The 56,413-nt window shown below is 61.4% G+C and carries 52 protein-coding genes, 1 tRNA gene, 2 pseudogenes and 1 riboswitch (1 of these 56 only partly in view); of the genes and pseudogenes, 22 read left to right on the top strand and 33 right to left on the bottom strand.

All coding sequences use genetic code 11. From position 1 onward, the window contains the following. Positions 1-47 precede the first annotated feature (47 nt). Positions 48-1,478 (bottom strand): magnesium transporter, encoded by a 1,431-nt coding sequence (gene mgtE / locus EN885_RS23535; protein ID WP_126106078.1) that lies wholly within the window; start codon positions 1,476-1,478, stop codon positions 48-50. A gap of 424 nt (positions 1,479-1,902) precedes the next feature. Between mgtE and EN885_RS23530 the strand changes: the two genes are divergently transcribed. From EN885_RS23530 to EN885_RS23510, 5 genes are all read left to right on the top strand, one after another. Next, complete coding sequence (locus tag EN885_RS23530) at positions 1,903-2,760, top strand: MipA/OmpV family protein (protein ID WP_126106077.1); 858 nt, start codon at positions 1,903-1,905, stop codon at positions 2,758-2,760. Positions 2,761-2,788: 28 nt separating this feature from the next. Further along, entirely contained in the window at positions 2,789-3,553 is a 765-nt protein-coding gene (locus EN885_RS23525; RefSeq protein ID WP_164897907.1) for a response regulator transcription factor, read from the top strand. Further along, complete coding sequence (locus EN885_RS23520; protein WP_128244025.1) at positions 3,550-4,875, top strand: ATP-binding protein; 1,326 nt, start codon at positions 3,550-3,552, stop codon at positions 4,873-4,875. The genes EN885_RS23525 and EN885_RS23520 overlap by 4 nt, the downstream gene beginning before the upstream one ends. A gap of 154 nt (positions 4,876-5,029) precedes the next feature. Next, complete coding sequence (locus tag EN885_RS23515; RefSeq protein WP_126106075.1) at positions 5,030-6,367, top strand: glycosyltransferase family 1 protein; 1,338 nt, start codon at positions 5,030-5,032, stop codon at positions 6,365-6,367. Continuing rightward, entirely contained in the window at positions 6,364-7,137 is a 774-nt protein-coding gene (locus EN885_RS23510) for an HAD-IIB family hydrolase (protein WP_128244026.1), read from the top strand. The genes EN885_RS23515 and EN885_RS23510 overlap by 4 nt, the downstream gene beginning before the upstream one ends. A gap of 21 nt (positions 7,138-7,158) precedes the next feature. Here the strand turns inward: EN885_RS23510 and EN885_RS23505 are convergent, their stop codons facing one another. After that, positions 7,159-8,877, bottom strand: coding sequence for a GH32 C-terminal domain-containing protein (locus tag EN885_RS23505; RefSeq protein ID WP_128244041.1), 1,719 nt, complete (start codon positions 8,875-8,877; stop codon positions 7,159-7,161). A gap of 322 nt (positions 8,878-9,199) precedes the next feature. On the opposite strand from EN885_RS23505, the gene EN885_RS23500 reads away from it, so the two are divergent. Further along, the gene (locus EN885_RS23500; RefSeq protein ID WP_128244027.1) at positions 9,200-10,111 is read left to right on the top strand and encodes a dihydrodipicolinate synthase family protein; all 912 of its coding nucleotides are present in this window, start codon (positions 9,200-9,202) and stop codon (positions 10,109-10,111) included. Between the two features lie 450 nt (positions 10,112-10,561). On the opposite strand, the gene EN885_RS34730 is transcribed toward EN885_RS23500, so the two are convergent. The 4 genes from EN885_RS34730 to EN885_RS23480 are packed head-to-tail and all read right to left on the bottom strand — an operon-like array spanning position 10,562 to position 13,458. Beyond that, positions 10,562-10,966 carry a TRAP transporter large permease subunit gene (locus EN885_RS34730; protein WP_128244028.1) on the bottom strand — a complete coding sequence of 135 codons (405 nt, stop codon included), beginning with the start codon at positions 10,964-10,966 and terminating at the stop codon, positions 10,562-10,564. Then, positions 10,963-11,838 (bottom strand): TRAP transporter large permease subunit, encoded by an 876-nt coding sequence (locus tag EN885_RS23490; protein ID WP_128244029.1) that lies wholly within the window; start codon positions 11,836-11,838, stop codon positions 10,963-10,965. Before EN885_RS23490 ends, EN885_RS34730 begins: the two co-directional genes overlap by 4 nt. A 3-nt stretch (positions 11,839-11,841) precedes the next feature. Beyond that, positions 11,842-12,357, bottom strand: a complete 516-nt coding sequence (locus tag EN885_RS23485; RefSeq protein ID WP_128244030.1) for a TRAP transporter small permease — start codon at positions 12,355-12,357, stop codon at positions 11,842-11,844. Positions 12,358-12,402: 45 nt separating this feature from the next. Continuing rightward, entirely contained in the window at positions 12,403-13,458 is a 1,056-nt protein-coding gene (locus tag EN885_RS23480; RefSeq protein ID WP_128244031.1) for a TRAP transporter substrate-binding protein, read from the bottom strand. A gap of 219 nt (positions 13,459-13,677) precedes the next feature. Here EN885_RS23480 and EN885_RS23475 point away from each other — a divergent pair, with 219 nt between their 5' ends. Continuing rightward, on the top strand, positions 13,678-14,274 hold the full coding sequence (locus tag EN885_RS23475; RefSeq protein WP_164897906.1) for a methyltransferase domain-containing protein: 597 nt from the start codon (positions 13,678-13,680) through the stop codon (positions 14,272-14,274). A gap of 67 nt (positions 14,275-14,341) precedes the next feature. Further along, positions 14,342-14,497, top strand: coding sequence for a hypothetical protein (locus EN885_RS33675; protein WP_164897905.1), 156 nt, complete (start codon positions 14,342-14,344; stop codon positions 14,495-14,497). A 193-nt stretch (positions 14,498-14,690) separates the two neighbouring features. On the opposite strand, the gene EN885_RS23465 is transcribed toward EN885_RS33675, so the two are convergent. Beyond that, positions 14,691-14,775 (bottom strand) — tRNA-Leu (locus EN885_RS23465). 281 nt (positions 14,776-15,056) lie between these two features. On the opposite strand from EN885_RS23465, the gene lipB reads away from it, so the two are divergent. Continuing rightward, complete coding sequence (lipB, locus tag EN885_RS23460) at positions 15,057-15,800, top strand: lipoyl(octanoyl) transferase LipB (RefSeq protein ID WP_128244033.1); 744 nt, start codon at positions 15,057-15,059, stop codon at positions 15,798-15,800. Between the two features lie 399 nt (positions 15,801-16,199). Here lipB and EN885_RS23455 read toward each other — a convergent pair whose 3' ends face one another. The 22 genes from EN885_RS23455 to EN885_RS23350 form a co-directional block, all read right to left on the bottom strand. Continuing rightward, positions 16,200-16,883, bottom strand: coding sequence for an ABC transporter ATP-binding protein (locus EN885_RS23455; protein WP_185928275.1), 684 nt, complete (start codon positions 16,881-16,883; stop codon positions 16,200-16,202). After that, on the bottom strand, positions 16,880-18,166 hold the full coding sequence (locus tag EN885_RS23450; protein WP_126106069.1) for a lipoprotein-releasing ABC transporter permease subunit: 1,287 nt from the start codon (positions 18,164-18,166) through the stop codon (positions 16,880-16,882). Before EN885_RS23450 ends, EN885_RS23455 begins: the two co-directional genes overlap by 4 nt. Continuing rightward, entirely contained in the window at positions 18,163-19,491 is a 1,329-nt protein-coding gene (proS, locus tag EN885_RS23445; protein WP_128244034.1) for a proline--tRNA ligase, read from the bottom strand. Before proS ends, EN885_RS23450 begins: the two co-directional genes overlap by 4 nt. A 628-nt stretch (positions 19,492-20,119) precedes the next feature. Next, positions 20,120-20,404: a DUF1467 family protein gene (locus tag EN885_RS23440; RefSeq protein ID WP_095483450.1), complete on the bottom strand. Its 285-nt coding sequence runs from the start codon at positions 20,402-20,404 to the stop codon at positions 20,120-20,122. Beyond that, entirely contained in the window at positions 20,401-20,805 is a 405-nt protein-coding gene (mce, locus tag EN885_RS23435; protein ID WP_095483449.1) for a methylmalonyl-CoA epimerase, read from the bottom strand. Before mce ends, EN885_RS23440 begins: the two co-directional genes overlap by 4 nt. Positions 20,806-20,946: 141 nt before the next feature. Beyond that, on the bottom strand, positions 20,947-22,617 hold the full coding sequence (locus EN885_RS23430) for a ribonuclease J (RefSeq protein WP_128244035.1): 1,671 nt from the start codon (positions 22,615-22,617) through the stop codon (positions 20,947-20,949). Positions 22,618-22,667: 50 nt separating this feature from the next. Next, positions 22,668-23,489 (bottom strand): biotin--[acetyl-CoA-carboxylase] ligase, encoded by an 822-nt coding sequence (locus EN885_RS23425; RefSeq protein ID WP_126106065.1) that lies wholly within the window; start codon positions 23,487-23,489, stop codon positions 22,668-22,670. 4 nt (positions 23,490-23,493) lie between these two features. Next, a complete protein-coding gene (gene nuoN, locus EN885_RS23420; RefSeq protein WP_095483446.1) occupies positions 23,494-24,930 on the bottom strand; it encodes an NADH-quinone oxidoreductase subunit NuoN in 1,437 nt (478 codons plus the stop codon). 18 nt (positions 24,931-24,948) lie between these two features. Beyond that, positions 24,949-26,454, bottom strand: a complete 1,506-nt coding sequence (locus EN885_RS23415; protein ID WP_127204824.1) for an NADH-quinone oxidoreductase subunit M — start codon at positions 26,452-26,454, stop codon at positions 24,949-24,951. Next, the gene (gene nuoL, locus EN885_RS23410) at positions 26,454-28,427 is read right to left on the bottom strand and encodes an NADH-quinone oxidoreductase subunit L (protein WP_128244036.1); all 1,974 of its coding nucleotides are present in this window, start codon (positions 28,425-28,427) and stop codon (positions 26,454-26,456) included. Before nuoL ends, EN885_RS23415 begins: the two co-directional genes overlap by 1 nt. 11 nt (positions 28,428-28,438) lie before the next feature. Then, positions 28,439-28,747, bottom strand: coding sequence for an NADH-quinone oxidoreductase subunit NuoK (nuoK, locus tag EN885_RS23405; RefSeq protein ID WP_095483443.1), 309 nt, complete (start codon positions 28,745-28,747; stop codon positions 28,439-28,441). Between the two features lies 1 nt (position 28,748). Continuing rightward, positions 28,749-29,369, bottom strand: coding sequence for an NADH-quinone oxidoreductase subunit J (locus EN885_RS23400; RefSeq protein ID WP_128244037.1), 621 nt, complete (start codon positions 29,367-29,369; stop codon positions 28,749-28,751). 232 nt (positions 29,370-29,601) lie between these two features. Continuing rightward, complete coding sequence (gene nuoI, locus EN885_RS23395) at positions 29,602-30,093, bottom strand: NADH-quinone oxidoreductase subunit NuoI (RefSeq protein ID WP_095483441.1); 492 nt, start codon at positions 30,091-30,093, stop codon at positions 29,602-29,604. Then, complete coding sequence (gene nuoH, locus EN885_RS23390) at positions 30,093-31,136, bottom strand: NADH-quinone oxidoreductase subunit NuoH (RefSeq protein ID WP_095483491.1); 1,044 nt, start codon at positions 31,134-31,136, stop codon at positions 30,093-30,095. Before nuoH ends, nuoI begins: the two co-directional genes overlap by 1 nt. Before the next feature lie 2 nt (positions 31,137-31,138). Continuing rightward, a complete protein-coding gene (gene nuoG / locus EN885_RS23385; RefSeq protein WP_128244038.1) occupies positions 31,139-33,220 on the bottom strand; it encodes an NADH-quinone oxidoreductase subunit NuoG in 2,082 nt (693 codons plus the stop codon). 74 nt (positions 33,221-33,294) lie between these two features. Next, positions 33,295-33,996, bottom strand: coding sequence for an NADH-ubiquinone dehydrogenase (locus EN885_RS23380; protein ID WP_095483439.1), 702 nt, complete (start codon positions 33,994-33,996; stop codon positions 33,295-33,297). Between the two features lie 104 nt (positions 33,997-34,100). Continuing rightward, the gene (gene nuoF, locus EN885_RS23375) at positions 34,101-35,405 is read right to left on the bottom strand and encodes an NADH-quinone oxidoreductase subunit NuoF (protein WP_095483438.1); all 1,305 of its coding nucleotides are present in this window, start codon (positions 35,403-35,405) and stop codon (positions 34,101-34,103) included. A gap of 10 nt (positions 35,406-35,415) precedes the next feature. Beyond that, the gene (locus tag EN885_RS23370; protein WP_128244039.1) at positions 35,416-36,714 is read right to left on the bottom strand and encodes an NADH-quinone oxidoreductase subunit E; all 1,299 of its coding nucleotides are present in this window, start codon (positions 36,712-36,714) and stop codon (positions 35,416-35,418) included. Continuing rightward, entirely contained in the window at positions 36,715-37,905 is a 1,191-nt protein-coding gene (locus EN885_RS23365) for an NADH-quinone oxidoreductase subunit D (RefSeq protein ID WP_095483436.1), read from the bottom strand. It lies immediately after the preceding gene. Then, positions 37,906-38,508 carry an NADH-quinone oxidoreductase subunit C gene (locus EN885_RS23360; protein ID WP_095483490.1) on the bottom strand — a complete coding sequence of 201 codons (603 nt, stop codon included), beginning with the start codon at positions 38,506-38,508 and terminating at the stop codon, positions 37,906-37,908. 8 nt (positions 38,509-38,516) lie between these two features. Continuing rightward, positions 38,517-39,098 carry an NADH-quinone oxidoreductase subunit B gene (locus EN885_RS23355; protein ID WP_095483435.1) on the bottom strand — a complete coding sequence of 194 codons (582 nt, stop codon included), beginning with the start codon at positions 39,096-39,098 and terminating at the stop codon, positions 38,517-38,519. Next, positions 39,089-39,454 carry an NADH-quinone oxidoreductase subunit A gene (locus EN885_RS23350; protein WP_095483434.1) on the bottom strand — a complete coding sequence of 122 codons (366 nt, stop codon included), beginning with the start codon at positions 39,452-39,454 and terminating at the stop codon, positions 39,089-39,091. Before EN885_RS23350 ends, EN885_RS23355 begins: the two co-directional genes overlap by 10 nt. Positions 39,455-39,789: 335 nt before the next feature. Here EN885_RS23350 and EN885_RS23345 point away from each other — a divergent pair, with 335 nt between their 5' ends. From EN885_RS23345 to EN885_RS23330, 4 genes and pseudogenes are all read left to right on the top strand, one after another. Beyond that, positions 39,790-40,989, top strand: coding sequence for a winged helix-turn-helix domain-containing protein (locus EN885_RS23345; RefSeq protein ID WP_126106058.1), 1,200 nt, complete (start codon positions 39,790-39,792; stop codon positions 40,987-40,989). Between the two features lie 29 nt (positions 40,990-41,018). After that, positions 41,019-41,223: riboswitch (cobalamin riboswitch) on the top strand. Between the two features lie 37 nt (positions 41,224-41,260). Then, positions 41,261-41,695, top strand: a complete 435-nt coding sequence (locus EN885_RS23340) for a DUF1636 family protein (protein WP_095483432.1) — start codon at positions 41,261-41,263, stop codon at positions 41,693-41,695. Next, positions 41,692-42,729, top strand: a complete 1,038-nt coding sequence (gene cobW, locus EN885_RS23335; RefSeq protein WP_128335223.1) for a cobalamin biosynthesis protein CobW — start codon at positions 41,692-41,694, stop codon at positions 42,727-42,729. The genes EN885_RS23340 and cobW overlap by 4 nt, the downstream gene beginning before the upstream one ends. A gap of 18 nt (positions 42,730-42,747) precedes the next feature. Further along, positions 42,748-43,311 (top strand): annotated as a pseudogene (locus EN885_RS23330) (cobaltochelatase subunit CobN); the annotation flags it as partial. A 158-nt stretch (positions 43,312-43,469) separates the two neighbouring features. Here EN885_RS23330 and EN885_RS23325 read toward each other — a convergent pair. Beyond that, positions 43,470-44,711 (bottom strand): sugar ABC transporter substrate-binding protein, encoded by a 1,242-nt coding sequence (locus EN885_RS23325; protein WP_128243473.1) that lies wholly within the window; start codon positions 44,709-44,711, stop codon positions 43,470-43,472. A gap of 54 nt (positions 44,712-44,765) precedes the next feature. Continuing rightward, positions 44,766-45,818, bottom strand: coding sequence for a LacI family DNA-binding transcriptional regulator (locus EN885_RS23320; RefSeq protein WP_128335222.1), 1,053 nt, complete (start codon positions 45,816-45,818; stop codon positions 44,766-44,768). Between the two features lie 456 nt (positions 45,819-46,274). Here EN885_RS23320 and EN885_RS23315 point away from each other — a divergent pair, with 456 nt between their 5' ends. Next, a complete protein-coding gene (locus EN885_RS23315) occupies positions 46,275-48,005 on the top strand; it encodes an adenylate/guanylate cyclase domain-containing protein (RefSeq protein WP_128243471.1) in 1,731 nt (576 codons plus the stop codon). A gap of 174 nt (positions 48,006-48,179) precedes the next feature. On the opposite strand, the pseudogene EN885_RS23310 reads toward EN885_RS23315, so the two are convergent. Continuing rightward, a pseudogene (locus EN885_RS23310) lies at positions 48,180-48,535 on the bottom strand (LacI family DNA-binding transcriptional regulator); the annotation flags it as partial. A gap of 468 nt (positions 48,536-49,003) precedes the next feature. On the opposite strand from EN885_RS23310, the gene EN885_RS33670 reads away from it, so the two are divergent. The 8 genes from EN885_RS33670 to EN885_RS23270 all read left to right on the top strand — a co-directional run bounded on the left by EN885_RS33670 (position 49,004) and on the right by EN885_RS23270 (position 56,315). Next, complete coding sequence (locus EN885_RS33670) at positions 49,004-49,174, top strand: hypothetical protein (protein ID WP_164897904.1); 171 nt, start codon at positions 49,004-49,006, stop codon at positions 49,172-49,174. 26 nt (positions 49,175-49,200) lie between these two features. Beyond that, positions 49,201-49,779 carry an ABC-three component system protein gene (locus EN885_RS23305; RefSeq protein ID WP_128243470.1) on the top strand — a complete coding sequence of 193 codons (579 nt, stop codon included), beginning with the start codon at positions 49,201-49,203 and terminating at the stop codon, positions 49,777-49,779. Further along, positions 49,776-50,297, top strand: coding sequence for an ABC-three component system middle component 5 (locus EN885_RS23300; RefSeq protein ID WP_128243469.1), 522 nt, complete (start codon positions 49,776-49,778; stop codon positions 50,295-50,297). Before EN885_RS23305 ends, EN885_RS23300 begins: the two co-directional genes overlap by 4 nt. Beyond that, positions 50,284-52,230 carry an AAA family ATPase gene (locus EN885_RS23295; RefSeq protein ID WP_128243468.1) on the top strand — a complete coding sequence of 649 codons (1,947 nt, stop codon included), beginning with the start codon at positions 50,284-50,286 and terminating at the stop codon, positions 52,228-52,230. Before EN885_RS23300 ends, EN885_RS23295 begins: the two co-directional genes overlap by 14 nt. A gap of 9 nt (positions 52,231-52,239) precedes the next feature. Next, positions 52,240-52,530: a DCL family protein gene (locus EN885_RS23290; RefSeq protein ID WP_128243467.1), complete on the top strand. Its 291-nt coding sequence runs from the start codon at positions 52,240-52,242 to the stop codon at positions 52,528-52,530. Positions 52,531-52,579: 49 nt separating this feature from the next. Continuing rightward, positions 52,580-53,212, top strand: a complete 633-nt coding sequence (locus EN885_RS23285) for a hypothetical protein (protein ID WP_128243466.1) — start codon at positions 52,580-52,582, stop codon at positions 53,210-53,212. 581 nt (positions 53,213-53,793) lie between these two features. Next, on the top strand, positions 53,794-54,336 hold the full coding sequence (locus tag EN885_RS23280; protein ID WP_128243465.1) for a dihydrofolate reductase family protein: 543 nt from the start codon (positions 53,794-53,796) through the stop codon (positions 54,334-54,336). A gap of 704 nt (positions 54,337-55,040) precedes the next feature. Beyond that, entirely contained in the window at positions 55,041-56,315 is a 1,275-nt protein-coding gene (locus EN885_RS23270) for a hypothetical protein (RefSeq protein WP_245493129.1), read from the top strand. A gap of 49 nt (positions 56,316-56,364) precedes the next feature. Here EN885_RS23270 and EN885_RS23265 read toward each other — a convergent pair whose 3' ends face one another. After that, positions 56,365-56,413, bottom strand: partial view of a LysR family transcriptional regulator gene (locus EN885_RS23265; protein WP_128243463.1) — the end only. Its footprint extends 863 nt past the window's final position; the window shows 49 of its 912 coding nt (coding positions 864-912); the start codon falls outside the window, past its right edge — the gene reads right to left on this strand; its stop codon occupies positions 56,365-56,367.

Raw genomic sequence — 56,413 nt, 5'->3', positions numbered from 1 at the left:
CCGTCAAAACTTCGCACGCAACTTACGTAAAAGTCAATTGAAGTGCCTTATCCGGCTCCGGCGCCCAGATGCAGCCACCAGGTTGCAAGGCTAAGGAAGGCGAGGAAACCGATAACGTCGGTAATCATCGTCGTGAAGATTGATGACGAAATCGCCGGATCGGCGCCGAGCCTGTCGAGGAACAGCGGAATCAGAATGCCGCCGAGTGCCGCGGCCAGCATGTTCACGATCATCGCCGCGGCAATGACGAAACCGAGGTCGGGATTGTGAAACCAGAGGCCGGCGACCAGCCCGAGGATCGCCGCAATGACCATGCCATTCAGCAAGCCGACCACAACCTCGCGGCGAATGACGCGACCGGCATTGTAGATATCGAGGTCACGTGTGGCGAGCGCGCGCACGGTCACTGTCATCGTCTGCGTGCCGGCATTGCCGCCCAGCGAGGCGACAATCGGCATCAGTGCGGCAAGTGCGACCATTTCCTCGATCGTCGCGCCGAACATACTGATCACCGAGGCCGAGATGAAGGCCGTCCCGAGGTTGACCAGCAGCCACGGAACGCGCGAGCGCGAGGTCGAGAAAATGCTGTCCGAGAGTTCTTCGTCGCCGACACCACCCATGCGCAGCAGATCCTCCTCTGCTTCCTGCTGGATGACGTCGACGACATCGTCGATCGTCAGCACGCCGACCAGCCGGTCATTCTCGTCGACGACGGCGGCGGAGAGAAGGTCGTATTGCTCGAATTCGCGCGCCGCCTCTTCCTGATCCATCTTGGCCGGAATGGCGTGCCTGGTCTCATGCATGACCTCTTCGACCTTGACCGAACGCTTGGTGCGCAGGATCTGGTCGAGATCGATGGCGCCGAGCAGCTTGAAGCTCGGATCGATGACGAAGATCTGGCTGAAGCGGTCGGGAAGGTTCTGGTCCTCGCGCATGTAGTCGATGGTCTGGCCGATCGTCCAGAACGGCGGCACCGCGACGAACTCCGTCTGCATGCGGCGGCCGGCGGTCTCTTCGGGATAGGCGAGCGAGCGGCGCAGCCTGATCCGCTCGGTGAACGGCAGTTGCGACAGGATTTCGTCCTGGTCTTCCTTTTCGAGATCCTCGAGGATGTAGACCGCGTCGTCGGAATCGAGGTCCTGCACCCCCTGGGCGATCTGCGCGTTGGGCAGATTGTCGACGATGTCGCGGCGTATCGCCTCGTCGACCTCGGTCAGCGCGGAAAAGTCGAAGTCGGCGCCCAACAATTCGACCAGCGCGCGGCGCTGCTCGGGATGAAGCGCCTCGAGCAGATCGCCGAGTTCCGATTGGTGCAGGTCGTCGACTTCACGCTTCAGCGTCAGCGTGTCGCGATCGGCGATCGCTGCGCCGATCTGGGCAAGGAACGACGACAGAATGGCGCCGTCCTCGCCATAGATGTCGGCGTGGCTGTCTTCAGCGGCCCTGGCGCCGGTCGTCTGTTCGTCCTGGCCTTCCACCAGCGCCTCCCGCCATCAGAATTCCGGAAAAGGTGCCTGTCAGGTCTAGAGCATCGAGCCCAAAAGTGGAAACCGGTTTTGGCAAAATCCGATGCCCAAACACAAAGATAGAGCGGCGGCACGTCTAGACTTGAAAGTCCGCCGCTCTATGACGCAACGCGCGGGAATATCAAACGAAAATGCGCCCTGTCCTGCAGGGAGGCGAAGGCTGATGCGACTTGGATTAGCGGACGGGCGATCGTTTACTCCTGATCGTCCGAAGCGGGAACGGATCGATCATCTGGCATCATCGTTCTCTCGTAGAGGCGCCAAGATGAAACCACGATTGCGCAACAAAACTTAACATCACTTCACGCATGCGGCCACTTTCATCTGAAATGGTGAGAGCATCGGGGGCTTATCGCCTCGCTATACTGGAGCACGCATGTTCGCCAAAATGGACTCTGGAATATTTGCCGGCCGGGCATCTCTTGCAGCTATGGCCATCCTGTTTTCAACGCATCCGGGGACCGCGCTTGCTGCCGACGCCATTGCCGTGAATTCAGACGATTTCCTCCCGCCGCCCGAACCTTCCCGTTTCGGGCGCATCGAGCAAAAACTGGCCGACTGGCATGTTGTCGTAGGCGGCGGCGCGATCATCGTTCCAAAGTACGAGGGCAGCGACGAGTTCAAGATCATGCCGGTGCCCTTTGTCACGGCGACATTCCGCGACGTGGTAACGATCGATCCGACAGGCGCCGACATTGCAATCTATAAACAAGACCGGTTCGCATTCAGCGCGCGGCTTGGTTATGAAATGGGCCGCGATGAAGACGATGCCGACCGTCTGCGCGGGCTGGGAGACATCGGCATGGGCGCCACCGTCGGCGGGAAGGCCGCCGTGAATTTCGGCCCGGCTGAAATCTTTGCGCAAGTGGACAAGACCATCGGCGGCAGCGATGGCCTAGTGGGTGAGGTCGGGATCGAGGTCAGCCAGCCGCTGTCCCAATCATTGATGATTGGCGCCCGCGCTTCCGCCGTCTTCGCCGACGAAAATCATATGCAGGCCTATTTCGGCGTCACGCCGGAACAATCGGCTCGCTCTGGGCTGGCGCGCTATGATGCCGGCGCCGGGTTGAAGCGCGCCGATTTTTCGGTCTCCGCCACATATATGCTCAACCAGAACTGGATGGTGCGCGGCGAAGCGGGAATCGGCGTTCTCGTGGGTGACGCCGCCGACAGTCCGATCGTCGTCGAAAAGATCCAGCCTTCAGGCATGCTTCTCGTCGGATATCGGTTCTAACCGCCCACAAAGGTTACCAGTCCAGGCAATGGCAAACGTCGCACGGCACCAGGGCGATTTGAACGCCGAGTCCAAATCGACAAGGCAAGTTTGGCGCATCCTCATTGTCGAAGACGATGTCGAGATCGCGCGCATGCTGGGCGAGACGCTCACTGAAAACAGCATGATCGTGGAAATAGCCGAGAGCGGCGTCCGGATGGACGCCGCGCTTCGCAACCAGAAGTTCGATCTCATCGTGCTCGATGTCATGCTCCCCGGTGAAAACGGCCTCAGCATCTGCCGCCGTCTTCGCGCGCAAACGAACGTTCCGATCCTGATGCTGACCGCGCTTGGCGAAGAAATCGACCGTATCTTCGGACTGGAGATCGGCGCTGACGAATACGTGACGAAACCGTTCAGCGCGCGCGAGCTGACGGCCAGGATACGGGCGTTGCTGCGCCGGACGGCCTACGCTCCCGAAGAGCGGGATTGGTCGAAGGCGCTTCTCTTCAATGGCTGGCGCCTCGACCCTATCCGTCGGCAATTGCATGATCCGAGCAATGCGCGGGTTTCGACTACGACGCATGAATTCGACCTGCTGCTCGCCTTCTGCCGCAACGCCGGCCGGGTTCTGTCGCGCGAGGAGCTTCTCGGCGTCACTCATGCCGGGCTCGCCGGACCGATCGAGCGAAGCGTCGACGTCCATGTCAGCCGCATCCGCCAGAAGATCGAAAAGGACGCGCGCGATCCGGTGCTTCTCAAAACTGTTCGGCTGGGTGGCTACATCTTCACCGCGACGGTGGAGGAAGCATGAGGAATTTCATCCGTCGCAGCCTGCCGCAGTCAGTGCGTGGGCAACTTGCGGCAATCATTCTCGTCGCGGTATTTGTGATCCTGTCCACCGGATCGGTCATCGAAAGTTTTACCAGGAATATCGACCTGCCGGTCATCGACGACAGCGTCGTGCGAGCCAGCGTGATTGCCGGCCTGTTGCGCAAAGCACCAGCGACAGCTCGTAACGAGATCCTCGCAGCGACGGCTCGTGCGGGCCTGGATTTCAGGATAATTTCGAAGGAAAAGACCGACAGTATTCCATATTCTTATCTGCAATGGCGAAACATCGAATGGCTTCTTGGGGTCGAAGACAGGCCGATTGACGGGCGATGGCTGACCATCGACGGTCAATCCGCGTTTGTCATCGGCCTGGATCAGCAGACCATCCTCGCTCATTTCGGAGTGCCCGATACCTTACTGACCTCAGACCTCGTCCATTCCTTGTTCTACAAGTTTATGGCTTTCATCGCCTTGCCCACCCTGATCTGGCTGTTTGCGGTGTGGGCCGTGACGGATCCATTGAAACGCATCTCGACGGCTGTCGGTTCGGCCGAGATCGAGAATGGCGACGAGCTTTTCGTCGAACGCGGCTCCATCGAAATGGTCGGCCTGGCGCGCGCGCTGAACAGGATGAGAACACGCATCCGGACCATGATCGAAAACCGCACACGCATGTTGCGCAGCGTCAGCCACGATCTGCGCACGCCTTTGACGCGGCTGCGGCTTCGCGCCGAGCGCATGGACGATGGGCTCATCCGAACCGCGATGCTGTCCGATATCCAGCATATTGAAGATCTGGTCGACGAGACCTTGACCTATCTGCGCAACGACGTCTCGACAGAGAAGCTGCAGCGCGCCGACATTGCCAGCGTGCTGCAAACCGTCTGCGCCGAATTTTCGGACGTCGGGTTTCCGGTCTCATATTCCGGGCCGGACCGGCTTCTGGGCTGGTGCAAACCCAATGCATTGGCGCGGGCGATCACCAATCTCTGCGACAACGGCGTCAGGTTCGCCGGCAACGTCACCGTCGCATTGACGCAGACCGATACAGCGGCGCGCATCGCGGTCGTCGATGATGGGCCGGGCATTCCGACACTCGCGCGCGCCCGCGTCTTCGAACCGTTCTTCAAGGAGGACACGTCGCGCGGTGGTACGTCGAAGCATGGCTTCGGTCTGGGTCTGTCGATCGTTGCGGACATCATCCAGGGGCACGGCGGCAAGATCGAATTGCAGGACAACCAGCCAACCGGGCTCGTCGTTACCGTCGATCTGCCGAATGAATCAAATGTCCAGCCGTCATAAGACGGCCCGCCCCGAGAGGACACGGTGTGTTGGACCAGGGCAGCAAAATTGGGTCTCTCAATATTTGCCGATGAGGGCTGGAAACCCTATATAGCTGAACCTGCGCTTGCGTCGACTGCGGGCGTGCGGAGATCAATCGTAGAGAAGGATACAGATGCCGAACGACAACTCGGATGCGGCGATACCTAGAATTGCTCTTATTTCAACCCATGGCTACGTTGCAGCCAACCCACCACTGGGCGCGGCCGATACCGGCGGACAGGTGGTCTACGTCCTGGAACTGGCCAAAAAGCTGGCCCAATTGGGCTATGCTGTCGATATTTGGACGCGACGATTTGAAGACCAACCTCCTATCGATGAAGTGGCCGACGGGGTTCGTGTTCTGCGTGTCGCCTGTGGCGGACCCGATTTTATTCCGAAGGAATATCTCCACCGCCACCTTCTCGAATGGTGTGAAAACGCGCTGCGCCTAATTCGCAGGGAAAACCTCTCCTACGACTTCATCAACAGTCACTACTGGGATGCGGGTGTGGCGGGGCAACGACTGTCGGAGGCGCTCACTATCCCGCACATCCATACGCCGCATTCTCTCGGCATATGGAAACAGCGCCAGATGAAGACGGACTACCCAGACAAGGCCGATACATTCGAAGCCGAATTCAATTTCACCGAGCGCATAAAGCACGAGACAATCATCTATCGAAGCTGCGCCATGGTGATTGCAACAACGCCGCCGCAGGTGGACATGCTGGTCGAGGACTACAGCCTCGAGCGCGACCGCGTGCACATGATCCCGCCCGGTTACGACGACAACCGGTTCTTCCCCGTCAGCGAGGCGTCTCGCCGGCTGATCCGCCACCGGCTCGGTTTCGAGGGACGAACGATCCTGGCGCTCGGCCGGCTCGCCACCAATAAGGGCTATGACCTGCTGATCGATGCGTTTTCCGTGGTGGCGCCGCGTGTGCCAGATGCGGTCCTGAGGCTCGCCGTCGGCGGCGAGAACATGGACGAGCAGGAACAGAAGATCCTGAACCAGCTCAAGGAACAGGTTGAACAGCTAGGCTTGCAGGATCGTGTCGTCTTCTCCGGCTATGTTGCCGACGAGGATCTGGCCGACACCTATCGTGCGGCGGACATGTTCGTGCTGTCGAGCCGCTACGAGCCGTTCGGCATGACCGCGATCGAGGCAATGGCCTGCGGAACGCCCACCGTGGTTACGATCCATGGCGGCCTCTATCGCGGGATCAGCTATGGCCGGCACGCGCTCTTCGGTGATCCGTTCGACAAGGAAGACCTCGGCATCACGATCGTCAAACCTATGAAGCACCCGCGCCTCTACGGCCGGCTGGGCCGCATGGGTGCGCACAAGGCGCGCAGCCTGTTCACCTGGACAGGTATCGCGCAGCAGCTTGTCAGCCTTGTCGAGGGACGTCCGGTGTTGAAGGCGGTCGACGATCATGATTGGGACGAGCCGTGGAACGACGGCGATTGAGACCGATCGCGCTTCTATCGAGTGATCTCGACGGGACCCTGGCAGGCCATGCGCCGGCGACGTCACGCTTTCGTTCCAAATGGGAAGCGCTCGACCCCGAGCGCCGACCGGTTCTCGTCTACAATAGCGGTCGTCTGGCCGACGACATTTTGAATTTCGTCGACGAAGTCGGCCTGCCAGCGCCAGACTACGTGATCGGGGGTGTCGGCACGATGCTCGCCGGCCCGCGGCACAGCTCGCGCCCCGCACACCTTACTGATTTGGAGCACTTTACCCAGAGGCTTTCGGAAGGCTGGTCTCTTGAAAAGGTCGATGCGGTGCTCGGATCGCTCAAAGACACCGTCCGGCAGCCCGACGGTTATCAACACGCCTTCAAATCGAGTTGGTACCTGCACGACGCAAGCCCGGACGCCCTTGCCGATATCGAGCGTGCGCTGGTTGAAGCCGGCCTGTCGGTGACGATGGTCTATTCGAGCGGACGCGATCTCGACGTCCTGCCGCGTTCGGCAGACAAGGGGCAGGCGCTGGCCTGGCTCTGCAATGAACTCGGCATCGGCCTTGATGAGGTGGTCGTCGCCGGCGACACCAACAACGATCGCAGTATGTTCGACCTGCCGGGTGCGCGCGGGATTGTCGTCGCCAATGCCTTACCCGAACTGCTTGACATGGCCCGGAACAACCCGCTGATTTACAGCGCGAAGGAACAGTTTGCCTTTGGTGTCGTCGAAGGCCTCGTTCATTGGTCGGTGTTTGAGGACGCCCAATCCTGAACTGGAAATAGGATCTCCCTGTCAGGGTTTGAGCGCCCATACCGTCGCGTGCAGAACGGCACCCGCTTCGGCGATGAGACGTGCGGATTGTATCGGCTCAAAACCGCTGATCCGTTTCGTGCCAGCCCAACGACCGCGATCGGCGAACACCTCGATCGATCCGTAGTCGAGGAATATCCGCAGCCGTTTTGGACGGGCTCCCTTGGCGATATAGTGAGGAGATTCCGCCGCGTCGTCTCCATGACAGATGGCAAGCCCGTCGTCGTCGACGACAACGTCGAGGCGGACAGTTGGATGCTCGAGCTTCAGGTGGAAATGGACACCCGGTTTTTCCAACTCGAACAGGATTTCGACGGCGCCATTGATAAAGCTTACCTGCTCTCCGGCTGCAAGGCGTGTTCGGTCCAGAATATGGCTCCGCAGGCTCTCGGCAGCTCCGATGGGCGGGGTATGCAACTCGCCTGCAGACAGATGGATATTGCGAGGCAGCGTCATGGCGGTGGGGAAATCGATCGCCGGTCCGGTGTCGGCCCAGTTGGCAAGCCAGCCTATACCGACAATGGCATCACCGTCGACGAAGGCCTGGAAGGCGTAGTTATCCGTCCCGAAGTCCAGTTCCTGTTCGAATTCCTTGGCAAAAGTCTGTCCATCGAACCAGCCTACAATGGCCATTGTCAGGTTCTTGCGCCGGGTGGACTGGTCCTCACTGTTCATCAACCCGAGAATTAGAACCCAGCGCGTCGCGGGATCGGTCGCAGGCCCGTCGAGCGGCAGCAGACAGGGACATTCGATCGCCGTCGTCCGATAGTGTTTCTCGACCAGAAGCTTGCCGATATACGTCCAGCCGCTGGCCGCCGTATGGTCATGGGTTTCGTAGAGCAGGACAACGCCGCCTTCGCTGCTCTGGCTGCCCAGCAGCATTTTCCAAAGGCCATCCGGCCCCCTGAACACGTATGGGTCGCGAAAATCCGCTGTCAGTCCCTCGTCAAGCGGGCGGTATGGCAGGATGACGTCCGCATTTCCCGCCATGATGAGGTCGCTGGAAGTGGCAGTGAGTTGGATTTGCTGTTCTGGGATGCGGTCCTGTACCTGCTCGGTAAAAAAGACGCGAATGCCCGGGCCATCGGCAAGCGGGACTGCCGAGCCGGAATACGCACCGCCCCGTCTGTCGGGCCGTGCGGTAAGATCTTCCGATGGGAACAGGAAGATAGGCATGTGGCGCCATCGCAAATAATCCGAAGATACGGCGTGCCCCCAATGCATCGTGTTCCACCGAAGACCATGGGAATAGTGCTGATAAAAGAGATGTGGGCGACCTCCAAACCGGCCAAAGCCGTTGGGATCGTTCATCCAGCCGAACGGCGGACGAAAATGATAGCTGTCAGGAATGTTCGGCGGCGCATTTCCCGGATTGGTGTGGATAACTGTAATACCTGTCTCCAGCACGTCGGCCAACGCGAACCAGTAGGCAACCGACACCGAGGTTTGATCCGTGTCGTAATCCAGTTCGACGCTGCCACCGCCGAAGACGTGAAAAATCCTGAATTCATACTCTTCGGCGTTCGTAACGCTTACCTCGCCGAACTTGCCACGCACATTGGAAAAAGACAGCGAGCCCGGAACATCCGGCTTGGTCGCCTTGAGCCAGATATGGAACGTGGCGTTGACTGGCAGGTCGGCATGCAGGCTTCGAATGGTGTCCCCTCCCGCAATCCTTACCTGGACCTGGCTGTCACTCATGAAGATGGCTCCGTTCCGTGCGGCGTTCCCGGACAGATAGAGTATCAAACCCGGTTTTCGACCTGGAAATGCGTTGCAGAAGGTTAAAGCTGTATCTTCACTTTGGCAAAGCGTCCGGATCGATGGTCTTCGACGTCCATCCGCCGCACGGATCGGCGCCAGCATCGGTCTCAGCCTCCTTTGGCGAGGCACGGGAATATCAAAAAAATGCGTGCTAAAAACCACGTTCTACGAAATCTTCGCGCCCGCCCGTCCGGACCAGCTGCCGGGTTGGGTCGGACGTCGGCCCGCTACGCTGAAAGCTGAATTTTAGGAGAATCTCATGGCCATCGGTCCTGACACCAAAAGTGTCTACACCATTGCCCCGACGCCGTTCGAGGCGGATGGCAAGATTGACTGGGAATCACTCGATTCGATGGTCGATTTTTACGAGCGCTGCGGCGTCGATGGGATGACCATCCTCGGCATCATGGGCGAGGCCCCGAAGCTCGACGCCGGCGAATCGCTCGAGATCGTCAAACGCATCGTGGCGCGCACCAAGCTGCCGGTCATCGTCGGCGTCTCCGCACCCGGCTTCGCCGCCATGCGCAGCCTTGCGCGTGCCTCGATGGAGGTCGGCGCCCAGGGCGTGATGATTGCGCCGCAGCCATCGCTGCGCACCGACGACCAGATCGTCACCTATTTCCGCAACGCATCCGAAGCAGTCGGCGAGGATGTTCCTTTCGTCCTGCAGGACTATCCGCTGACCCTCTCGGTCGTCATGACGCCGGCCGTCATTCGCCGCATTGTCACCGACAATCCGGCCTGCTTCATGCTCAAGCACGAGGACTGGCCGGGCCTGGAGAAGATCAGCGCGCTGCGCGGCTTCCAGAAGGACGGCTCGCTGCGCTCGCTGTCCATCCTCACCGGTAATGGCGGCCTCTTCCTCGACTTCGAGATGGAGCGCGGCGCCGACGGCGCGATGACTGGCTATGCCTTCCCCGATATGCTGGTCGACGTGGTGAAGCTGTCTGCCGCCGGCGAGCGCGACAAGGCACACGATCTTTTCGACGCCCACCTGCCCTATCTGCGCTATGAGCAGCAGCCCGGTGTGGGACTTGCGGTACGCAAATATGTGATGATGAAGCGCGGTGCCATCGCGTCCGATGCCCAGCGCAAGCCGGGCAGCGCGTTGTCGGCGGCGGCCAGACAAGAGGTAGACTACCTGCTTTCGCGGCTGGAAAGCCGCGTCTAGCTTTCGTCTTCGGCTTTGCCGATCTTCTTTGGACACATCGATGTTGTCCCTCCCGGCTGGTTGGGAAAAAGGGATGTCGAACTGGGTCAGCGGCCGGACCGCTGATAGCCGGCGTGTTTTCTGCGCGAGCCGTAGCGCTTCTCGTAAAGCGGTCGCAGCAGCGACTGAATGTCAGGATCGGACACGCGCCTGCCTGTGGTTCTTGCCGAGTTCTTGATTCGCCTGATCCGTCCATCGAGGGCTCGGCGCACTTCGTGCGGAAAGATGCCGTTTCGATACATCGCGCTCTCCTGATTGACGAAAATGTTGGGCCTGATTGACGAAAATGTTGGGCGCGATAGTCGAAGGGCTGCACTACGGAATGATTTCAGCGAGGAGGAATTTGATTACAGTTGTAGCAACGGCGGAAGAGCAGCGATCCACTGCCGCCCGGAACGGCTCAGCCTATGATCAGCGCATTGTCGCCGGCAACCACAGGGCGATCTGCGGGAAGATGATCAGCAGCACTGTCGTCACGACGAGCGCAATCGTCAGGATGCTGGTGCCCTTGTATACCTTCATCAGGTCGGCTCCCGCGGTCGTGCCAACGACGAACGCGACGAGGCCGACCGGCGGGAAGACAAGCCCCATGGCGACCATCATCATGGAAACGACGCCGAACCAGATCGGATCGAAGCCGAGCGAAGTGATGAGCGGGAACGTCAGTTGCAATGTCAGAAGCAGCAGCGGGATCTCGTCCATGAACATGCTGATGACGAAGTAGACCGCCAAAATGGCGATGATCACCATCCAGCGATTGAGATCCATCGCGGTCACCAACGCGACGATCTCCTGCGGAATGCGGCTGAGCGTCATGAGGTCGCGCCGATCAGGATCAGGAAAATCATGGCGGAGGTGCGAATCGTCGATTTCAGCGCCTCCAGCACGCCATGCGCCGACAGCCCGCCAAGTGCGACGCCGATCACGCCCGCCATCAACGCGCCGACCGCGCCCACCTCGGTCGGAGTAGTGATCCCGAGGTAGAGCAGCGCGATCACGATGACGATGAGCAACAGGCTCGGCCACACGCGCGCGAGGCTTGCCCAGCGCTCCCTGCCGGGAACCCGATAGGTCTCCGGTGCGTGCGACGGGCTGATCTTGACCCAGAGATAGATCGTCAATGTCAGCAGGATACCGACCAGAATGCCAGGCATGATGCCGGCGATCAGCAGCTTGCCGACGGAAGTCTGCGTGGCGAGCCCGTAGATCACCATGGCGACGCTTGGCGGGATCAGGATGTCGAGCGTGGCACCGACCCCGATCGCGCCGGCGGCAAGCTCTTCGGAATAGCCGTGCCGGCGCATCTCCGGCATGGCGATCTTCGACATCACCGAAGCCGCGGCGACGCTCGCACCCGACATCGCGCCGAAAACCCCGCAGGACAACACGGTGGCGATAGCAAGCCCACCTGGGATGAGCGACAACCAGTTGCTCGCGGCGGTGTAAAGGTCGCGCGCGAGCCCGCTCGAAGCCGAGAAATAGGCCATCAGAATGAACATCGGGATCGTCGTGAGGGCATAGTCCGCCACCGTATCGAACGGCGTCAGGGCGACCATGCCCAGCATCTTGGCGAGATCGCCGGTCACCACATAAATGCCCAGCATGCCCGACGCGGCTAGCGCGACCGCGATCGGCACGCCGAGCAGCAGAAGCGCGACCAGTGCCACTAAGGGAAGCGCGGTGACCATCGGCTAGCGTTCACGACGCGGCGAGCCGGTCAGGATTGCCAGCGCAAGAATGAGGAAGCCGAGCGGGGGCAGCAAATACGCCGGGCCGACCGGAATCGGCAGCGCGCTCAGCGTCGTGGGCTCGAAGAGCGAGCGGTATGCCTGCTGCACGGTCGCCGCCGCGAACACGAGGCAGCACAATATGGCGACGATGTATGCGAGGTGATCAGCAATCGATCGCGGCAACGGCGAAAGCCGATCCACCAGAAAGGTGGCCCGGATGAAGGCTCCGCCTCGAAATGCGGAAGGCAGGCCGAGAAAGATTGCCGCGGTCATCAAGTATTTCTCGGTGAGCTCGTAGGCGATCAGGATCGGGCTGTTCAAAAAATAACGACAGACGGCATCGGCGCTGGTCAGCAGCATCATGATGGCGGTCGCGGTAACGGCGGCGTAAACGAGCATGAACTCGCAACGCCGCTGCCATTTCTCGATTCGTCCAAGAACGGTCATGTCTTGGGATGGTGGCATCGTGTCGGACATCGGCTTTTCGTTGAGGCGTCATCTCGCTCTGAGAACCGCCGAACATCAGTCGTTCAACATCTCGATGGTGGCTTCAAGAATCTGTCGGGCCTCCTTGTGGCCTTTGGCTTCCATTTTTTTGACCCAAGCGTCCCAGAGCGGCTGAGCGGCGACCTTGTTCCAGCGCACCACCTCCTCCGTCGGCATCGCGTAGCGGATCATCTCGCGGTTTTCCGCCTCGGCCCCGTCGAGGGCTGCCTGCTCGGCTGCGTCGAAGAAGTTCCTGCCCCATAATTTCGAACCTTCGAGGCCGCTGACGCTCATGATGGCGTCGCGGATATCCATGGGCAGGCTGTCCCATTTCTGTTTGTTGGCGCACAGCGAGCCGTACACGGCAGAGAGCGGCGCGATCGTGTAGTATTTCGCGACCTCGTAGAGCCGGAAGGCATTCACCGCCTCCCAGGGCGCTCCCATGCCGTCGACCACGCCCTTGTCGAGGGCCTGGTAGACATCCGGCATCGGGACCAGTGTCGGCACGGCGCCCGGCGCCTTCATCTGCTCGGTCGGCGGTCCGCCGGTCACGCGTATCTTGAGACCCTTCAAATCCTCCAGCGTCTTCACCTGTTTGCTGGTGGTGAGGATGAAGTACGGATGGCTCGTCCACAGCGCCAGCGGCTGGGTCTCAGCATATTCCTCCCGTATGGCGGGGAACCTTTCGTAGAGTTTCCACAACACTTCGCTGCCTTTCTCGGCGGACGTGATCGGCAGGCCAGGCAGGGTGATCACATCCGACAGCGGGGTGACGTCCGGCCAGTAGCCGTGGAAGCACCAGCCAATGTCGACGACGCCGGCGCGCACCGCGTTCCACGTCTCCGTCCCTTTCACCAAGGTCTGCCCCGGATAGTGCTCGATCTTCACGCGGCCTTTGGTTGCTTCCTCGATCTTCTTGATCCAGGGCTGCATCGCGTGGACGGAGCCCCAGGCGGTCGGCGGATTCTGATCGGCCACTGTCAGTGTCACTTCCTGCGCGGGTGCCGCTGAGTTCAGGGCAAGTACAGTGCCCACGATCCCGATCGCCGAGAGAAGGTTTCTGACGACATCCCATGACTGCTGATAGATCATCCTTCGCGCTCCGCTACTCTCATGTCATGAATGGCGCTGTCTCGGAGAATTGCGCTACAGAATGATTTCAGCGAAACGGAATTTAGTTACGTCTGTAACAGCGGGGAGAGTCGTTGTTGATCGGCGGCGCCGCCATATGGCAATTTGCTGTGGAAGGAGGCGGGCGGCTTGGCACCGATGCTGGCCAAACGGCAGCGTCAACAGCAATTGGGGAGACCCATGGCCAATGCTGAGGAACTCCGGAGCTACATCATCAAGGGTGGCGAGGAAGGGCGGTCGCGGCTCGCCCTCATCTCGCGCGTGCTGGCGCCGGCAACCCGAGCGCTTCTCGATCGCTTCGAACCGCTGAACGGAATGTTGGCGCTGGACGCCGGTTGCGGCGGCGGTGACGTCAGCTTCGAGTTGGCGGCTCGGGTCGGTTCAAACGGCCGCGTCGTCGGATTCGATCTCGACGAAGAGAAGCTGGCGGCGGCCCGCGAAGAGGCAGCCAACCGCGGCCTCGCCAATGTCGCGTTTCACAAGGCGAGCGTGCTCAATCCATGGCCAATCTCGGGCGCCGCGTTGGTCTATATCCGGTTCGTTCTCACGCATCTCGCGAGCCCGGAGGAAGTGCTGGCGAGAGCAAGGGCGGCGCTGGCGTCCGGCGGCGTCTTGATCGTCGAGGATATCGACTATGCCGGCCAATTCTGCGATCCGCCTTGTCCGGCCGTCGATCGCTATAGCGAGCTCTTTGTCGCGACGCTCAAGGCGCGTGGCGGCGACCCGTTCATCGGGCGCAGGCTGGTCCGCCTTCTGGAAAGCGGCGGGCTTTGCTAGTGTCGACTCCGGCCTCGTCCAACCCTTCGGGCGAAGCCGCGACATCAAACAGACCACATCGCTCACCATGGCGGCGATCGCCGGAGCCGTCGCAGCATCGGGCATCGCCACCGCCGAAGAGGTCGACCACGTGACGCGCGAGATCAAATCCTTTGCCGACCGGTCGGACACGACCATATCCCTCCCACGCATCTTTCAGGCGTGGGGGCGAATGACGTACTGACAGATGCATTGCCTTCCGGCAACGGCCTTGCCGTATGACGGCTTTGGGTCAAGCCACGCGGTTAGTGCGCGGCTTACCGCGCGCCCAAACCGCCCGCAGTTTCGCGCAGTGTTTCAGTTTGCATGAACAGTCTTGGGAAGAACTGCAAGGAAACAGAAATTGCGAGGTAGAATAATAGCTTATTGGATAAAGCTGGTGCGGTCGAGAAGACTCGAACTTCCACGGGTTGCCCCACAGCGACCTCAACGCTGCGCGTCTACCAATTCCGCCACGACCGCACGTGGTAGGAGCCGAAACGAACCGGCTCGCGGCGTGTAGCAAATCGTTTCCGGCGAAACAAGGGCGCGTCGCGCAATAATTGCCCGGGCTTCGGCATAACCCTTCAAAGAGCTGGAACGCGCCGGAACTGGACGTTTCGCCCGATTGCCGCCATATGTGAGGCTAATGCATGTCGCCCAAAAGTGCGCAGCGGTTTTGGGACAACGATATGCATAAAACGAAAATCTAAAGCGTGCCCACGGTTCCCTTCAAACGCGGCGCGCTTTAGACGAGACACGCCATGACAGAACGCAGCCAGATCGCCACGTCGTTCCTGCCCCTGCCCGGTTCGGCGCCGGTCGAATGGCGGATCGAACCCGGCCTCACCGCCTATCCGGATGCGCTTGCCGTGATGGAGGCGCGTGCCGAAGCGATCCGAAGCGGCGCCGCCGGCGAGATGGTCTGGCTGGTCGAGCATCCGCCGCTCTACACCGCCGGCACCAGCGCCCACATCGAGGACCTGATCGAGCCAGACCGTTTCCCGGTGTTCGCGGCCGGGCGCGGCGGCGAATACACCTATCACGGGCCAGGCCAGCGGGTCGCTTATGTGATGCTCGACCTGAAGCGGCGGCGCGAGGATGTCCGCGCCTTCGTCGCGGCACTTGAACAATGGATCATCGGCACGCTCGCCGCCTTCAACGTGCTCGGCGAACGGCGCGAGGACCGCGTCGGCGTCTGGGTGGTGCGACCGGATCGCCCCACCCTGCCTGACGGATCGCCGGCCGAGGACAAGATCGCTGCCATCGGCATCAGGCTGAGGCGCTGGGTGAGCTTTCACGGCATCGCCATCAATGTCGAGCCGGATCTCAGCCACTTCAGCGGCATCGTGCCGTGCGGCGTGCAGGACCACGGCGTTACCAGCCTTGTCGATCTCGGTCTTCCCCTGGGGATGGCCGACCTCGATCTCGCGCTGAAATCCGCATTCGAGGATGTCTTCGGACCGGCGGCGCCTTTGATTGTCGAAACCGCCCGCAAGGCTGGCTGACAGCGCTGAACCACCGAACTCCGACGCTGCCCCTCCCCCCGTGAAAAAAGGGGCACGCTGCCTCACATCGCTCCGATCCAGATTGCCATGGAAACGAGAAACGTGCTCATGCACACCAGTGACACGACATCCTGAACAAGACCGGTCATAACGCTCTCCTGTTTTCAGTATGTTCTTATTTTGTTCTAATTTTGTTCGAATGTCAACGACCGCAATCCGAGCGTGTCGCGAAATTCCGGGCGCTCAGTTCGGCAGGGTTAAGAAAAGGTTGCGAGCCGGATTTCCGCCGTTTTCGGCGCTGGTTGCGTGTGGCGAAAATGCAGCCGGACAGCATGCTGATAGTCAGTCGCCAAGTGTGGAGATTCAGGTCAGGCCGGCATCACCTGAATATCGATACACCTAAAGCGGAACAACCTTGCCGTCGGCTAGCGTGACACGACGGTCCATGCGCGAGGCAAGCTCGTGATTGTGGGTGGCGATCAGCGCCGCCAGGCCCGATTGCCGGACCAGCGCGCTCAGCGCCTCGAACACATAAGAGGCGGTGACCGGGTCTAGGTTGCCGGTCGGCTCGTCTGCCAGCAGCACCAGCGGCGCATTGGCGACGGCGCGCGCGATGGCGACGCGCTGTTGCTCGCCGCCGGACAATTCCGAGGGGCGATGCTGCGCGCGCTTGCCGATCTGCATGTAGTCGAGCAGTTGCGCCGAACGCTCGGCAGCCTCCTTGCGCGTCAGCCCTTTTATCAGCTGCGGCATCATGATGTTTTCCAGCGCCGTGAACTCCGGCAGCAGGTGATGGAACTGATAGACGAAGCCGACATCGTTGCGGCGGATCGCCGTGCGCTCGTCGTCGGAAAGGCGCCCGCAGGCACGGCCGGCCAGAATCACGTCGCCGGCGTCTGGCCGCTCCAGCAGTCCGGCGGTGTGCAACAGCGTCGATTTGCCGGTGCCCGACGGCGCCACCAGCGCCACGATCTCGCCGCGCTTCAGCGAAAAATCGGCGCCATTGAGGATCGTCAGCTTGCGCGGGCCCTGGACATAGTGCCGCTCGACGCTCTTCAGCTCGATAATGGCCTCGGCCATCATTCGTACCTCAGCGCTTCGACGGGATCGAGCCTGGCCGCGCGCCATGCCGGAAACAGCGTCGCCAGGAACGACAGCACCAGCGCCATGAGCACCACCGAGATCGTCTCGCTGGCGTCCATGCGGGCAGGCAGCTGGCTGAGGAAATAGAGCTCGGGATTGAACAGCCTCTCGCCGGCCAACCAGGAGAAGAACTGGCGGATTCGCTCGACGTTCAGGCAGATTACAACGCCGAGCAGCACGCCGGCGATGGTGCCCACCACGCCGATCGCCGCGCCCGTCATCAGGAAGATGCGCAGGATCGCGCCGCGCGTGGCGCCCATGGTGCGCAGGATGGCGATGTCGTGGCCCTTGTCCTTCACCAGCATGATCAGGCCCGAAATGATGTTGAGCGCCGCCACCAGCACGATCAGCGTCAGGATCATGAACATGACGTTGCGCTCCACTTGCAGCGCATCGAAGAACGTCCTGTTGCGTTCTCGCCAGTCGACCATGGTGATCGGCCGCTGCGACGCCTCCTCGATCTTCGGCTTCAGCGCGTCGACATTGTCGGGATTGTCGACATAGAGCTCGATGGTCTGGGCCCGGCCATCCATGTTGAAATAGAGCTGCGCTTCCGAAAACGGCATGTAGACGATGGAGCTGTCATATTCCGACATGCCGACCTCGAAGATCGCCGTGACCGGGTAGCCCTTCATGCGCGGTGTCGTGCCGAGCGGCGTCACGTCGCCGTCGGGCGCGATCAGCGTGATGGTGTCGCCGAGCACAAGACCGAGATTCTCGGCCATGCGGCTGCCGATGGCGACGCCCTCGCTTGTGTCGAAGCCAGCGATCGAGCCCTGCTTGATATTGTTGGCGACGATCGAAATCTTGCCCAGATCCTCGCCGCGGATGCCGCGCACCAGCGCTCCTGACCCGCCGCCGACATTGCCTTGCGCCAGCACCTGCCCGTCGATCAGCGGAATAGCGTATTTGACGCCGGGCACGCCATTGATGCGGCCGGCAACCTGCGCATAGTCCTCCAGCGGCATGTCAAGCGGCTGCACGATCAGATGGCCATTGACGCCGAGGATGCGCGTCAACAGTTCGGCGCGAAACCCGTTCATGACGGCCATCACGACGATAAGCGTGGCGACGCCCAGCATGATGCCGAGGAAGGAGATCGAGGCAATGACGGAGATCACCGTCTCCTTGCGGCGCGAGCGCAGATAGCGCCACGCGACCATGCGTTCGAAAACGGAAAAAGGTCCGGCGGCCGGGGGTTTCGCTACTGCGGCTTCGCTCATGCGGCAGAACCGAAACGCTTCTTCACGTCTGCGATCGGCAGCGTCTCACGCTCGCCGGTCCTGCGGTTCTTGATCTCGATCTCGCCGGCAGCCACGCCGCGCGGCCCGACGATCACCTGCCACGGCAGGCCGATCAGGTCGGCGGTGGCGAATTTGCCGCCCGGCCGCTGGTCGGTGTCGTCGTAGAGCACGTCCTTGCCGGCGGCGACAAACGCCGCATGGAGCTCATCGCAGACGCGGTCGCACTCGGCGTCACCGGCTTTCATATTGATCAGACCGATGTCGAAGGGCGCCACCGCCTCCGGCCAGATGATGCCGTTGTCGTCATGGCTGGCCTCGATGATCGCCGCGACCAGCCGGGTCGGGCCGATGCCGTAGGAACCTCCGGAGACAAAATGATCCTTGCCGTCGGGCCCGGTCACCTTGGCGCCCATCGGCTTCGAATATTTGTCGCCGAAATGGAAGATGTGGCCGACCTCAATGCCGCGCGCCGAGACACGGTCGGTCGTCGCAACCTTCTCCCACGCCGCCTCGTCGTGCATCTCGTCGGTCGCGGCGTAGGGCGTCGTCCATGTCTTGACGATGTCGCCGATCGCGGCATCGTTGGAGAAGTCCGTGTCCGCGCCCGGCACATCAAGCGCGAGATAATCGCGATGGCAATAGACCTGGCTCTCGCCGGTGTCGGCCAGGATGATGAATTCGTGGCTGAGGTCGCCGCCGATCGGCCCGGTGTCGGCACGCATCGGGATCGCCTGCAGCCCCATGCGCGTGAACGTCCTGAGGTAGGACACGAACATCCTGTTATAGGCCGCCTTGGCGCTTTCGAAGTCGAGATCGAAGGAATAGGCGTCCTTCATCAGGAACTCTCTGCTGCGCATGACGCCGAAGCGCGGCCGCACCTCGTCGCGGAACTTCCACTGGATGTGATAGAGATTGAGCGGCAGATCCTTGTACGACTTCACATAGGCGCGGAAAATCTCGGTGACCATCTCCTCGTTGGTCGGCCCATAGAGCATGTCCCGATCTTGCCGGTCCTTGATGCGCAGCATCTCCTTGCCATAATCGTCATAGCGGCCGCTTTCGCGCCACAGCTCGGCGGACTGGATGGTCGGCATCAGGATCTCGAGCGCGCCGGCGCGGTTCTGCTCCTCGCGAATGATCCGGCAGACCTTGTCCAGCACCCTTTTGCCGAGCGGCAGCCAGGAAAAACTGCCTTGCCCCTGCTGGCGGATCATGCCGGCGCGTAGCATCAGCCGGTGCGAGACGATTTCGGCCTCGCGCGGGTTTTCTTTGAGGATAGGCAGGAAATAGCGCGACAAACGCATGGACTGGTCCGTGAGAGAGAGTTACCGCACCGGAATCGGCGCAGCGCTGGGCTTGCTTGCCCCGGCTTCATAGCCATTTCATGACGGAATGGAAACCCGCCCCCCAAGCGCCGCAAAGGGTGCCGCAGTGCCGCATCCGCCTTGCTGGTCGTTTCGCAAGCAACGCTTGCCACACTATTGTGCAGTGCAGCACGAGATTGCCTATTTCCAGGCAAAATTCTGCGTGACATTTTCACCCGCCTTGGTCTAATGTGCCCCGATAACCGAGAGGGCGGAAAGAAATCTGCCCTCCTACGCGGTCAAAGTCTTGGGAGGATGCGATCTAGGCGCGGTTACTCGCTGCCGCCGGACACCGGAAACAGATCGGACGCGTTTAAATTGCAAGGCCTTGTGCCTTGCATTTTTTTTGTGCAATCATTTGGTTAGCACGACGTACTGCCAAATCGCTTTATCCAGACGTGTCGCCCGAAGGTGCGCGGCCGCTAAAGCAAGAAATTGACGCGCGTAAATACTAATCCCTTGGAGCGCGTGGCGCCCTCGCGGCAGCAAAACAAATCCGGAAGCCGGCTTTGTTTTGCCCCCATCGGCGCTCGCGTTCAGGGCGACGAATAGTGCGTCGCCGGTTATGCTAACTCTTGGGGCTCTGGCTAAAATCCGGCACGATGTGCGGGATATCGTCGATGCCGAGGCCGAGCCCCCTCGTGATGCCATAGAAGATGCCAAGAAGAACCATCGTGACGATCGTCGTCCGCAGCACGGCGCGCAGCATATGCGGCCCGCGCGGCGCGCTGTGTACCGTGCCCAGCGTCACGTCCTGATCTTCGTCCTGCGTCCTCATGCTGAACGGCAGGACGGCGAACAGCACCACCCACCATGTGATGAAGAACAGAGCGATAAACGAAACCCAGCTCATGCTTGCTCCAGTTCGACCAGCGTGCCGAAGAAATCCTTGGGATGCAGGAACAGCACCGGCTTGCCATGCGCGCCGGTCTTCGGGTTGCCGTCGCCCAGGACGCGGGCGCCGCTGGCCTTGAGGTGATCACGCGCGGCAAGAATGTCGTCAACCTCATAACAGACATGATGCATGCCGCCCGAGGGGTTCTTCTCGAGGAATGCCGCGATCGGCGAACCCTCGCCGAGCGGCTCCAGCAATTCGATCTTGGTGTTGCCGACATCGACGAACACCACCGTCACGCCATGTTCCGGCAGCGCCTGCGGTGCGGTCACCCGAGCGCCGAGCGTGTCGCGATAGGCCGCTGTCGCCGCGGCAAGATCCGGCACGGCAAGCGCGACATGGTTCAGGCGTCCGAGCATAGGTGCTCCCGGGTTAGGGGAGTAGGGGAGTAGGGCAGTAGGGCAGTAGGGAAAGACAGGATCTAGAAGTGCAGATTGTTTGCGCTCCTACTTCCTACTTCCCTACTCCCTTACTGCCCTACTCCCCTATTCCCTTGTTCGTCACCGCGTGACGAACACTGTCACCAGCGGCTTCTTGCCCCAGGCTTCGTTGGCGGCGCCGCGGACGGCGCGGCGCACCGCCTCCTGCACGAGGTCGAGGTCTTTTCGGCGCTGACGGGGGATGGAGTCCACGGCGCCGATTGCCGCATCGATCATCAGGTCTTCCAGGCTCTCGCCGCGCGCATCGGCCTCGGCGACGCCGATGGCGACCAGATCGGGATCGCCGGCGAGCTCATATTTGTCGTCGAGCACGACATTGACCGCGACATGGCCGGCAAAGGACAGCTTGCGCCGGTCGCGGATGCCCATTGCCTGGTCGGTGCCGATCAGCCTGCCGTCCTTGTAGATGCGGCCGAACGGCACCTGGTCGATGATCGTGGCAGCACCTGGATAGAGCCGCAGCATGTCGCCGTCGCGCACCTGCGCCACCTGGCCGATGCCCGACGTCGACATCAGCGAGCCCTGCGCCACCAGATGCGCCGCCTCGCCATGCACGGGGACGCCGATCTGCGGCCGAACCCATTCATACATCTTGCGCAACTCGCTGCGGCGTGGATGGCCGGAGACATGCACCAGCGCATCGCCGTCCTCGATGATCTTGATGCCGAGATCGATCAGGCGGTTCTTGATCTCGAGAATCCCCTTCTCGTTGCCGGGAATGGTGCGCGAGGAAAACACCACCGTGTCGCCTGCTGTCAGCGACACCGATTTCATCTCGTCGCGCGACAGTTTCGCCAGTGCCGCAAGCGGCTCGCCCTGGCTGCCGGTGCAGATGATGACGAGGTTTTCACGCGGGATGAAGCCAAAATCCTCCTCGGCGATGAATTCGGGCAGCCCGTCCATGTAGCCGAGCTCACCGGCAACATCGATGACGCGTTTCAGCGAGCGGCCAAGCACCAGGCACTGGCGGCCGGCATCCCTAGCCGCCTTGGCAATGGAGACGATGCGCCCGACATTGGAGGAAAAAGTGGTGACCGCGACGCGGCCCTTGGCGCTCTGGATGACGCCCCTGAGGCCCTCACCTACCGCCACTTCCGATGGCGACTCCCCTTCCCGCAACGCATTGGTGGAATCGCAGATCAGCGCCAGCACGCCCTTGTCGCCATAGGCGCGGAAGCGGGCCTCGTCGGTCATCGGTCCGATCGTCGGCGCCGGATCGATCTTCCAGTCGCCGGTGTGGATGACGGTGCCGGCCGGCGAGGTGATCGCCAGCGACATCGGTTCAGGAATAGAATGCGCGACGGGAATAGCCTCGATCTCGAACGGGCCGATAGTGAATTTTTCGCCGGCCCGGTAGATCGTCAACGGGATCTTCGGTGCGCCTTGCTCGCCCTGCCGCTTGGCTTCCAGCAATCCGGCGCCGAACGGCGTCATCCAGACCGGCGCCTTGAGCTTCGGCCATGTGTCGAGCAGCGCGCCGTAATGGTCCTCATGCGCGTGCGTGATGACGATGCCGCGCAGATTGGCGATGTTCTCCTCGATGAAGCGCGTGTCGGGCAGCACCAGGTCGACGCCAGGCAGGCTGGCATCGGGAAAGGTGACGCCGACATCGACGACAATCCATTCGCGCGCATTGGCCGGGCCGTAGCCATAGAGGGCGAAGTTCATGCCGATCTCGCCGACGCCGCCGAGCGGCACGAAGACGAGTTCGGCGTTTTCAGCTTTCGCCATGATCTTTCCTTTCCTGGCCGGTCAAACCAGGCCCGTCTAATTTGGGCCCGTCAAACCTGAGCCGACGCGACCGCGCCAAAATGCACATCGCCGGCGGCGATCGTCAGAACCGAACCCTCATCGTCGCGGATCACGAAACGGCAGTCCTCGTCAATGGTCTCGAACGTGCCGCGCACCACATTACCGTCAATTCTGACAGCAACCTGCCCGCCAAGCCCTGCCGCGCGCGCCAGCCAGCGCTGCCTGACGGCGGAAAGCCCGCGCCCCTCATTCCACAGCCGCGCATTCTCGCTCCAGGCATCCGACAGCGCCAGAAACAAGGTCTCGGCATCGCAAGCAGCACCCAGCGCGCTGAGCGATGTCGCCGGATAAGGCAAATCTTCGGGATAAGCCACAACATTGACGCCGATGCCCACCGCCACCGCGAAGCGATCGCCTTCGAGTATCGCCGATTCCAGCAGGATGCCGGCAAGCTTGGCGCCGGAGGCGAGCACATCGTTCGGCCATTTGAGCTCGAAACGGTTCTTCCCATCGCTGCCGCCGTCGAGGCCGATTGCGATCTTGCCCTTCGGCATGACGGCATCGAGCGCATCGGCCAGCGCCAGCCCGGCGACGAAGCCGAGCGTCGCAGCGAGACGAAGCTCGGCATTGGTGACCACCAGCAGCGTCGCCGCAAGATTGCCCTCGGGCGTCGCCCACACCCGGCCGCGCCGGCCACGCCCGCTTTCCTGTTTTTTTGAAACGACCCAGAGCTTTCCCGGGTCCCCGGCCCGCGCACGATCCAGCGCCAGCGCATTGGTGGAACCGACCGTGTCATGTGCCTCGAGCCGGAACCCTTCCGAGGCCGCTGTTGGAGCCAGCCGAAATGCCATCGCGTCAGAAAAATGTCTTGGCGGCGGCTTCGGCATAGGTGCCGATCGGCCCGCCGATCAGCACGTAGAACAGCACGAAGGCGCCGCAGACGCCGAGCACGACGCGAAGCTCGGTCGCCATCGGCACAAAGCCGCCGACCGGTTCGTCGAACCACATGATCTTGATGATGCGCAGATAATAATAGGCGCCCACCACCGAGGCCAGCACGCCGATGATCGCCAGTGCGTAGAGGTTGGCGTTGATGGCGGCGAGGAACACGTACCACTTCCCCCAGAAGCCGGCGAGCGGCGGGATGCCGGCCAGAGAGAACATCAGGATGGTCAGGATCGTCGCCATGATCGGATTGGTCGACGACAGGCCGGCGAGATCGCTGATCTGCTCGACATTGCCTTCCTTGCGCCGCATGGCGAGGATGAAGGCGAAGGTGCCGAGCGTCATCACCAGATAGATCAGCATATAGATGGCGACGCCGCGCACGCCGGCCTGGCTGTTGGCGGCGAGGCCAACCAGCGCGTAGCCCATATGGCCGATGGAGGAATAGGCCATCAGCCGCTTGATGTTGGTCTGGCCGATGGCCGCGAAGGCGCCCAGCGCCATCGAGGCGATCGAGATGAAGACGATGATCTGCTGCCAGTCGGCGGCGATCGGCTTGAACGCGCCCATGGTGACGCGCACGATCAGCGCCATCGCCGCCATCTTCGGCGCGGCAGCGAGGAAGGCCGTCACCGGCGTCGGCGCGCCTTCATAGACGTCGGGCGTCCACATGTGGAACGGCACCGCCGATATCTTGAAGGCGAGGCCGGCCAGCACGAAGACCAGGCCGAAGACGAGGCCAAGCTGCCGCTCGCCGCCGCCCAACGCCGTGGCGATTTCCTGGAACCCGGTGTTGCCGGTGTAGCCATAGACGAGGCTGATGCCGTAAAGCAGCATGCCCGACGACAGCGCGCCGAGAACGAAATACTTCAACCCCGCCTCGGTCGAGCGCAGATTGTCCCGGTTGATCGCCGCCAGCACGTAGATCGCCAGCGACTGCAATTCGAGGCCGAGATAAAGCCCGATCATGCCGTTGGCCGAGATCATCAGCATCATGCCGAGCGTGCACAGCAGGATCAGCACCGGATATTCGAACTTGTCGAAATGCTCCGCCTTGGCGAAGCGCATCGACATGACCAGTGTCACCGCCGACCCGATCAGCGCCAGCACCTTCATGAAGCGGGCGAAGGGATCCTGGACGAAGGCTTCGCCGTAGGCGTAGCCCTGCCCGGTGGAAAAGATCGTCCAGACGCCGGCAACCACCAGGACGGCGACGGCAAGGCCGCTCACCGTTGTGGTGGTGTTGGCGCGCGAATAGGCGCCGAGCATCAGGAGCGCCAGGGCGCCGATGGCAAGGATCAGCTCTGGTGTCGAGAGCGACAGGCTGGAGAGAAGGTCCGGCGTCATGGTTCGCAAACCTCTCAGTCAGTTCGCCGCCGCGGTCTGCGCGGTGTTGATGGATGCGGTGACATTGGTGACGAGCGCCTTGACCGATTCGGCCGTCGCGTCGAAGACCGGCGCCGGGTAGACGCCGAAGAAGATGACCAGCACGACCAGCGGATAGATGATCACCTTCTCGCGCGCCGACAGGTCAAGCAGGTTTTTCAAGCTGTCCTTGGTCAGCGCGCCGAAGATCACCCGGCGATAAAGCCAGAGGGCATAGGCCGCCGACAGGACGACGCCGGTGGCGGCGAAGAACGCCACCCAGGTGTTGACCCGGAACACGCCGAGCATGGTCAGGAATTCGCCAACGAAGCCGCTGGTGCCGGGCAGGCCGACATTGGCCATGGTGAAGATCATGAACACGGTGGCGTATTTCGGCATGTTGTTGACCAGCCCGCCATAGGCGTCGATGTCGCGTGTGTGCATGCGGTCGTAGATGACGCCGACACAGAGGAACAGCGCGCCGGAGACCAGGCCGTGCGACAGCATCTGGAAGATCGCCCCCTGGACGCCTTCCTGGTTCATCGCGAAGATGCCCATGGTGACGAAGCCCATATGGGCGACCGACGAATAGGCGATCAGCTTCTTCATGTCCTCCTGCATCAGCGCCACCAGCGAAGTGTAGATGATGGCGACGACGGACAGCGCGAAGACCAGCGGCGCAAACATCTCCGAGGCGATCGGAAACATCGGCAGCGAGAACCGCAGGAAGCCATATCCGCCCATCTTCAGCAGGATGGCGGCCAGGATCACCGAACCGGCGGTCGGCGCCTCGACATGGGCGTCCGGCAGCCAGGTGTGCACCGGCCACATCGGCATCTTCACGGCGAAGGACGCGAAGAAGGCGAGCCATAGCCAGGTCTGCATGGTGGCCGGGAAATTGTGCGTCAGAAGCGTCGGAATGTCGGTGGTGCCGGACTGGAAGAACATCGCCATGATGGCGAGCAGCATCAGCACCGAACCGGCCAGCGTGTAGAGGAAGAACTTGAACGAGGCGTAGACGCGCCGCTTGCCGCCCCACACGCCGATGATGATGAACATCGGGATCAGGCCGGCTTCGAAGAAGACGTAGAACAAAACGATGTCCAGCGCGCAGAACACGCCGATCATCAGCGTCTCCAGCAACAGGAAGGCGATCATGTAGGCCTTGACGCGCTTCTCGATCGATTCCCACGAAGCCAGGATGCAGAGCGGCATCAGGAAGGTGGTCAGGATGACGAACAGCATGGAAATGCCGTCGACGCCCATATGGTAGGAGATGCCGGAATCCAGCCAGGCAAACTTCTCGACGAACTGGAAGCCAGGCTCCGAATTGTCGAAGCCGGTCCAGATGAACAGCGAAATCACGAAGGTGAACGTCGTCGTCAACAGCGCGATGGCGCGGATGTTGCGACGTGCATTTTCGCTGTCGTCGCGGACGAACAGGATGAGCAGCACACCAACCAGCGGCAGGAAGGTGACCAGCGACAGGATCGGCCAGGCGGTCATCAGAGCATCATCCAGGTGACGAGTGCGGCAACGCCGATCAGCATGGCGAAGGCGTAGTGATAGAGGTAGCCGGTCTGCAGCTTGACGACGCGGTTGGTGACGTCGACGACGCGTGCCGAAATGCCGTCCGGACCGAGCCCGTCGATGACGGTGCCGTCGCCGGTCTTCCATAGGAAATGGCCCAGGCGTTTTGCCGGCCGCACGAACAGGAAGTCGTAGAGTTCGTCGAAATACCACTTGTTGAGCAGGAAGGTGTAGAGCCCGCGATGCTGCGCCGCCAGGTTCTTCGGCATCTCCGGCGCGCGGATGTAGAATTGCCAGGCAATCGCAAAGCCGATCAGCATGGCGACGAACGGCGCCAGCTTCACCCACAGCGGCACTTCGTGCATGTCGTGCAGGATGTGGTTTTCCGGCAGCGTGAACAGCGACGCCTTCCAGAACTCGGCATAGCCCTCGCCGATGAAGGCGCCATGGAAGATCACGCCGGCGAACAGCGCGCCCACCGCCAGGATGAACAGCGGCACCAGCATGACCGGCGGCGATTCATGGACATGGTGCATCACCTCATGGCTCGCCCGCGGCTGGCCGTGGAAGGTCATGAAGATCAGCCGCCAGGAATAGAAGCTGGTGAAGCAGGCGGCGACGACCAGCAGCACGAAGGCAAGGCCGGCGACCGGATTGTGCGCGGCAAAGGCGCTTTCGATGATCGCGTCCTTGGAGAAGAAGCCGGCGGTGCCGATGACCGTGACCGGAATGCCGACGCCGGTCAGCGCCAGCGTGCCGATCACCATCATCCAGTAGGTCTTCGGAATGAGCGTCCTGAGCCCGCCCATCCTGCGCATGTCCTGCTCGTCGGAGACGGCGTGGATCACCGAGCCCGAGCCGAGGAACAGCAGCGCCTTGAAGAAGGCATGCGTGAACAGATGGAAGATCGCCGCGCCATAGGCGCCGACGCCGAGCGCCACGAACATGTAGCCGAGCTGCGAGCAGGTCGAATAGGCGATGACGCGCTTGATGTCGTTCTGGACGAGGCCGACGGTCGCCGCGAAGAAGGCGGTGAAGGCGCCGATGAAGGTGACCACGATCAGCGCCGAATGCGACAGTTCGAACAGCGGCGACAGCCGCGCCAGCATGAACACGCCGGCCGTCACCATGGTGGCGGCATGGATGAGTGCCGAGACCGGCGTCGGGCCTTCCATGGCGTCCGGCAGCCAGGTGTGCAACGGCACCTGTGCCGACTTGCCCATGGCACCCATGAACAAAAGCAGGCAGACGACGGTCATCGCAGCCTGCTTGTCGAGCGCATAGCCGAGGAAGGTCAGCACGGCAGCACCTTGAGGTGCGCCTTCGGCCGGAATGAACGTCGCCGCATTGGCGAAGATGGTGCCGAGATTGACCGAGCCGAACAGCACGAACACGCCGAAGATGCCGAGCGCAAAGCCGAAATCGCCGATGCGATTGACGACGAAGGCCTTGATCGCGGCGGCATTGGCCGACGGCTTCTTGTACCAGAAGCCGATCAGCAGGTAGGAAGCGAGGCCGACGCCTTCCCAGCCAAAGAACATCTGCACGAGGTTGTCGGCCGTTACCAGCATCAGCATGGCGAAGGTGAACAGCGACAGATAGGCGAAGAAGCGCGGCCGGTTCGGGTCGTGATGCATGTAGCCGATCGAGTAGATGTGGACCAGCGCCGACACCGTGTTGACCACGACCAGCATCACCACCGTCAGTGTATCGATGCGTAGCGCCCATGCGGCCTCTAACCCACCCGACTGGATCCAGCGCATCACCGGCACGGTGAACACCTCGCCCTCGCCGAAGCCGACCGAGAAGAAGGCGACCCACGACAGCACGGCTGATATCACCAGGAAGCCGGAGGTGATGTATTCGGACGCCTTGGCGCCGAGCGACGTGCCGAACAGGCCGACGATCAGGAAGCCGAGCAGCGGAAGGAAGACGATGGCCTGATACATGGTGGTTTCCGTCAACCCTTCATCATGTTCACGTCTTCGACCGCGATCGAACCGCGGTTGCGGAAGAAGACGACGAGAATGGCGAGGCCGATCGCGGCTTCAGCCGCTGCGACCGTCAGCACGAACAACGCGAATACCTGTCCGACGAGATCGCCGAGCGCTGCCGAGAAGGCGACGAAATTGATGTTGACCGCGAGCAAGATCAACTCGATCGACATCAGGATGACGATGATGTTCCTGCGGTTGAGGAAAATGCCGAACACGCCGAGCGTGAACAGGATTGCCGATACGGTCAGAAAGTGTGCGATGCCGACGGTCATCTCAGATTCCTTCGCCCGTCTTGACCTTGCGGATTTCCATTCCAGTCGCCGGCGTGCGGCCGACCTGGGCTGATATCGACTGCCGCTTGACGCCCGGCTTGTGACGCAGCGTCAGCACGATGGCGCCGATCATGGCGACCAGCAGCACAAGGCCTGCGATCTGGAAATAGTAGAGGTAGTCCGTGTAGAGGATGTCGCCGAGCGCTGCCGTGTTCGAGCGCACGGCAAGGTCCGGAATGGGCTTCGAAACCGTCGCGGCCAGCTGCGGCGCGAACGTGTAGCCGCCGAGCACGACGATCAGCTCCGCCGCCAGGATCAGCCCGACCAGCGCGCCGATCGGCGCGTATTGCAGGGCGCCTTCCTTCATTTCGGCGAAATCGACGTCGAGCATCATGACGACGAACAGGAACAGCACCATGACCGCGCCGACATAGACGACGAGCAGGATCATCGCCAGGAACTCGGCGCCGGTCAGCATGAACAGGCCGGCGGCGTTGAAGAAGGTCAGGATCAGGAACAGCACCGAATGCACGGGATTGCGCGCCGAAATGACCATGAACGCCGACGCCACCGCGACAAAGGCGAAGAGGTAGAAAAAGGCCGCCTCTAGTCCGTTCAGCATGGGTTCCCCCGGGTTTCTGTCCAAACAGGACGCTCGTCCTGTTCGATGTTTGCCACCGCCTCCGGTCGCAAGTTTCGTGTTCCTATCGCATGTTTCGATCGGGTTGAAAGACCCGGATCGAAAGAAAACATGCGACACTTTCAATTCCGGAGGAGGATCTTGTCCGAAAAGTCTGCAACTTTTCGGGATCATCCTCTGAACGAGGCCGCTCGCCCCGTCCATGCGTCAAATGTCAGCGGTACGGCGCATCCAGCGAGAGGTTGCGCGCCAGTTCGCGCTCCCAGCGGTCGCCATTGGCCAGCAGCTTATCCTTGTCGTAATAAAGTTCCTCGCGCGTCTCGGTCGCGAATTCGAAATTCGGCCCCTCGACAATGGCGTCGACCGGGCAGGCCTCCTGGCAGAAGCCGCAATAGATGCACTTCACCATATCGATGTCGTAGCGCACGGTGCGGCGCGTGCCGTCATTGCGGCGCGGGCCGGCCTCGATAGTGATGGCCTGCGCCGGGCAGATCGCCTCGCACAATTTGCAAGCGATGCAGCGTTCCTCGCCGTTCGGATAGCGGCGCAGCGCATGCTCGCCGCGGAAGCGCGGGCTCACCGGCCCCTTCTCGTGCGGATAGTTGATCGTTTCCTTCGGCGCGAAGAACTGGCGCATCGACAGGAAGAAGGCGCTGACGAAATCCTGCAGGAGCAGCGACTTGGCGGCTTGGGCTAGAGCGGACATCACGCAAACCCCGTGATCTTGAGAAACGCGGCGACAATCACCACCATCGCCAGCGAGATCGGCAGGAAGACCTTCCAGCCGAGCCGCATCAGCTGGTCGTAGCGGTAGCGCGGCACGAAGGCCTTGACCATCGAGATCATGAAGAACACCAGGCAGACCTTGAGCACGAACCAGATCAGACCCGGCACCCAGGTGAAGGGAGCGAAGTCGAAGGGCGGCAGCCAGCCGCCGAGGAACAGGATGGTGGCCAGCGCGCACATCAGCACGATGGCGACATATTCGCCGAGGAAGAACAGCAGGAACGGCGTCGACGAATATTCGACCATATGGCCGGCGACGAGTTCCGATTCGGCTTCCACAAGGTCGAAGGGCGGGCGGTTCGTCTCGGCCAGCGCCGAGATGAAGAAGATGACGAACATCGGGAACAGCGACAGCCAATGCCAGTCAAGGAAGGTGTTGGGCAGGCCAACCCGCGTCCCCAGCCCATCCTGCTGCGACAGCACGATATCGGACAGGTTGAGCGAGCCGACGCAAAGCAGCACGGTGACGATGACAAAGCCGATCGAGACTTCGTAGGACACCATCTGTGCCGCCGAGCGCAGCGCGCCGAGGAACGGATATTTCGAGTTGGACGCCCAGCCGCCCATGATCACGCCATAGACCTCGAGCGAGGAGATGGCGAAGACATAGAGGATGCCGACATTGACGTTGGCGATCGCCCAGCCCTCGTTGACCGGGATGACCGCCCAGGCCGAGATCGCCAGCACAGCCGACACCAGCGGCGCCAGGAGAAAAACGCCCTTGTTGGCGCCGGACGGAATCACCGGCTCCTTGAACACGAACTTCAGAAGGTCGGCGAAAGCCTGCAGCGTGCCCCATGGGCCGACGACGTTCGGGCCACGGCGCAACTGCACCGCCGCCCAGATTTTGCGGTCCGCGTACAGGATGTAGGCGACGAAGATCAACAGCACGACGATCAGCACGACCGACTTCAACAGGATGATCAGCGCCGGCAGCACGTAAAAGGAGAAGAAGGTGTCCATGCTTATTCCGCCGCCTGCCTGAAGCCGTTTTTCGCCAGCGCCGAGCATTCCGCCATCACGGCGGAAGCCCGCGCGATCGGGTTGGTCAGGTAGAAATCCTTGACCGGCGAGGTGAAGGTACCCTTGCTCAGCCGCCCGCCAAGCTTCGCCACCCCGGCGATATCATCGGCGTTGCCGGCCGCGACTTGATCGATGCGGGCCAGATGCGGGTATTCAGAATAGAGTTTTGCGCGAAGCTGCGGCAGCGAATCGAACGGCAGCTTCTTGCCCAGCACATCCGACAGCGCCCGCAGGATCGCCCAGTCCTCGCGCGCATCGCCTGGCGCGAAGCCGGCACGGTTGGTCTGCTGCACGCGGCCCTCGGTGTTGACGTAGGTGCCCGACTTTTCGGTATAGGCGGCGCCCGGCAGGATGACGTCGGCGCGGTGCGCGCCCTGGTCGCCATGCGTGCCGATATAGACGACGAAGGCGCCGCCGGTCTTGGCCATGTCGATCTCGTCGGCGCCGAGCAGGAACAGCACGTCCGTGTCGCCCAGCATGCCGGCGACGTTCTTGCCGCCCTCGCCCGGCACGAAGCCGACATCGAGACCGCCGACCCGGCCCGCGGCAGTGTGCAGCACCGCAAAGCCGTTCCAGTCGGCTCTCGAGGCATTGACGGCGATGGCAAGCTTGGCCGCCTGGCCGAGCACGGCCGCGCCATCCGAGCGCGCCAGCGCGCCTTGGCCGACTATGATCAGCGGGTGCGTCGCTTTCTTCAGCACCTGGAAGAACTTGCCATTGCCGTCGGCCAGATCCTTCAGCGATTCCGGTCCGGCGCCGAGCTGCTCGTAGTCGTAGCGCGTGTCGCCGACATCGCCGATGACGCCGACCGGTAGGTTGCCAACCCGCCAGCGCTTGCGGATGCGGGCGTTGAGCAAGGACGCCTCGAAGCGCGGATTGGCGCCGATGATCAGCACCGCGTCGGCCTGCTCGATGCCCTCGATGGTCGGGTTGAAGATATAGCTTGCCCGGCCGAGCGACGGATCGAGCGCCGCGCCATCCTGGCGGCAGTCGGTGTTCTTCGAGCCGAGCGAGGCCATCAGCAGCTTCAGCGCATAGATCTCCTCGACGGCGGCGAGATCGCCAGCAATGGCGCCGATCTTGTCGGGTGCAGCGTTCGACACCGCTTCCTTGATTGCGGAAAAAGCCTCGGCCCAGCTCGCCGGGGCCAGCTTGCCGTCCTTGCGTGCGTATGGCCGGTCGAGGCGCTGCGTGCGCAAGCCGTCCCAGATGAAACGGGTCTTGTCGGAAATCCACTCCTCGTTCACCGCCTCGTTGGTGCGCGGCAGGATGCGCATCACCTCGCGGCCTCTGGAATCGACGCGGATCGCCGAGCCGACGGCATCCATTACATCGATGGATTCGGTCTTGGTCAGCTCCCATGGCCGCGCCTGGAAGGCGTAGGGTTTGGAGGTCAGCGCACCGACCGGGCAAAGGTCGATGACGTTGCCCTGCAGTTCCGAGGTCATCGCGCTTTCGAGATAGGTGGTGATCTCGGCGTCCTCGCCGCGGCCGATCAGGCCGAGCTCGGAAATGCCGGCTATCTCCGTGGTGAAGCGGACGCAGCGCGTGCAATGGATGCAGCGGTTCATGATCGTCTTGACCAGCGGCCCGATATATTTGTCTTCGACCGCCCGCTTGTTCTCGTGATAGCGCGAGGAATCGACGCCGAACGCCATCGCCTGGTCTTGCAGGTCGCACTCGCCGCCCTGGTCGCAGATCGGGCAATCCAGCGGATGGTTGATCAGCAGGAATTCCATCACGCCTTCCCTGGCCTTCTTGACCATCGGCGTGTTGGTGAAGATTTCCGGCGTTTCGCCATTCGGGCCGGGGCGCAGGTCGCGCACGCCCATGGCACAGGATGCCTGCGGCTTGGGCGGCCCGCCCTTCACCTCGATCAGGCACATGCGGCAATTGCCGGCGATCGACAGCCGCTCATGGAAGCAGAAGCGCGGCACTTCCGCGCCGGCGTCCTCGGCCGCCTGCAGCAGCGTGTAGTGGTCGGGTACAGTAATCTCTTTCCCGTCGACCTTGAGCTTTGCCATGTCGTCTCAAACCCCTGCGGACGTTCCGCAATCTTTCTTTCCGGGCGCAGCCGAAACCGCGCGCGGTATTGAATTCAATGTTTGGCCTCGGCCAGCGCCGCCGCCTGGCCAAGCCAGTCGTCGCGATCGATGCGGCCGTTGAACGACAGATAATCGTCGACCCAGGCGATCTCTTCCGGCGTCCATGCCGCGATCTGGCCATATGTCCAGATGCCCAAGCCGTTCAGCACCTTCTCCAGCTTCGGCCCGATGCCCGATATCGCCTTGAGATCGGCCGGATTTGCCGGACGATCCATGGCCTTGGGCTGCTTGAAATCCTCCGGCATCAACCCGGTTGGCGCGGCACCCGCAACGGTGCTCGCATCCGCCACGTTCGGCGCATCGCCTGTGGCAGTTGCCGCTATATCGGTTACGTCCCTGGCGAAGGACTGCGCCTCGGCGATCAAGGTTTTCGTCGCCGCGCGCGCCTTGGTCGAAGAGTTCGTCCCTGTCTCTGAAAAGCGTTCGACCCTGGCCTCGAAATCGTCGACGATCGGTTGGAAGAGGCGCTGCGAGGCCTCGGCGGCACCCGAGAGCGCGCCCATCCACACCCCAAAGGCATGATTGGCAAGGCCGAAGCCGAGCGCCGACATCGCTGCCGCACCCGCGACAGGGTGCGCCAGGAGATTGACGGCGCTCGCCATCTCCTTCGGCATCATCCTGGTCAGGTCCTGGTTCATCTTCTCGAACGGGTCCAAATCTGGCATCAAATGATCGGGTCTCGAATGCAGCGACATTGGTGATCTCCTAGTCGTTTCTTCCGTTTGCCCCGAGCCTGTTTCCTCAAATCGGGCATTCGCCCGTATTTCAAATCGGGCGCTTGCCCGTATTTCGAACTTCTCTATTCCGCAGCCACCATCACCGGCTCTGCCCGGTGCGCATTGCGCGAAAACTCGTTGATACGCCGCTCCACCTCGCCGCGGAAATGCCGCATCAGGCCCTGGATCGGCCACGCCGCCGCATCGCCCAGCGCGCAGATCGTATGGCCCTCGACCTGCTTGGTCACGTCGAGCAGCATGTCGATCTCACGCTTCTGCGCCTCGCCGCGCACCAGCCGCTCCATCACCCGCCACATCCAGCCGGTGCCTTCGCGGCACGGCGTGCACTGGCCGCAGCTCTCGTGCTTGTAGAAGTAGGAAAGCCGCGCGATCGCCTTCACGATATCGGTCGATTTGTCCATGACGATGACAGCCGCCGTGCCAAGGCCCGATTTCAGGTCGCGCAGCGCATCGAAATCCATCGGCGCGTCGATGATCTGCTCCGCCGGCACCAGCGGCACCGAAGCGCCGCCCGGAATGACCGCCAGCAGATTGTCCCAGCCGCCGCGAATGCCGCCGCAATGCGTCTCGATCAGCTCGCGGAACGGGATCGACATCGCCTCTTCGACGGTGCACGGATTGTTGACGTGGCCGGAGATGCAGAACAGCTTTGTGCCGACATTGTTGGGCCGCCCGAAGGACGAGAACCAGGCCGCACCGCGGCGCAGGATGGTCGGCGCCACCGCGATGGACTCGACATTGTTGACCGTCGTCGGGCAGCCATAGAGGCCGACATTGGCCGGGAATGGCGGCTTCAGCCGCGGCTGGCCCTTCTTGCCTTCGAGGCTTTCGAGCAGCGCCGTTTCCTCGCCGCAGATATAGGCGCCGGCGCCATGGTGCATGTAGATGTCGAAGTCGTAGCCGGACGTGTTGTTCTTGCCGATCAGCTTGGCCTCATAGGCCTCGTCGATAGCGCGCTGCAGCGCCTCGCGCTCGCGGATGAACTCGCCGCGCACATAGATGTAGGCGGCGATCGCGCCCATGGCGAAGCCGGCAATCAGGCAGCCCTCGACCAGCGTGTGCGGGTCATGGCGCAATATATCGCGGTCCTTGCAGGTGCCGGGCTCGGATTCGTCGGCGTTGACGACAAGATAGCTCGGCCGGCCGTCGCTCTGCTTGGGCATGAACGACCATTTCAGCCCGGTCGGGAAGCCGGCGCCGCCGCGACCGCGCAAGCCTGATGCCTTCATCTCGTTGACGATCCAGTCGCGCCCCTTGGCGATGATGCCTGGCGTGTTGTCCCAGGCGCCGCGCGCCATTGCGCCGGCCAGCGACTTGTCGAAGCGGCCGTAGATGTTGTTGAAGATGCGGTCTCTGTCCTGAAGCATTGTTCGTTCCTCAGACCGGCTTCTTGCCGAAGACGCGGATATATTCGGCGACCCCGCCCTTGGCGAGCGCCTTGGCCTGCTTGACCCAGTCTTCGCGCTGAATGCGGCCGTGGAAGCTGAGATAGCCGTCGACCCATTCGCGCTCGGCCTTCTTCCAGGATGCGACTTGCGCATAAGTGAAGATGCCAAGCGAATGCAGGATGCCCTCGATCTTCGGGCCGACCCCCGAGATCAGCTTGAGGTCGTCGACCAGTGCCGGCTTTGCGATGCCGGCCGGACGGTTCTTGTCCTCGAGCGAAGGCTTGGCACGCTTGGCGGCTGCGCCGAGCTGTGCGCCCTTAGCTTCGGGCGCCTTGAAAGCGGCCGCTGGCTCAGCCTTGATTATGGGACCGCTACGCTGTTTCGAAACCTTTTCGACCTCCGGCGCGGCCTTGTTGGCGTTGGCCGCCGAATGCCGCGGTGCGGCGACGCTCGCCGCCTTTTCCGTCTCTGGTGCGACCTTTGTCGGCGAAGGCGATCTCAGCGCCGGGCTGGTTTCAGGCGCATCGGTCTTCGGCTTGCTGGCTTTCGATGGCGCAACGGGGGCAGCCAGTGCCTGCGCGACCGGAGCCGGCACCGCGGCGGCAGTCGACGCTGCACCTTGCGCGGCCTTGGCCGCCGCCTTGGCTTCCCTGTCGCGTGTCGTCTTCAGGATTGCCTTTTCGTTCTTCAGCGTCGTCAGACCGCTGATCGGCTCTGAGGTGATGCGGCCGTTCTGCGGCCCCGGCGTCACCGAGGCGCCCTTGCCGGCATCGTAGAGATCGATGATCTCGGCAAGCCGCTCCGGCGTCAGGTCCTCGAACGTGTCCTTGAAAATCATCACCATCGGCGCGTTGACGCAGGCGCCGAGGCATTCGACCTCTTCCCACGACAGCGTGCCCTTGTCGTTGGTGTGGAACTGATCGTGATGGATCTTCGAGCGGCACACATCCATCAGCGCTTCCGAGCCGCGCAGCATGCAGGGCGTGGTGCCGCAGACCTGGATATGCGCGCGGGTGCCGACCGGATTGAGCTGATACTGCGTGTAGAAAGTCGCGACTTCGAGCCCACGGATATAGGGCATATCGAGCATATCGGAGATCGTCTCGATCGCCGCCTTGGTCACCCAGCCTTCCTGCTCCTGCGCCAGCATCAGCAAGGGGATGATCGCCGACTGCTCGCGGCCCTTCGGATACTTCTTGATCCATTGCTTCGCCGCTGCCGCATTCGCCCGGTTGAAGGCAAAGGAGGCTGGCTGGAGGCTGGCTTCTGCGAGACGGCGGACTGACATTTATCGATCGACCTCACCAAACACGATGTCGAGGGAGCCGAGGACGGCGGTGACGTCGGCCAGCATGTGGCCACGGCACAAAAAGTCCATGGCTTGCAGATGCGCGAAGCCGGGCGCGCGCAGCTTGCAGCGATAGGGCTTGTTGGTGCCGTCCGAGACGAGATAGACGCCGAACTCGCCCTTCGGCGCTTCGACCGCCGCATAGACCTCGCCCGCCGGCACCCGGTAGCCTTCGGTGTAGAGCTTGAAGTGATGGATCAGCGCTTCCATCGAGCGCTTCATCGCCGCACGCTTCGGCGGCACCACCTTGCCGTCGAGGTTCGACACCGGCCCTGTGCCTTCCTTGCCGAGCAGCAAGTCGACGCACTGGCGCATGATTTTCGCCGACTGGCGCATCTCTTCCATGCGCACGAGGTAACGATCGTAGCAGTCGCCGTTCTTGCCGATCGGAATGTCAAAATCCATCTCGGCATAGCATTCATAGGGCTGCGACTTGCGCAGATCCCAGGCGACGCCGGATCCGCGCACCATGACGCCGGAAAAGCCCCAGGCCCAGGCATCGGCCAGCGAAACGGTGCCGATGTCGACATTGCGCTGCTTGAAGATGCGGTTGCCGGTCAGCAGTGCGTCGAGATCGTCGAGCGATTTCAGGAACGGATCGATCCACTTGCCGATATCTTCGACCAGCTTCTGCGGCAGGTCCTGGTGGACGCCGCCGGGCCGGAAATAGGCCGCATGCATGCGCGAGCCGCTGGCCCGCTCATAGAACACCATCAGCTTTTCGCGCTCGACGAAGCCCCACAGGGGCGGCGTCAGCGCACCGACATCCATCGCCTGCGTCGTCACATTGAGAATGTGCGACATGATGCGGCCGATCTCGCAATAGAGCACGCGGATCAGCTGGCCGCGCTTCGGCACCTCGATGCCAAGCAGACGCTCGGCGGCAAGCGCGAAGGCATGCTCCTGGTTCATCGGCGCGCAATAGTCGAGCCGGTCGAGATAAGGCACGGCCTGCAGGTAGGTTTTGGCTTCGATCAGCTTTTCAGTGCCGCGATGCAACAACCCGATATGCGGATCGACGCGATCGACGACTTCGCCATCGAGCTCCAGCACGAGGCGCAAAACGCCATGCGCCGCAGGATGTTGCGGGCCGAAATTGATGTTGAAGTTGCGAACGGAGGTTTCAGCCATTTACTGCTTTGCCTTCTCATCTCCCGGAAGCACGTAATCCGTACCTTCCCATGGAGACAGAAAATCGAAATTACGGAATTCCTGCTTGAGCTCGACTGGCTCGTAGATGACCCGCTTGGCTTCGTCGTCATAACGCACCTCGACGAAGCCGGTCAGCGGGAAATCCTTGCGCAGCGGATGACCCTCGAAGCCGTAATCGGTCAGAATCCGCCTGAGATCGGGATGGCCCGAAAACAGCACGCCATAGAGATCGTAGGTTTCGCGCTCGAACCAGTCGGCGCCGGGATAAACGCCGGTGATCGACGGCACCACGGTTTCCTCGTCGGCCTGGACCTTGATGCGGATGCGAATATTCTGCTTCGGCGACAGCAAGTGGTAGACGACGTCGAAGCGCTTGGCCCGCGACGGATAATCGGCGCCGCACACGTCGATGATCGAGATGAACTGGCAGTTTTTATCGTCGCGCAGGAAGGTCACCACCTCGATCAGATCATGCGGCTCGACAGAGATGGTGAGTTCGCCATAGGCAAACACCGCATTGCCGATCCGGCCGCTCAGCTTCTCGCCGAGATAGGTCGAGAGTTCGTTCAACGACAGGCTCATCATCCCGCTCACCGCTCGATCGTGCCGGTGCGACGGATCTTCTTTTGCAGCAGAAGGATGCCGTAGAGCAGCGCTTCCGCGCTCGGCGGACAGCCGGGCACGTAGATGTCGACCGGCACGACGCGGTCGCAGCCGCGCACAACCGAATAGGAATAGTGGTAATAGCCGCCGCCATTGGCGCAGGAGCCCATCGAGATGACGTAGCGCGGCTCCGGCATCTGGTCGTAGACCTTGCGCAGCGCCGGCGCCATCTTGTTGGTCAGCGTGCCGGCGACGATCATGATGTCGGACTGGCGCGGAGACGCGCGAGGAGCAACACCGAACCTCTCCGAGTCATAGCGCGGCATCGAGGTGTGGATCATCTCGACCGCGCAGCAGGCAAGACCGAAAGTCATGAACATCAGCGAGCCGCTGCGCGCCCAAGTGATCAGCGCCTCGGTCGAGGTGACGAGAAAACCCTTGTCGGCCAGCTCGTTGTTGATCTCGAGGAAGAAAGGATCACTCGCCCCCACCGGCTTTCCGGTGCTGGGGTCGAGAATGCCTTTTGGCTTCGGCGCGACGAGCGTGCCGGAATTGTCGCTCAATCCCATTCCAGCGCTCCTTTCTTCCATTCATAGGCAAAGCCGATGGTCAGCACCGCCAGAAACACCATCATCGACCAGAAACCGAGCATGCCGATCTGGCTGAAAGACACGGCCCACGGAAACAGGAAGGCCACTTCCAGATCGAAGATGATGAACAGGATCGACACCAGATAGAAGCGGATGTCGAACTTCATGCGGGCGTCGTCGAACGAGTTGAAACCGCATTCGTAGGCGGAAAGCTTTTCCGGATCGGGGTTGCGGTAGGCCACCAGGAAGGGTGCGGCAAGCAGCGCCACGCCGACGACCAGCGCCACGCCGATGAACAGGACGATGGGCAGGTACGAACTCAACAACGCGTTCATGCTGCGGCTTTCCGTTGGCGGCCAATCCACTCTGATTACAGCACCGGACCCACTTGCGGAAGCGTGACAGTTTAACCACTGAACCGTTTTAGGGGGCTCTATGCTGCAACGCGGCGAGGGTTAGCGCAGGCCTTTCGGCGAAGCAAGTCAAACCTTGTTCAAAACACGGTGCTGGACGGCATATCCGGATAAACTGGTCCGATCTGCTCCTGTTTGATTTCCTTCACTTTTTACTCCACTTTTCTCTCCTGACATAGATGCCGCCAAAACCCTGCTAGCATGGCGCGGAATCATCGCCCCAACCTTTGGTCGAACGCCAACAGAGTGCCGTCTGCATGAAGGAAAAAATCTCGATCGCCATGGCCCGGCGCATCGCGCTTGCCGCACAGGGCTTTACCGATGTCAGGCCGAACGGCACGCCCAATCGCCGCCATCTGGCCCGCGTCCTTGCCCGCACCGGCCTGCTGCAGATCGATTCCGTCAGCGCAGTGGTGCGTGCCCACTATATGCCGCTCTATTCGCGGCTTGGCCCCTACCCGCTTGCGCTGCTCGACAACGCCGCCGTGACGCGCAAGCGCACGGTCTTCGAATACTGGGCGCATGAAGCCTCTTTTCTACCGGTCGAAACCTATCCGCTGATGCGCTGGCGCATGGAACGGGCCGAGCGCGGCGAGGAAATGTATAATGGGCTGGCCAAGTGGGGGCGCGAACGCACCACTTACATTGAAGACATTTATCGCGAGGTTGTATCGCGCGGCCCGCTCGCCGCGTCGGCTCTCGAAGGCCAAAAGGGAAACGGCGGTTGGTGGGGCTGGAGCGACGCCAAGCACGCTTTTGAATGGCTGTTCTGGGCCGGCCGCATCACCACGGCATCACGTCGTGGCTTCGAGCGGCTTTATGATCTGCCGGAACGGGTGCTGCCGCCGGCAATACTCAGCTTGCCGGTGCCCTCCCCTGAGGATGCGCATCGCGAATTGCTGCGCATTTCCGCCCGCGCCCACGGCGTCGCGACAGCGGGAGACCTGCGCGACTATTTTCGTCTCTCTCCCGCCGACATCAAGGGCCGCATCGAGGAACTGGTCGAGGCAGGTGATCTTTTGCCGGTTCGCGTCGAAGGTTGGGACAAGCCTGCCTATCTGCACAAGGACGCCCGTTTTCCGCGCCGGATCGAGGCGCGCGCCCTGCTCGCGCCGTTCGATCCTGTCGTCTTCGAGCGCTCCCGAACGGAAAGACTGTTCGACTTCCGCTATCGCATCGAGATCTATACCCCTGCCGAAAAGCGCCAGTACGGTTACTATGTGCTGCCGTTCCTGCTCGGCGAAAGGATCGTGGCGCGCATCGACCTCAAGGCCGACCGTCCCGCCGGCGTGCTGCGCGTCCATGCCGCCTATGCCGAGCCCGGCGCCCCGCCGCAAACCGCTGCTAAGCTTTTCGAGGAATTGAAGCTGATGCAGGGCTGGCTCGGCCTGGAACGCATCGAGGTGACGCCGGCCGGCGATCTGGGGCCCGTGCTCGCCAACATTGCCGCCTCGTAGACGTGCGTTGACACGACTGCCTCCACAAGCCTAAATCCGGTCCAGACGGTCTCCTCTCGGCAAAGGGAGGAGCCAAGAGGGAATGCGGTGCGAAATTCCGATTTCAAATCCGCGGCTGTCCCCGCAACTGTAAGCGACGAGCCAAGGCCGAAAACCACTGGGACGGTCCCGGGAAGGCGGCACCAAGGCGATGACCCGCGAGCCAGGAGACCTGCCGTCTAGGACATAAGAATCCGATCGCCTGGCGGGTTTTCCGGGCAAGGAGCCTGATTTGGAACGCGACAGCAGTTTTTCGGCTGAGACAGCGGGCGTATTGTCCGGCGATTGTGATGCCTTGGCCGGCGTTACCGTGATCATCTGCGCCTCCTGCCGCAATGAGACCGGCTCCGATGGCCATCCCCGCGCCGGCGAACTGCTTGCTGAAGACACGCGCCGCGCCGCTTCAGGCGAAAATATCCGCATCCGCACCGTCGAATGCCTCGGCAACTGCAAGCGCCGGCTGAGCGCCGCGATCCTGCGCGACGGCTGCTGGAGCTATGTCTTCGGCGACCTGACCGCGACAAGCGGCGCCGATCTCGTCGCTGGCGCAAAGCTCTTCGCCACCTCGACCGACGGCCTCATTCCATGGCGCGGCCGCCCCGATTGCCTGAAGCGCGGCCTCGTCGCCCGCGTCCCTCCCCTCGACCTTTTGAAGGACCAGATATGACCGCTTCCGTCTCCCGCGTGCCCTGCACCGTCGTCACCGGCTTCCTCGGCGCCGGCAAGACGACGCTGATCCGCCATCTGCTCGAAAACGCCGGGGGCAAGCGGCTGGCCATCATAGTCAACGAGTTCGGCGACATCGGCATCGACGGCGAGATCCTCAAAGGCTGCGGCATCGACACCTGCCCCGAGGAAAACATCGTCGAGCTGGCCAATGGCTGCATCTGCTGCACCGTCGCCGATGATTTCGTCCCGGCGCTCGATCAGATCCTGTCGCTGACGCCGAGGGTCGACCATATCCTGATCGAAACCTCCGGCCTCGCTCTGCCCAAGCCGCTGGTCCAGGCCTTCCAGTGGCCGACGGTCAAGAGCCGGGTGACGGTCGACGGCGTCATCGCCGTCGTCGACGGACCGGCGCTGGCTGATGGCCGCGTTGCCAACGACATGTACGCCCTGCAGGCGCAGCGCGCGCAGGACGAGACGCTCGACCACGACGATCCGGTCGAGGAGGTGTTCGAGGACCAGCTGGCTTGCGCCGACCTGATCATATTGTCGAAGAGCGACCTGATGGACGCCGCCGGCTCGGCCCGCGCCAATGCCATCATCGGCGAGCACACCGCGCGCGCCGTCAAGATCGTGCCGACCTCGCAGGGCAAGGTCGATCCGTCTGTGCTGCTCGGCCTCGGCCTTGCCGTCGAGGACGACATCGAGAACCGCAAGACCCACCACGACGACGAGCTTGACCACGAGCACGACGATTTCGACTCGTTCGTCATCGACATTCCGTCGATCGCCAATCCCGATGAGCTGGCTTTGCGCGTCGCCACCGCGGCGGAGGAAGAAAACGTGCTGCGCGTGAAAGGGTTTGTCGAGGTTGGCGGCAAGCCGATGCGGCTGTTGCTGCAGGCCGTCGGTCCGCGCGTCAATCACTATTACGACCGCGCCTGGACCGCCGACGACGACCGCCGCTCGCGCCTCGTCGTCATCGGCCTGAAAGGGCTGAACCGCCCGGCAATCGAGCGTATCCTCGCCGGCTGACCTCAGGCACGAGCCGCGATGCACATCCTCACCACAACATCCGCCTCGCTCGACGATCTCGCCGAGCCTGTCGATCTCAGGCAGACGCCTGCGGATATCGTGGCGCTGTCCTTCACCGACAGCGATCTGGCCGGCTTGGCGGCGGCGTGGAAGGCGGACGCGGATCGCCTGCCGTCGATGCGGCTGGCGGCTCTACGCGATCTGCGCCATCCGATGTCCGTCGATCTCTGGGTCGACAGCGTCGCCCGCCACGCGAAGGTTATTTTGGTTCGCATCCTCGGTGGCTACGACTGGTGGCGCTATGGCTGCGACCAGCTCGCCTCGACCGCCCGCGCGCGTGGCATAAAACTGGCGCTGCTGCCCGGCGAATGCCGCGACGAGGATCTGCGGCTAATCGAATGCTCGACGCTGCCGCGCGACGAATTGGACGGGCTGCTCGGCTATTTTCGCGAAGGCGGCCCAGAGAATATGATGGCGCTGGTGCATCGGCTGGCAAGTCTCGCCGGATCAGGTGTGGCGGTCGCTGAACCTGTCAGCGTGCCGAAGGCGGGCTACTATCAACCCGGACTGGGGGTCGTCGAGCGCGATGTCCCCCTCCCCCTCGAGGGGAGGGTCCGGCCGAAGGCCGGGGGTGGGGTCGCCTCTGACGTGCGCCGACGCAAAGATACGTCGAGCACTGCCGCAACGACCCCACCCGGACCTGCGGTCCGACCTCCCCTCGAGGGGGAGGTAGCCGGCGCTTACTGCTGCGGCGCCGAGTCGATGATCGACTGCATTGTCTCCTGCGCATTGGCTATGGCGCCATCGACGTCTTCGCCGAAGAAGACCTCGTTGACCATCTGGTTCCACGGACCGTTGGCGGAGTTGATCAGGTCGTTGAACACCACCGAATAGGGCGTGCGGCCCTTGGCCATGGCCTCTGCGGCGACCTTGTAGCGCGGGTCGAGGTCTTTCAACGCCTCATTGGCGATGTCGCCGCGCACGGGAAGGCTGCCGTATTTCGCCAGTATGGTCTGGCCCTCGAGCGAATAGGCGAAATCGAGGAACTCCTTCACCACCGCGACCTTCGTGGTGCCCTTGGTGACGACGAAATTGTCACCGCCGGCAAAGGACGACCAGCCGCCATCCTTGCCCGGCAGGAAGGTGACGCCATAGTCGATGTCTGGATATTGGGTGTTCAGCGCGCCGATGGCGAAGGCGCCGGATGGCGAGATGCCGATATTGCCGCCGGCGAAGGCGGCAAAGAAGTTGGAGCCGGTGTCGGTCTGCGCGCCTGCCGGCACCAGATCCTTCTTGACCATCGAGCGGTAGAGGTCGATCGCGCCGCGCAGCTGCGGGCTGTCGAGCGTCGCCTTCGAGCCGTCCTCGGTGAGGATGTCGCCGCCCGACGCCCAGATCAGCGGCGTGAAGGTGAAGATGTTGCAGCCGCCGCAATTGCCGGAGAAATAGAAGCCCTTGATGTCGCCGCCAAGCGCGTTGACCTTTTCGGCGGCGGCTTCGATCTCGGCCCAGTTGGTCGGGCCTTTTTCGGGGTCGAGCCCTGCCTGCTTGAACAGCTTCTTGTTCCAGATCAGCACCGAACTATCGGCGGAGAACGGCAGCCCGTAGATGCGGTCCTTGTAGGTGCCGGTTTTGACATGCGCCGGCGACAGGCTGTTGAAATAAGGCAGCGATTTCGCCCAGTCGGTGATGTCCTCCAACTGGCCGGCGGCAGCGAAGGACGGCGTGTAGATCAGGTCGAGCGAGAGCGCGTCGGGTGCTGTGCCGCCGGCGGCGGCGGCGCCGTATTTCGGTATGATCTCGGCATTGGGGATGATGTCCAGCTTGACCTGGTTTTCATGCCCCTTGTTGAAGGCATCGACAATGCGCGGCATGAAGTTCGAGCCGTCGGCGCGAACCCAGATGTTGGCGGTCTCGGCGGCGGCCGCCGGTAAGGCAAAGATGCTCGCGGCAAGCGCGAACCCGGTAATGATGGTCCTCATGTTCTCCTCCTCATGGTTTTGCTTCGGCCGCGCTCCCCGCGCAGCGCTTTTGGTTCAGCCGTCCGGCGGACGGCCGCATGACTGACGCACCACCAGCCGGCACGGCAGTTTTCGGATACCCGGCTCGGCGGGGTCGCCGCCGACGAGCGAAAGAAGTGTGAGACCGGCTTCGCGCCCGAGTGCCGCCAGGTTCATGTCGACGGAGGTCAGCGGCGGGCGGGTCGCCTCGGCCACGATCTGCCAATTGTCGAAACCGATGACGCCGACATCGTCGGGCACATCAAGCCCGCGCTCGCGCAGCGCGTCGATGACGCCGCGCGCGATCTGGTCGTTGCCGCAAAAGACGGCATCGGGCTTCTCGCCCCCACTCTTCGACGGCTTACCGTCGAAGAGCTTCTTCACCGCCTCGTGACCCCAGGCCTCCGACCACGATCCGAGCAATGGTTCCATGACCGGCAAGCCTTTCTCGGTCAGCACGTCACGATAGGCCTGCGCCCGCGCGTGCACCACCGCAAAACTCGCCGGCCCGGTGACATGGGCGATGCGGCGGCGTCCGAGCCGCCAAAGGTGCTCGACCGCAAGGCGCGCGCCGCCGGCATCGTCAGACACGAACGCGACGGCGCCGGGATCGGGCTGGGTGAAGGCGTAAATCACGGGAACGCCGAGATTGGACAGGTCAACCGGCAGATGGCGATCGATGCGCTTGCCGGTGGCGATGATGCCGTCGACGCGCTTGTCGAGCATGGCATCGACATGGAGCTGGCCGAGGCGCTGGTCGTCCTCGACATTGCACAGGAACACCGAGACGCCCTTGTCGACCAGCGCATCCGAGATGCCCGACATGACAGGCAGCGAAAAGCGGCCATAGGTGTCGTTGGTCAACAAGCCGACGGTGAAGCTGCGCCGGCGCAACAGGCTCTGCGCCAGGCTGTTCGGGCGAAAGCCTAGCCGCTGCGCCGTCTCGCGAATCCGCTCGCGCGTCTCGGCGGTCATCCGCCCCTGCCCGTTCAGCGCCTTTGAGGCCGTGGCGACGCTGACGCCGGCGAGCGCTGCCACTTCGCGGAGGGTGACTGGCTTGGTGAAGACTGGTTGGGTGTCGGATGCCATGGTGCGCGGCATATTTCCTTAGTTGGGAAAAGGTTTTCTCTTGTTGGCCTGCGAGGCGCTGATTGGTGAGGTCAGCGGTGCGGGCGGTTTGGGAAAAGGTTTTCTCAGAGGGAGATTAGGGGAAGGATGTGGGGATGGCAAGAGGGATAGATTTGGTTTTGGGCGTGTCTAAGATTTCTGCCAGGTGCCGTGATCTACGACCGCTTTGCGCCATTTGCAGACGTCAGCGAGTGCAGCCACTATGGTCCGTGTTCATATCGGACGTTTCCGGTCTGACGCCGCGCGGATCCCTCCCGCCATTGATGCGATCGAGTTCGCAGCCACCTGGCGGAAGGCGGAAGGTTCTGATCCGCCCTTTCTTGCTGCTGCGGTAGGAAGACTTCTTGATTCAGCCACAAGCCCAAATTGCTGGATTTGGCAGCCCGGGAAGGATAGGCTTGGTTTTTGGTTCAAGCGATGGAACAGAGACTAGCCGCAATTCTGGCTGCTGATATGGCGGGCTACAGTCGGCTAATGGAGGCCGACGAAACCGGCACGCTCGCACGCCTTCGGACCCATCGCATAGAACTGATCGATCCCGCCATCGCGAAGAACAAGGGCCGGATCATCAAGACCACCGGAGACGGCATGCTCGTTGAGTTCCAGAGCGTGACCGATGCCGTGAAATGCGCCGTGGAAATCCAACAGCGCATGAAACGGCGCAATTCGGATGTGCCGCAAGAACGGCGTATCGAATTCAGGATCGGCATAAATCTCGGCGACATCATTTTCGACGATGAGGACATTTTCGGCGACGGCGTCAATATTGCCGCGCGCATCGAGCAACTCGCCGACGTCGGCGGTATCTGCGTGACCGCAGCGGTGGCGACCCAAATTGCCGACCGTCTCGAAATTGCCATGGAGGACCTGGGCGAGAAGACGTTAAAGAACATCAGCCGCCCGGTTCGCCTCTATCGCATTGGGTTTGACAGTGCTGTCCTGCCGGAAGTCGAGGCAAAGCGATCCATTTCGAAACCTTCGATAGTGGTGCTGCCATTCGACAACATGAGCGGCGACCCCGAGCAGGAATTTTTCGCGGACGGTCTGACCGAGGACATCATCACCGAACTGTCCCGCCACCATGAGCTGTTCGTCATCTCGCGCAATTCCAGCTTCGTCTACAAGAACCGCGCCGTGAATGTGCGCGAAGTGGCCGAGAAACTCGACGTCCAATACCTGGTGGAGGGAAGCGTCCGCAAGATCGGCAACAGGGTGCGCGTGACGGTTCAGCTCATCGACACGGCGAATGACGCTCATATCTGGGCAGACAAATATGACCGGAAGCTGGACGACATATTCGCGATTCAGGATGAGGTGACCGCAGCGATCGCAGCCACGCTGCCCGGTCGTGTCGAGGCGGCCCAGCGGGACCAGCTCGCGCGGGCGAAACCTGCAAACATGGCCGCCTATGAATGTGTGCTTGCTGCCAAGGTGCTGCATCACCGAAGCACGATTGCGGATAATGAACGCGCGCAAACCTTGATAGGCAGGGCCGTCGCGCTCGACCCCGATTATGCCCATGCCCATGCCTGGCGAGCCTGCATCCTTGGCCAGGCCTGGGTCCATAACTGGTGCGAAGACAGGGATGCCGTCTGGAACGACATCATGGCAGCGCTGGACAGGGCGCTGGCGCTGGACGACAACGATGCCGATGTCCACCGCATCCTCGCCGCAGTGAACGTGAACAACAATGAGCTGACCACAGCGCGCTACCATCAAGAGCGCGCCCTCGCCCTCAATCCCAATTACGACCTCGTGGTGGTGCAGCAAGGCGAGTTATTGACCTGGCTGGGGAGGCCGGAAGAGGGAATTGAATGGATCCGCAAGGCAATGCAGTTGAACCCGCACCACCCGGAGAGGTTCTGGAGCCATCTGGGAAAGGCGCATTTCGCCGCGCGCCAGTATGGCGAGGCGATCGAAGCCTTCATGCATCTGTCAACCATGGACTCGGTTCAGCACGCTTTCGCCGCTGCCTGCTACGGCTGGCTGGGCGACGAAATCGCGGCCGCGGCGCATCTAGGCAAGATCAGAACGCTCGATCCCCAATTCGACCTCGATTCATTTATCGCCACCCTGCACTATGCCCAGGAAGCTGACGCGCAGCACGTCCGCGAAGGACTGCTGAAAGCCGGTATTGCCCACCTGTAGCCAGCCCGTAACACGAACCAGATCCAATCGGGGCCAGGCAAAAAAGCCCCCCACCCGATGCGGACCTTGCGGCATGACCGAACGATGGGCAGCGCCGGGTCAGAGGCGGCCGTTCCCCACCAACGCGCTCCCACGCCGGCGGTGCTTCACTGTTTGAAGCAGGGGTCGCGATGCCAGCTGGCCGAGGCGCTGGTCGTCCTCGAGATTGCAGAGAAACACTGGGACGCCCTTGTCGACCAGCGCATCCGAAATGCCCGACATGACCGGCAGCGAAAAGCGGCCATAGGTGTCGTTGGTCAAAAGGCGACGGTAAAGGAGCGCCGCCGCAACAGGCGCTGCGCCGGGCTGTTCGGGCGAAAGCCGAGCCGCTGCGCCGTCTCGCGAATGCGCTCGCGCGTCTCGGCAGTCATCCGCCCCTGCCCGTTCAGCGCCTTAGACGCCATGGCAACGCTGACGCCGGCAAGGGTGGCCACCTCGCGGAGGGTGACTGGCTTGGTGAAGGCGGGGGCTGGCTGGGCGTCGGAGGACATAGTGGGCGGCGAATTCCTTAGTTGGGAAAAGGTTTTCTCTTGTTGGCCTGCGAGGTGCAGATTGGTGTGGTCAGAGGGATGCGGGCGATTGGGAAAAGGTTTTCTCAGAGGGAGAGAAGGGGGAAGGTGGAGGGGTTGGCAAGTGGAATAGATTTGGTTTTGGGTGTGCCTAAGGTTTCTTGCTAGGTGTCGTGATCTCCGCCGCTTTGCGCCAAGAGGGGCGCTTGGCGCCAGTGTGCAAACGTCTGGATTGGGCCGCAGCGGACGGGCAGCTTTCAGCATCGATGGACGCTATATCCGTCGAAACATGTCACGTCATTGAACCCTGCGCCGGTTCAATGCGCACATGAAGGGTTCTCGCCGCCCTCCCGCGACCCACTACGGTGATGCGGTGCACAACCCTAAACTGTTGCAAGGAAGCAAAAAGGCGGGCAAACCTTATTAGGGATCGGATATTGGGGGAATCGAATGGCTTTTGATATTTGGAATTTTCTTGGCGGTTTGCTTGCGGGCACGATTGGCGGCTCTCTGCTGACCTTCCATTTCACCAAGAACGTGCGCGCTGACCGCCATGGTACCGCGACCGACCAGTCCGATGCGCGTGCCGGTGGAGACATTGTGGGCCGGGACAAGCGCTAGCTTGCTGACGGCACGATATGAAATCCATGGACATTGCGACGCAAGAAAGCACTATTTCCAACCAGCAAGGTGCCCAAGCAGGCGGTAACATTGCAGGTCGTGACTACTACAACTTCGAACCTAAAAAGGGCGTGGTCGAAAAACTGCTTCTCAAACTGAAGGAGCAGTACGACTGCAACGAACAGACCCAGACGACCATGGACGAGCTGGCGCGATACTATACCCGCCGCTCCGCCGACGGGATTGACGGACTCGAAGCAAAACTCAAAGCGAGCGGGCGCTTTGATTATTATGATGAGGCAATCGAGAAGAAAGAAATGTTCGCGAAGCTGCTGGAGAGATGGTCTCTCTATTCATCGGCTCAGGAGATTTTCGTTCACATCCTCGCCAGGGCCGAGAACGAGTTTACTCAGGTGATTTATAGTCAAATTCCGAAGAGGACGCTTGAAGAAATAAATGCGCTTGTGATCGACCGCATTGTGAATCCGATTGTTGAAGAATGCGGCGGCGATCTGATGTCGGTGAACCATAACCTGGTTCAGGGAATGGTATACTGGCTGGCGGAACAGTGTTTCATCAAGTGGCATGGCCCGGTGGCGGCATGACGCAGCTCACCTACAACGAGGCCTTCGACCCCTACCATGCAGTCTTCAGATTCCTGAGACTGCACCTCGCTTGCGATATCAGCGCCAAATTGCCGTTCGACACTTTGCGCATCTTGGATTTTTATCTTCTCTTCCCATTCCGACTTCAAGCAATGAAGCTTTTGTCGGGTGACACGGGTTGGAGGAAAATAAGCAGATCCTATGAAGGCCAGGCTCCGTACGGTGCGATGCCGGACGACAGCACCATTTTTGCCCGGATGGAACCTTTCCAAAGGGCGGCGGCTGCCAGCCTCGTCCACAGTGGCCACTTGGCTTCCGATGCATGGGACTCGAACGAGGTTAAATTCACTGCCGATGCGCTTCCAGCAACGGTGAAGGTGCGCTGTTCAGAACTGAACACCCGCATGAAGGATGTCGTTGACATCCTGTGCCAGATTAAGGCGCGTTACCCCCTCGGAGGCCGTGACGGACTGAAGGATAGAACAGGGCTTTTGGAGTACCGATATGACTCGGTATGATCCCTGTCTCATCGTTAAGCGCCTCGTTGTGAAACGCGGGGCCTCGATCCTATACGACGAGGCGTTTCATACGGGCGTCAACGTGATCCGGGGAGACAACTCCTCGGGCAAATCGACGATCATGAACTTTGTTTTCTTCGGGCTAGGCGGCGATCTCGACCGCTCGGCCTGGAGTGAGCATGCGCTGTTGTGTGAGCATGTGTGGCTGGAGGCGGAGTTTAATGGCAATCCGGCCGTCCTTCGCCGTCAGATCGATGTCTCATCACAATCTGCGATGGAGATCTTCGGCGGACGCTATGAGCAAGCTGTTTCGGCTCCAATCGAGGCGTGGCACCGATACTCCTACGCTCGCTCAAAGAACCAGGAGAGTTTCTCTCAGGCAATCTATCGCCTTCTCGACATGCCGGACGTCGCCGTGGAAGGCACGTCCAGCATCACAATTCATCAGATTCTCCGCCTTCTATACGCCGATCAACTCTCGCCGACCGAGAGCCTCTTTCGGTTTGAGGGTTACGATCCTGAGAACCTGCGTGAGGCTGTGGGCAACCTGCTATGCGGTGCGTTCGACACCGAAATCTACGAACTGCAGCAGCTGAAACGAACGAAGGAACGCGAATTTACAGACGCTTCCGCTGAACTAAGAAGCATCTTCAGGGTCGTTGGTGGTGGCGACGAGAGCATGACGCTTGGCTGGATCGAGCAACGCCGCAAAGGGTTGGTCGAAGAGCGTGATGCTGTCTCAGCCCAGCTGGTAGTAGCCGAGGAAGCGTTCTATTCCAGTCAGTCGTCCGACAAGATTACCCTTCAGGCTCAGAGGGAAGTCTATAAGCAGGTACAGAGGCTGCAGGCGGACATCCGCCAGAAGCAGGTCGACGTAGATTCCGTGGAATTCGAGCTCTCGGATTCAGCTGCCTTTATAAAAACGCTAAACGCACGTCTTGAGGCTTTGCGCGACGCTGACCTTGCCGCCGAGGTCGTTGGCACCGTTCGCTTTGGAACATGCCCGGCGTGCTACGCTGAGGTCGTTGATCACGACAATAAGGTTGAAGCGTGCCATCTTTGCAAGACGCCGCTCGACACTGAACGTGCGCGAGAGCGGGTAGTCGGGATAATCAACGAGCTTTCGATACAAGTAAAACAGTCCGAGCGCCTGCAGGACATCAGAGCCGAGCGTCTCAAAACCCATCAGGTCCAACTGAACGCAATGCAAGTAGCTTGGCGGCTTAAGGCAAAGGAACTGGCTGATCTCAGTTCGGTGCCAACATCAAAAGCCCGCGAGGATATTCGCGAGATGCAGCGAAGGCTCGGTTACATCGACAAATCGATCGAGGACATCGAAGCGCAAGTGAAACTCGCCAACAAGATCGGCGATCTATCAGCCAGAAAGTCGCAGCTGGATCAGGACATTCAGGCGCTAGGCAATCGCATCAGTGGCTTGCAACTCAGCCAGACCGATCGCCTTCGGACCGCAAAAGCCAGCATTGAAAAGAACATCATCGAGATACTGCGTGGCGATCTGAAGCGCCAGGATTCCTTCGAGAGCCCGGAGCATGTGCAATTCTCATTCGCGAAAAACACGATCACTGTAGACGAGCATACCTATTTCTCTGCCAGCTCTCGCGTTGTGCTCAAGGCCGCGTTTCTGGTCGGCTTCCTCAAGGCTGCCCTTTATGATCGGAAGTTCCGTCATCCTCGATTCCTCATGATCGATATCACTGAGGACAAGGGGATTGAGCAGGCACGAAGCCATAACTTCCAAAAGCAGGTGATCGAGATTTCTGACCAGGCGCCAGTCGAGCACCAGATCATCCTTGCCACAGCAATGCCCTGGCCTGGCATAAGGCCCGAGCTGTTTGTTGGGAGACATTCAACGCGAGAGCAAGGCACGCTGGGTTTTCTTCCGCGCAATGTCGGTGGCGCTGAGCAAGTTTAGGAGACGTCGATGGCGAACGCACAACCCATTGAGATCGCAGGGCACCAATTTGAACGGAAGACAGATGCGCTGGCATTCATGAAGGTCATGCTCAATCGCTATCAACCGGGGGAAACTGTCAGCGCGGCTGACGGAGCATTTCTCGCAGCAGCGCTGAAACGTCACCCTGAGGCCAGCACCAAGATCGGACCGGGCATACGCAGCTTTGATGTGCGGTCGGCCGACTATGGAACTCAGTGTTTTTGGATATTGCGGATAGACGGTTCCGACGCGCGCTTCTCTTACAAGAGCTGCGTGTAGCGGCAATGACGGTGCGTGAGCGCTTGAGCGGCCAGTCAGGAGATCAGCCTTGAGCCAAACAGCTGCCGCTGCCAGCGCTCGGTCCGAGTTTATCGCTCCCGGCAGGACGAAAAATGATTGGACTAAATTTGCCAAGCTTCTCGTGCCTGGCGGCGATGCCAATGTTTGGGCGGAAGCCTTCGACACCTATCTTCTCGCCAGACTGCAGAGCCGTTATCTCAGGCCTATAGGGATGCTACGGGATAAAGGCAGATGGGAAGGTGAAGGCTTCACCATCGTTTCGATTCAGTGTGCGCTGATCGAGTTTCTTGCGGCGACGCGTGCTGGGAAGAAATATAGGCACAAGAACGCCCAGTCTCCGCACGAGTATCAAAACAGCCGCAAACTTTTTGTCGATTTCCTGTTCCAGACCGCACCTTTCGACAAGGTATTTTCCGAAGGGGACGCGGGAGATTTTTACAGCAATGTTCGCTGTGCGCTCCTGCACGAGGCTAGAACGAAGGACGGCTGGATTATTTGGGTTACCGGCGCAGTTCCCGTCGATTGTAACAAGAAAATCGTCTATCGTGATAGCTTCCAGGCCACTATCGAAGGCTACATCAACGATTACGGCTTGGCGTTGACGGCCGACGCATCGCTCCAGGATGCCTTCATCAGGAAGTTTAACGATCTAGCCGCTTAAATGGCACGTTCACTGCTGCGGATCTGAGATCGTCCCTGAGACTATGGCGCGGACGATACCGGTCAAGTGGTGAATATCAGTCCCTACGATTTTACATCGGACATTCAGACGCCGGATCTCGGTCAGGTTGTTGTTTGGCGAAATGCAAACGGAACCTGCGCAGCAGCTAACGTCTTGGCGATCACCCATCGAAGCGCGGAGCTGATCGATACCAAGTCAGTTTCGATTTCGTAGTCTTGCCAGGAGGTGCGGCCGACTTTTCGAAGACCTAGTTGGTACGCCTAGGTGATGTCTGCTTAAGACAACGTCCAACCTCGACCAAACGACCGACTTGCGGCGCAAAGCTGTCGTGCACGGCTCCGTTTGCGAGAGTCTGCTTCGGGTCAAAAGCGGCTATCGCGGCACCGACCGCCCACCACCGCTTCGCGCTTCTCCTGCCGGAATTGGCGCCGAGCATCAGGTTGACCGAGGTCGACGCCTGTGCCCGACATCTGCCAAAGAACAACAAAGCGCCGCGCTATTTTCACGGAGCGTGTCGCAAAAGCCCCGCGGCATCCGTCCTCTGACCAAAGGAGAGCGCCATGCGAAAACTTATCGTCACCGAATTCATCAGCGTCGATGGCATCGCCGAGGTCGAGAAGCTGCCCGGTGTGGCCTGGAACGATGAAATGCAAAGGTTCAAGGAAGACGAGCTTGCCGACAGCGGCGCCATGCTTCTGGGGCGCACGACCTATGAGATTTTTGCCGGCTCATGGCCTGAGGAAACCGGAGACTTCGCCGACCGGTTCAACGCGCTGCCGAAATATGTCGCCTCGACGAGCTTGAAGACGCTGGACTGGAAACCGGCCGAGCTGCTGAAGGGTCCGCTGCCGGAAGCGGTCAGGGAACTGAAGCAAGGCAGCGGCGGCAACATCTATGTGCATGGCAGCCTCAGCGTCGCGCAGGAATTGCTGCGCCACGGGCTGGTCGACCGCATCAGGCTGCTCAGCTATCCCGGCACCGTCGGCCAGGGCAAGCCGCTGTTCCCGCCCGGCGAGCAAGTGCCGCTCGAGCTGATCTCGGCCGCGCCATTCAGCAACGGCGTGGTGGCGCTCGAGTATGCGCCTGTGACGGCGAAGTCGTGATGGCGCGTAACGGTGCATGTACGATTTTGTTGATAAGCTGGCGGGACAGCGCCCCTCTCTGGCCTGCCGGCCATCTCGGGGAGATCGGCAGTTCGGGCTTTGGCGCTCATCCTGCAACGCTGGTGATTGGCGAAGGCGCCGATGACGGCCAATCTCCCCCCTTGAGGGGGAGATACCCGGCAGGGCAGAGGGGGTCGGTTCGACCGGGCGCGGCCTCCTCTTGCGACAGTGGAGGTTGGCGCATTACGCGAGACGACCCCCTCTGGCCTGCCGGCCATCTCCCCCTCAAGGGGGGAGATCGGCAGCTTCGGCCATCAGCGCCTCGCCCAAAGCTTACAGCGCCCCTCCCCGCTTCAACCCTTCTGCTCGGCCGCAACCAGCATCTCAACAAACCTGGTCACCTTAGGCGGGCGGAAGCGCGCGGCGGGGTGGATACTGTGTAGATGCCTCCGGACGGCGGCCGCCATTCGGGCAGGATCTGAACGAGCGCCCCGCGCCTTTCGACGATCGGCGCCGGAACCTTTGTTGTTTTAGAATGTTCTAATGCTTCGGCTGCATTCCGTTTCGCGTGGCCCGCGAACCAAAGATGACCGCCGATTGGCAATCGTCTTTGGGAGGGACGTGACATGCCCTTGCGTTTCAACGGTACAGCAACAATTTTCGCTCTGCTCCTGTCTTCAAGCTTGATCCCCGCCGCGGCTCAAATGAGCGCGAAAGAGAAAATAAGCGGGAAGGATTTCGACAACGCTGCCGCCGAGCAGGCCAAGCGATATCTCGAGGAAGGCCGCGAGACATTCCGCTTCGACACCTTCGGCAGCGAGGATTTCTGGGGCGGCAAACTTAAACTCCACGAGGCAATCGCAGGTGAGAAGCTGGGCGGCACGGGGCCCGGCCTGAGCCCACAGAAAGCCCTCGAACTCGGCCTCAAGGTCGATGTGAACGCCATTCCCAAGGATGTGGCCGATGCGCTCAACAAGGGCGCGGTCGACCTCGCAGATCCCGCGAGCACGCTTGTCCTGCTGAGAGCCAATGCCGTTGTCGGGGTGACCGGGTTCTTCGCCGAGGACGGAAAGACGCTGACTTCGGTGGGCATCCAATGCGCGGTGTGCCATTCAACCGTCGATGACGCCTATGCGCCCGGGATCGGACAACGGCTGGACGGCTGGCCCAACCGTGACCTGAATATCGGCGCGATCGTTGCCCTCGCACCTGATCTCACGGCGTTCACCGAGATGCTGCAGATATCCGAAGCGGAGGTGAAGAAGGCGGTTGAGGCGTGGGGTCCCGGGAAGTTCGATGCCGAACTGAACCTCGATGGCAAAGCATTCCGGCCGGACGGCAAGACGGCCGCCACGCTCAATCCGGCGGCATTCGGATTGGCCGGTATAAACAACCACACATGGACCGGAGCCTGGGGCACAGTGAGCTACTGGAACGCTTATGTGGGCAATCTCGAGATGCACGGGAAAGGCGTGTTTTACGATCCGCGCCTTGATGACGCCGAGAAGTATCCGGTCGCAGCACGAACGAAGCAGGGCCACAAGCAGGACAAGCAGGACCGGATTACGGCCAAGTTGCCGGCGCTCCATTTCTATCAACTTTCGCTGCCGACACCGAAACCGCCGGAGGGCGCCTTCGACAGCGCCGCTGCGGAGAAAGGAGAGGTTCTCTTCAACGACAAGGCCAAATGCGGCACTTGCCACGTGCCACCGCTCTTCACGGAACCGGGCTGGAACCTGCATACCGCCGACGAGATAGGGATCGATGATTTCCAGGCGATGCGATCTCCGGACGAGCGCTACCGGACGGCATCGCTGCGAGCCCTTTGGGACATCGAGAAAATTCACAAGGGCGGTTTCTACCACGATGGGCGGTTCGCCACACTCGACGACGTTGTCGAGCACTATGACGGTCATCTGAGCCTTGACCTAACCGATCAGGAAAAGAGTGATCTGATCGAATACCTGAAGTCGATTTGACCCGGCAGGCTTGAGCGAAGACCATCCCTCCAACAACGCGCGTGACATTTCACAGCGCGCTCCCCTCCGCCACTGAACCCGTCCGCTGCTCGGCCGCG

Origin of the sequence: Mesorhizobium sp. M6A.T.Cr.TU.014.01.1.1 (genome assembly GCF_004022765.1) — a bacterium.
In the GTDB taxonomy this organism is placed as follows: Bacteria; Pseudomonadota; Alphaproteobacteria; order Rhizobiales; family Rhizobiaceae; genus Mesorhizobium; species Mesorhizobium mediterraneum.
The sequence above is the reverse complement of the archived record's forward strand: the minus strand, read 5'-3'. Positions and strand labels throughout refer to the sequence as shown.

What these genes read in the sequence shown, in the direction of transcription:
- nuoF (WP_095483438.1), bottom strand. Translation starts at nt 35,405, where the DNA reads ATGCTTCAGGACAGAGACCGCATCTTCAACAACATCTACGGCCGCTTC.
- EN885_RS23475 (WP_164897906.1), top strand. Translation starts at nt 13,678, where the DNA reads ATGGCCAATGCTGAGGAACTCCGGAGCTACATCATCAAGGGTGGCGAG.
- EN885_RS23455 (WP_185928275.1), bottom strand. Translation starts at nt 16,883, where the DNA reads ATGATGGCCGAGGCCATTATCGAGCTGAAGAGCGTCGAGCGGCACTAT.
- proS (WP_128244034.1), bottom strand. Translation starts at nt 19,491, where the DNA reads ATGCGTTTGTCGCGCTATTTCCTGCCTATCCTCAAAGAAAACCCGCGC.
- nuoL (WP_128244036.1), bottom strand. Translation starts at nt 28,427, where the DNA reads ATGTATCAGGCCATCGTCTTCCTTCCGCTGCTCGGCTTCCTGATCGTC.
- EN885_RS23355 (WP_095483435.1), bottom strand. Translation starts at nt 39,098, where the DNA reads ATGGGATTGAGCGACAATTCCGGCACGCTCGTCGCGCCGAAGCCAAAA.
- EN885_RS23450 (WP_126106069.1), bottom strand. Translation starts at nt 18,166, where the DNA reads ATGAGCGAAGCCGCAGTAGCGAAACCCCCGGCCGCCGGACCTTTTTCC.
- EN885_RS23300 (WP_128243469.1), top strand. Translation starts at nt 49,776, where the DNA reads ATGACGCAGCTCACCTACAACGAGGCCTTCGACCCCTACCATGCAGTC.
- EN885_RS23365 (WP_095483436.1), bottom strand. Translation starts at nt 37,905, where the DNA reads ATGGCTGAAACCTCCGTTCGCAACTTCAACATCAATTTCGGCCCGCAA.
- EN885_RS23430 (WP_128244035.1), bottom strand. Translation starts at nt 22,617, where the DNA reads ATGGCGAAAGCTGAAAACGCCGAACTCGTCTTCGTGCCGCTCGGCGGC.
- EN885_RS23290 (WP_128243467.1), top strand. Translation starts at nt 52,240, where the DNA reads ATGGCGAACGCACAACCCATTGAGATCGCAGGGCACCAATTTGAACGG.
- EN885_RS23505 (WP_128244041.1), bottom strand. Translation starts at nt 8,877, where the DNA reads ATGAGTGACAGCCAGGTCCAGGTAAGGATTGCGGGAGGGGACACCATT.
- EN885_RS23525 (WP_164897907.1), top strand. Translation starts at nt 2,789, where the DNA reads ATGGCAAACGTCGCACGGCACCAGGGCGATTTGAACGCCGAGTCCAAA.
- nuoI (WP_095483441.1), bottom strand. Translation starts at nt 30,093, where the DNA reads ATGTCCGCTCTAGCCCAAGCCGCCAAGTCGCTGCTCCTGCAGGATTTC.
- EN885_RS23320 (WP_128335222.1), bottom strand. Translation starts at nt 45,818, where the DNA reads ATGGCATCCGACACCCAACCAGTCTTCACCAAGCCAGTCACCCTCCGC.
- EN885_RS23490 (WP_128244029.1), bottom strand. Translation starts at nt 11,838, where the DNA reads ATGGTCACCGCGCTTCCCTTAGTGGCACTGGTCGCGCTTCTGCTGCTC.
- EN885_RS23515 (WP_126106075.1), top strand. Translation starts at nt 5,030, where the DNA reads ATGCCGAACGACAACTCGGATGCGGCGATACCTAGAATTGCTCTTATT.
- EN885_RS23520 (WP_128244025.1), top strand. Translation starts at nt 3,550, where the DNA reads ATGAGGAATTTCATCCGTCGCAGCCTGCCGCAGTCAGTGCGTGGGCAA.
- mce (WP_095483449.1), bottom strand. Translation starts at nt 20,805, where the DNA reads ATGCTCGGACGCCTGAACCATGTCGCGCTTGCCGTGCCGGATCTTGCC.
- EN885_RS33675 (WP_164897905.1), top strand. Translation starts at nt 14,342, where the DNA reads ATGGCGGCGATCGCCGGAGCCGTCGCAGCATCGGGCATCGCCACCGCC.
- EN885_RS23370 (WP_128244039.1), bottom strand. Translation starts at nt 36,714, where the DNA reads ATGTCAGTCCGCCGTCTCGCAGAAGCCAGCCTCCAGCCAGCCTCCTTT.
- nuoN (WP_095483446.1), bottom strand. Translation starts at nt 24,930, where the DNA reads ATGACGCCGGACCTTCTCTCCAGCCTGTCGCTCTCGACACCAGAGCTG.
- EN885_RS23345 (WP_126106058.1), top strand. Translation starts at nt 39,790, where the DNA reads ATGAAGGAAAAAATCTCGATCGCCATGGCCCGGCGCATCGCGCTTGCC.
- nuoH (WP_095483491.1), bottom strand. Translation starts at nt 31,136, where the DNA reads ATGGACACCTTCTTCTCCTTTTACGTGCTGCCGGCGCTGATCATCCTG.
- EN885_RS23485 (WP_128244030.1), bottom strand. Translation starts at nt 12,357, where the DNA reads ATGTCCGACACGATGCCACCATCCCAAGACATGACCGTTCTTGGACGA.
- EN885_RS34730 (WP_128244028.1), bottom strand. Translation starts at nt 10,966, where the DNA reads ATGACGCTCAGCCGCATTCCGCAGGAGATCGTCGCGTTGGTGACCGCG.
- EN885_RS23270 (WP_245493129.1), top strand. Translation starts at nt 55,041, where the DNA reads ATGAGCGCGAAAGAGAAAATAAGCGGGAAGGATTTCGACAACGCTGCC.
- EN885_RS23315 (WP_128243471.1), top strand. Translation starts at nt 46,275, where the DNA reads ATGGAACAGAGACTAGCCGCAATTCTGGCTGCTGATATGGCGGGCTAC.
- EN885_RS23440 (WP_095483450.1), bottom strand. Translation starts at nt 20,404, where the DNA reads ATGAGCTGGGTTTCGTTTATCGCTCTGTTCTTCATCACATGGTGGGTG.
- EN885_RS33670 (WP_164897904.1), top strand. Translation starts at nt 49,004, where the DNA reads ATGGCTTTTGATATTTGGAATTTTCTTGGCGGTTTGCTTGCGGGCACG.
- nuoK (WP_095483443.1), bottom strand. Translation starts at nt 28,747, where the DNA reads ATGACCGTCGGCATCGCACACTTTCTGACCGTATCGGCAATCCTGTTC.
- EN885_RS23415 (WP_127204824.1), bottom strand. Translation starts at nt 26,454, where the DNA reads ATGACCGCCTGGCCGATCCTGTCGCTGGTCACCTTCCTGCCGCTGGTT.
- EN885_RS23280 (WP_128243465.1), top strand. Translation starts at nt 53,794, where the DNA reads ATGCGAAAACTTATCGTCACCGAATTCATCAGCGTCGATGGCATCGCC.
- EN885_RS23295 (WP_128243468.1), top strand. Translation starts at nt 50,284, where the DNA reads ATGACTCGGTATGATCCCTGTCTCATCGTTAAGCGCCTCGTTGTGAAA.
- EN885_RS23350 (WP_095483434.1), bottom strand. Translation starts at nt 39,454, where the DNA reads ATGAACGCGTTGTTGAGTTCGTACCTGCCCATCGTCCTGTTCATCGGC.
- EN885_RS23480 (WP_128244031.1), bottom strand. Translation starts at nt 13,458, where the DNA reads ATGATCTATCAGCAGTCATGGGATGTCGTCAGAAACCTTCTCTCGGCG.
- nuoG (WP_128244038.1), bottom strand. Translation starts at nt 33,220, where the DNA reads ATGGCAAAGCTCAAGGTCGACGGGAAAGAGATTACTGTACCCGACCAC.
- EN885_RS23530 (WP_126106077.1), top strand. Translation starts at nt 1,903, where the DNA reads ATGTTCGCCAAAATGGACTCTGGAATATTTGCCGGCCGGGCATCTCTT.
- EN885_RS23400 (WP_128244037.1), bottom strand. Translation starts at nt 29,369, where the DNA reads ATGCTGAACGGACTAGAGGCGGCCTTTTTCTACCTCTTCGCCTTTGTC.
- EN885_RS23425 (WP_126106065.1), bottom strand. Translation starts at nt 23,489, where the DNA reads ATGGCATTTCGGCTGGCTCCAACAGCGGCCTCGGAAGGGTTCCGGCTC.
- cobW (WP_128335223.1), top strand. Translation starts at nt 41,692, where the DNA reads ATGACCGCTTCCGTCTCCCGCGTGCCCTGCACCGTCGTCACCGGCTTC.
- EN885_RS23360 (WP_095483490.1), bottom strand. Translation starts at nt 38,508, where the DNA reads ATGAGCCTGTCGTTGAACGAACTCTCGACCTATCTCGGCGAGAAGCTG.
- EN885_RS23500 (WP_128244027.1), top strand. Translation starts at nt 9,200, where the DNA reads ATGGCCATCGGTCCTGACACCAAAAGTGTCTACACCATTGCCCCGACG.
- EN885_RS23380 (WP_095483439.1), bottom strand. Translation starts at nt 33,996, where the DNA reads ATGTCGCTGCATTCGAGACCCGATCATTTGATGCCAGATTTGGACCCG.
- EN885_RS23305 (WP_128243470.1), top strand. Translation starts at nt 49,201, where the DNA reads ATGGACATTGCGACGCAAGAAAGCACTATTTCCAACCAGCAAGGTGCC.
- lipB (WP_128244033.1), top strand. Translation starts at nt 15,057, where the DNA reads ATGACAGAACGCAGCCAGATCGCCACGTCGTTCCTGCCCCTGCCCGGT.
- EN885_RS23325 (WP_128243473.1), bottom strand. Translation starts at nt 44,711, where the DNA reads ATGAGGACCATCATTACCGGGTTCGCGCTTGCCGCGAGCATCTTTGCC.